General features: G+C 69.2%; 45 protein-coding genes and 11 pseudogenes (1 of these 56 running past the window's edge). 31 read left to right on the top strand and 25 right to left on the bottom strand.

The genetic code is table 11. From position 1 onward, the window contains the following. Positions 1 to 84: 84 nt before the first annotated feature. Positions 85 to 234: pseudogene (locus BLW82_RS01180) on the bottom strand (IS5/IS1182 family transposase); the annotation flags it as partial. Between the two features lie 166 nt (positions 235 to 400). Here BLW82_RS01180 and BLW82_RS01175 point away from each other — a divergent pair. Further along, complete coding sequence (locus tag BLW82_RS01175; RefSeq protein ID WP_143063626.1) at positions 401 to 1,081, top strand: sensor domain-containing protein; 681 nt, start codon at positions 401 to 403, stop codon at positions 1,079 to 1,081. Continuing rightward, positions 1,021 to 1,206: pseudogene (locus tag BLW82_RS46135) on the top strand (IS5/IS1182 family transposase); the annotation flags it as partial. The gene BLW82_RS01175 and the pseudogene BLW82_RS46135, both read left to right, overlap by 61 nt. Here BLW82_RS46135 and BLW82_RS01170 read toward each other — a convergent pair. Further along, positions 1,197 to 1,451 (bottom strand): hypothetical protein, encoded by a 255-nt coding sequence (locus BLW82_RS01170; protein WP_093497039.1) that lies wholly within the window; start codon positions 1,449 to 1,451, stop codon positions 1,197 to 1,199. The pseudogene BLW82_RS46135 and the gene BLW82_RS01170 sit on opposite strands and share 10 nt — an antisense overlap. A gap of 97 nt (positions 1,452 to 1,548) precedes the next feature. Between BLW82_RS01170 and BLW82_RS01165 the strand changes: the two genes are divergently transcribed. Beyond that, complete coding sequence (locus BLW82_RS01165) at positions 1,549 to 2,235, top strand: hypothetical protein (protein WP_093497038.1); 687 nt, start codon at positions 1,549 to 1,551, stop codon at positions 2,233 to 2,235. A gap of 71 nt (positions 2,236 to 2,306) precedes the next feature. Then, positions 2,307 to 2,558: pseudogene (locus BLW82_RS01160) on the top strand (helix-turn-helix domain-containing protein); the annotation flags it as partial. 104 nt (positions 2,559 to 2,662) lie between these two features. Here BLW82_RS01160 and BLW82_RS01155 read toward each other — a convergent pair. Both BLW82_RS01155 and BLW82_RS01150 read right to left on the bottom strand, forming a co-directional pair. After that, positions 2,663 to 2,921 (bottom strand): annotated as a pseudogene (locus BLW82_RS01155) (transposase); the annotation flags it as partial. A 35-nt stretch (positions 2,922 to 2,956) separates the two neighbouring features. After that, complete coding sequence (locus tag BLW82_RS01150; protein ID WP_093497036.1) at positions 2,957 to 3,580, bottom strand: histidine phosphatase family protein; 624 nt, start codon at positions 3,578 to 3,580, stop codon at positions 2,957 to 2,959. Positions 3,581 to 3,739: 159 nt separating this feature from the next. On the opposite strand from BLW82_RS01150, the gene BLW82_RS01145 reads away from it, so the two are divergent. From BLW82_RS01145 to BLW82_RS43795, 3 genes are all read left to right on the top strand, one after another. Next, positions 3,740 to 4,081, top strand: coding sequence for a hypothetical protein (locus BLW82_RS01145; RefSeq protein WP_093497035.1), 342 nt, complete (start codon positions 3,740 to 3,742; stop codon positions 4,079 to 4,081). A 16-nt stretch (positions 4,082 to 4,097) separates the two neighbouring features. After that, complete coding sequence (locus tag BLW82_RS01140; RefSeq protein ID WP_256215578.1) at positions 4,098 to 4,922, top strand: transposase; 825 nt, start codon at positions 4,098 to 4,100, stop codon at positions 4,920 to 4,922. A 112-nt stretch (positions 4,923 to 5,034) separates the two neighbouring features. Continuing rightward, positions 5,035 to 5,559 (top strand): hypothetical protein, encoded by a 525-nt coding sequence (locus tag BLW82_RS43795; RefSeq protein ID WP_143063620.1) that lies wholly within the window; start codon positions 5,035 to 5,037, stop codon positions 5,557 to 5,559. Here the strand turns inward: BLW82_RS43795 and BLW82_RS01130 are convergent. The 4 genes from BLW82_RS01130 to BLW82_RS01110 form a co-directional block, all read right to left on the bottom strand. Then, positions 5,556 to 6,307 (bottom strand): IS5 family transposase gene (locus BLW82_RS01130; RefSeq protein ID WP_371131269.1). Its coding sequence is split into 2 segments (ribosomal slippage): positions 5,556 to 6,019 and positions 6,019 to 6,307, totalling 753 coding nucleotides; the frame shifts between segments, so codons are not numbered across the junction. The two genes, BLW82_RS43795 and BLW82_RS01130, sit on opposite strands and share 4 nt — an antisense overlap. 110 nt (positions 6,308 to 6,417) lie before the next feature. Continuing rightward, positions 6,418 to 6,765, bottom strand: a complete 348-nt coding sequence (locus BLW82_RS01125) for a hypothetical protein (protein ID WP_093497034.1) — start codon at positions 6,763 to 6,765, stop codon at positions 6,418 to 6,420. A 356-nt stretch (positions 6,766 to 7,121) separates the two neighbouring features. Beyond that, complete coding sequence (locus tag BLW82_RS01115; RefSeq protein ID WP_093497032.1) at positions 7,122 to 7,679, bottom strand: DUF5994 family protein; 558 nt, start codon at positions 7,677 to 7,679, stop codon at positions 7,122 to 7,124. A 156-nt stretch (positions 7,680 to 7,835) separates the two neighbouring features. Then, entirely contained in the window at positions 7,836 to 8,087 is a 252-nt protein-coding gene (locus tag BLW82_RS01110; protein ID WP_093497031.1) for a hypothetical protein, read from the bottom strand. A 156-nt stretch (positions 8,088 to 8,243) separates the two neighbouring features. On the opposite strand from BLW82_RS01110, the pseudogene BLW82_RS45020 reads away from it, so the two are divergent. Beyond that, positions 8,244 to 8,737 (top strand): annotated as a pseudogene (locus BLW82_RS45020) (DUF5994 family protein). Positions 8,738 to 9,136: 399 nt separating this feature from the next. Here the strand turns inward: BLW82_RS45020 and BLW82_RS01100 are convergent. Continuing rightward, entirely contained in the window at positions 9,137 to 10,321 is a 1,185-nt protein-coding gene (locus BLW82_RS01100; RefSeq protein ID WP_093497030.1) for a N(5)-(carboxyethyl)ornithine synthase, read from the bottom strand. Between the two features lie 275 nt (positions 10,322 to 10,596). Further along, positions 10,597 to 11,190 (bottom strand): TetR family transcriptional regulator, encoded by a 594-nt coding sequence (locus BLW82_RS01095; RefSeq protein WP_093497029.1) that lies wholly within the window; start codon positions 11,188 to 11,190, stop codon positions 10,597 to 10,599. 162 nt (positions 11,191 to 11,352) lie between these two features. On the opposite strand from BLW82_RS01095, the gene BLW82_RS01090 reads away from it, so the two are divergent. The 7 genes and pseudogenes from BLW82_RS01090 (at position 11,353) to BLW82_RS01060 (ending at position 20,863) form a co-directional block, all read left to right on the top strand. Continuing rightward, complete coding sequence (locus tag BLW82_RS01090) at positions 11,353 to 12,234, top strand: SDR family oxidoreductase (protein WP_093497028.1); 882 nt, start codon at positions 11,353 to 11,355, stop codon at positions 12,232 to 12,234. Positions 12,235 to 12,477: 243 nt separating this feature from the next. Further along, positions 12,478 to 12,823, top strand: a pseudogene (locus tag BLW82_RS01085) (transposase); the annotation flags it as partial. A gap of 384 nt (positions 12,824 to 13,207) precedes the next feature. Beyond that, the gene (locus tag BLW82_RS01080) at positions 13,208 to 15,370 is read left to right on the top strand and encodes an MMPL family transporter (RefSeq protein ID WP_093497027.1); all 2,163 of its coding nucleotides are present in this window, start codon (positions 13,208 to 13,210) and stop codon (positions 15,368 to 15,370) included. A 3-nt stretch (positions 15,371 to 15,373) separates the two neighbouring features. Next, a complete protein-coding gene (locus BLW82_RS01075) occupies positions 15,374 to 16,051 on the top strand; it encodes a response regulator transcription factor (protein WP_093497026.1) in 678 nt (225 codons plus the stop codon). After that, a complete protein-coding gene (locus BLW82_RS01070) occupies positions 16,048 to 17,430 on the top strand; it encodes a sensor histidine kinase (protein ID WP_093497025.1) in 1,383 nt (460 codons plus the stop codon). The genes BLW82_RS01075 and BLW82_RS01070 overlap by 4 nt, the downstream gene beginning before the upstream one ends. Before the next feature lie 608 nt (positions 17,431 to 18,038). Continuing rightward, positions 18,039 to 18,425 carry an effector-associated constant component EACC1 gene (locus tag BLW82_RS01065; RefSeq protein ID WP_093497024.1) on the top strand — a complete coding sequence of 129 codons (387 nt, stop codon included), beginning with the start codon at positions 18,039 to 18,041 and terminating at the stop codon, positions 18,423 to 18,425. After that, positions 18,422 to 20,863 carry a caspase, EACC1-associated type gene (locus BLW82_RS01060; RefSeq protein WP_093497023.1) on the top strand — a complete coding sequence of 814 codons (2,442 nt, stop codon included), beginning with the start codon at positions 18,422 to 18,424 and terminating at the stop codon, positions 20,861 to 20,863. Before BLW82_RS01065 ends, BLW82_RS01060 begins: the two co-directional genes overlap by 4 nt. Positions 20,864 to 21,577: 714 nt before the next feature. On the opposite strand, the pseudogene BLW82_RS01050 reads toward BLW82_RS01060, so the two are convergent. From BLW82_RS01050 to BLW82_RS01035, 3 genes and pseudogenes are all read right to left on the bottom strand, one after another. Continuing rightward, a pseudogene (locus tag BLW82_RS01050) lies at positions 21,578 to 21,964 on the bottom strand (LuxR C-terminal-related transcriptional regulator); the annotation flags it as partial. A 523-nt stretch (positions 21,965 to 22,487) separates the two neighbouring features. Then, positions 22,488 to 26,105, bottom strand: coding sequence for a S8 family serine peptidase (locus BLW82_RS01040; RefSeq protein ID WP_256215576.1), 3,618 nt, complete (start codon positions 26,103 to 26,105; stop codon positions 22,488 to 22,490). 555 nt (positions 26,106 to 26,660) lie between these two features. Further along, positions 26,661 to 30,623, bottom strand: a complete 3,963-nt coding sequence (locus BLW82_RS01035) for a S8 family serine peptidase (protein ID WP_093497021.1) — start codon at positions 30,621 to 30,623, stop codon at positions 26,661 to 26,663. Positions 30,624 to 30,992: 369 nt separating this feature from the next. On the opposite strand from BLW82_RS01035, the gene BLW82_RS01030 reads away from it, so the two are divergent. Next, positions 30,993 to 32,051 (top strand): helix-turn-helix transcriptional regulator, encoded by a 1,059-nt coding sequence (locus BLW82_RS01030; protein WP_256215575.1) that lies wholly within the window; start codon positions 30,993 to 30,995, stop codon positions 32,049 to 32,051. 773 nt (positions 32,052 to 32,824) lie between these two features. Here BLW82_RS01030 and BLW82_RS01025 read toward each other — a convergent pair. Further along, positions 32,825 to 33,529 carry an SDR family NAD(P)-dependent oxidoreductase gene (locus BLW82_RS01025; protein WP_177232793.1) on the bottom strand — a complete coding sequence of 235 codons (705 nt, stop codon included), beginning with the start codon at positions 33,527 to 33,529 and terminating at the stop codon, positions 32,825 to 32,827. Positions 33,530 to 33,608: 79 nt separating this feature from the next. On the opposite strand from BLW82_RS01025, the gene BLW82_RS01020 reads away from it, so the two are divergent. Further along, the gene (locus tag BLW82_RS01020) at positions 33,609 to 33,968 is read left to right on the top strand and encodes a winged helix-turn-helix transcriptional regulator (RefSeq protein ID WP_093497018.1); all 360 of its coding nucleotides are present in this window, start codon (positions 33,609 to 33,611) and stop codon (positions 33,966 to 33,968) included. Between the two features lie 306 nt (positions 33,969 to 34,274). Here the strand turns inward: BLW82_RS01020 and BLW82_RS45010 are convergent. Beyond that, a pseudogene (locus BLW82_RS45010) lies at positions 34,275 to 34,481 on the bottom strand (IS110 family transposase); the annotation flags it as partial. Between the two features lie 93 nt (positions 34,482 to 34,574). Next, on the bottom strand, positions 34,575 to 36,146 hold the full coding sequence (gene mdlC / locus BLW82_RS01010; protein WP_177232792.1) for a benzoylformate decarboxylase: 1,572 nt from the start codon (positions 36,144 to 36,146) through the stop codon (positions 34,575 to 34,577). Positions 36,147 to 36,380: 234 nt separating this feature from the next. Here mdlC and BLW82_RS44165 point away from each other — a divergent pair, with 234 nt between their 5' ends. Then, positions 36,381 to 36,677: a hypothetical protein gene (locus BLW82_RS44165; protein ID WP_093497015.1), complete on the top strand. Its 297-nt coding sequence runs from the start codon at positions 36,381 to 36,383 to the stop codon at positions 36,675 to 36,677. A gap of 98 nt (positions 36,678 to 36,775) precedes the next feature. Here BLW82_RS44165 and BLW82_RS01000 read toward each other — a convergent pair whose 3' ends face one another. Next, positions 36,776 to 37,588, bottom strand: coding sequence for an alpha/beta hydrolase (locus tag BLW82_RS01000; protein ID WP_093507770.1), 813 nt, complete (start codon positions 37,586 to 37,588; stop codon positions 36,776 to 36,778). Positions 37,589 to 39,061: 1,473 nt separating this feature from the next. Then, on the bottom strand, positions 39,062 to 39,673 hold the full coding sequence (locus BLW82_RS00995) for a TetR/AcrR family transcriptional regulator (RefSeq protein WP_093497014.1): 612 nt from the start codon (positions 39,671 to 39,673) through the stop codon (positions 39,062 to 39,064). Between the two features lie 144 nt (positions 39,674 to 39,817). On the opposite strand from BLW82_RS00995, the gene BLW82_RS00990 reads away from it, so the two are divergent. From BLW82_RS00990 to BLW82_RS00980, 3 genes and pseudogenes are all read left to right on the top strand, one after another. Further along, positions 39,818 to 40,552, top strand: coding sequence for an SDR family NAD(P)-dependent oxidoreductase (locus BLW82_RS00990; protein WP_093497013.1), 735 nt, complete (start codon positions 39,818 to 39,820; stop codon positions 40,550 to 40,552). Between the two features lie 51 nt (positions 40,553 to 40,603). Further along, positions 40,604 to 41,227: an NADPH-dependent F420 reductase gene (locus tag BLW82_RS00985; protein ID WP_093497012.1), complete on the top strand. Its 624-nt coding sequence runs from the start codon at positions 40,604 to 40,606 to the stop codon at positions 41,225 to 41,227. Between the two features lie 298 nt (positions 41,228 to 41,525). After that, a pseudogene (locus BLW82_RS00980) lies at positions 41,526 to 41,862 on the top strand (transposase family protein); the annotation flags it as partial. A 160-nt stretch (positions 41,863 to 42,022) separates the two neighbouring features. Here the strand turns inward: BLW82_RS00980 and BLW82_RS00975 are convergent. Then, positions 42,023 to 42,664, bottom strand: a complete 642-nt coding sequence (locus tag BLW82_RS00975) for an HAD family hydrolase (RefSeq protein WP_093497011.1) — start codon at positions 42,662 to 42,664, stop codon at positions 42,023 to 42,025. Positions 42,665 to 43,098: 434 nt separating this feature from the next. Here BLW82_RS00975 and BLW82_RS46015 point away from each other — a divergent pair, with 434 nt between their 5' ends. From BLW82_RS46015 to BLW82_RS00955, 4 genes are all read left to right on the top strand, one after another. Beyond that, positions 43,099 to 43,434, top strand: a complete 336-nt coding sequence (locus BLW82_RS46015; protein ID WP_305729038.1) for a thiamine pyrophosphate-dependent enzyme — start codon at positions 43,099 to 43,101, stop codon at positions 43,432 to 43,434. 533 nt (positions 43,435 to 43,967) lie between these two features. Beyond that, positions 43,968 to 44,354 (top strand): hypothetical protein, encoded by a 387-nt coding sequence (locus tag BLW82_RS00965; RefSeq protein ID WP_093497010.1) that lies wholly within the window; start codon positions 43,968 to 43,970, stop codon positions 44,352 to 44,354. Beyond that, positions 44,351 to 45,133 carry an aldehyde dehydrogenase family protein gene (locus BLW82_RS00960; RefSeq protein ID WP_107408607.1) on the top strand — a complete coding sequence of 261 codons (783 nt, stop codon included), beginning with the start codon at positions 44,351 to 44,353 and terminating at the stop codon, positions 45,131 to 45,133. The genes BLW82_RS00965 and BLW82_RS00960 overlap by 4 nt, the downstream gene beginning before the upstream one ends. A gap of 70 nt (positions 45,134 to 45,203) precedes the next feature. Beyond that, complete coding sequence (locus BLW82_RS00955) at positions 45,204 to 45,692, top strand: lipocalin-like domain-containing protein (protein WP_093497008.1); 489 nt, start codon at positions 45,204 to 45,206, stop codon at positions 45,690 to 45,692. A 478-nt stretch (positions 45,693 to 46,170) separates the two neighbouring features. Here BLW82_RS00955 and BLW82_RS42990 read toward each other — a convergent pair. Both BLW82_RS42990 and BLW82_RS00945 read right to left on the bottom strand, forming a co-directional pair. After that, a pseudogene (locus BLW82_RS42990) lies at positions 46,171 to 46,353 on the bottom strand (MFS transporter); the annotation flags it as partial. A gap of 120 nt (positions 46,354 to 46,473) precedes the next feature. After that, positions 46,474 to 47,310: an oxidoreductase gene (locus tag BLW82_RS00945; protein WP_093497006.1), complete on the bottom strand. Its 837-nt coding sequence runs from the start codon at positions 47,308 to 47,310 to the stop codon at positions 46,474 to 46,476. 99 nt (positions 47,311 to 47,409) lie between these two features. Between BLW82_RS00945 and BLW82_RS00940 the strand changes: the two genes are divergently transcribed. After that, complete coding sequence (locus BLW82_RS00940) at positions 47,410 to 47,997, top strand: TetR/AcrR family transcriptional regulator (RefSeq protein WP_093497005.1); 588 nt, start codon at positions 47,410 to 47,412, stop codon at positions 47,995 to 47,997. A gap of 620 nt (positions 47,998 to 48,617) precedes the next feature. On the opposite strand, the pseudogene BLW82_RS00935 reads toward BLW82_RS00940, so the two are convergent. Next, positions 48,618 to 48,804: pseudogene (locus BLW82_RS00935) on the bottom strand (IS701 family transposase); the annotation flags it as partial. A 162-nt stretch (positions 48,805 to 48,966) separates the two neighbouring features. Here BLW82_RS00935 and BLW82_RS00930 point away from each other — a divergent pair. Continuing rightward, positions 48,967 to 49,371, top strand: coding sequence for a growth inhibitor PemK (locus BLW82_RS00930; protein WP_093497004.1), 405 nt, complete (start codon positions 48,967 to 48,969; stop codon positions 49,369 to 49,371). Between the two features lie 95 nt (positions 49,372 to 49,466). On the opposite strand, the gene BLW82_RS00925 is transcribed toward BLW82_RS00930, so the two are convergent. Together BLW82_RS00925 and BLW82_RS00920 are read right to left on the bottom strand one after the other, a co-directional pair. Next, complete coding sequence (locus BLW82_RS00925; RefSeq protein WP_093497003.1) at positions 49,467 to 49,826, bottom strand: hypothetical protein; 360 nt, start codon at positions 49,824 to 49,826, stop codon at positions 49,467 to 49,469. A 63-nt stretch (positions 49,827 to 49,889) separates the two neighbouring features. Beyond that, positions 49,890 to 50,408, bottom strand: a complete 519-nt coding sequence (locus tag BLW82_RS00920; protein WP_177233253.1) for a DinB family protein — start codon at positions 50,406 to 50,408, stop codon at positions 49,890 to 49,892. A 530-nt stretch (positions 50,409 to 50,938) separates the two neighbouring features. Here BLW82_RS00920 and BLW82_RS00915 point away from each other — a divergent pair. Beyond that, a complete protein-coding gene (locus tag BLW82_RS00915; protein ID WP_371131274.1) occupies positions 50,939 to 53,317 on the top strand; it encodes a SpoIIE family protein phosphatase in 2,379 nt (792 codons plus the stop codon). Between the two features lie 469 nt (positions 53,318 to 53,786). Next, a complete protein-coding gene (locus tag BLW82_RS45000) occupies positions 53,787 to 53,918 on the top strand; it encodes a hypothetical protein (protein ID WP_371131273.1) in 132 nt (43 codons plus the stop codon). A gap of 19 nt (positions 53,919 to 53,937) precedes the next feature. On the opposite strand, the gene BLW82_RS00905 is transcribed toward BLW82_RS45000, so the two are convergent. Continuing rightward, positions 53,938 to 55,986, bottom strand: a complete 2,049-nt coding sequence (locus tag BLW82_RS00905) for a SpoIIE family protein phosphatase (RefSeq protein WP_093496999.1) — start codon at positions 55,984 to 55,986, stop codon at positions 53,938 to 53,940. A 736-nt stretch (positions 55,987 to 56,722) separates the two neighbouring features. Here BLW82_RS00905 and BLW82_RS00900 point away from each other — a divergent pair. Beyond that, the gene (locus BLW82_RS00900; protein WP_093496998.1) at positions 56,723 to 57,463 is read left to right on the top strand and encodes a DUF1684 domain-containing protein; all 741 of its coding nucleotides are present in this window, start codon (positions 56,723 to 56,725) and stop codon (positions 57,461 to 57,463) included. A 49-nt stretch (positions 57,464 to 57,512) separates the two neighbouring features. After that, on the top strand, positions 57,513 to 57,671 hold the start of the coding sequence (locus tag BLW82_RS00895; RefSeq protein ID WP_093496997.1) for an ABC transporter substrate-binding protein. The gene runs 1,356 nt beyond the window's last position; the window shows 159 of its 1,515 coding nt (coding positions 1–159); its start codon is at positions 57,513 to 57,515; the stop codon falls past the right edge of the window.

Below are 57,671 nucleotides of genomic sequence, written 5' to 3'. Positions count from 1 at the left end.
GGTCGTACGGATCGGCCTCACGCGCCAGGGGCAGCGGGCAAATGAGGCCGTAGCTGTTGGTGACTTGCTGTACCAGGGTGTGACGATGACCACCTGGTGGTTGGTGGAGTACCTGTAGTTCTTGGGCTGCGCCGCCACGGAGTGGTCGCGGGTGGGCACGAGCGTGCCGTCAACGATGGGCACGGTGCCGGCCCGGAAGCGTTAGCGATGCTTGAGCGCCGGCAACGGGCCCAAGGTCCGAGGCGCTGCACAGCCGCGCTGCTATATTCCGGTGGCCAGCGGGGTGATCACAGGGGGGGCACACATGAACGCGGTCCGACGTACGGTGTGTGCCGTTGCGGTGAGCATGTCGCTGGGCGTTACGGCTGCGTGTGGGGGGTCTGGGGCGAAGGTCCACTCCGTGGCGTCGCAGGCCGCCGGACCGCCGAAGGCCAAGGCTGCGAGCCTCGACCCCAGGGCGAAGGCCGTGGTCCTGAGCGAAAAGCAGCTCCACGTGGTCGCCTTCTCCGACATAGACTTCCCGCTGCTGAAACGCGCGCCAAGATACGACCGCACAGGTGTGGCGAGCATCAGGTACAAGGCGGATGCGGGCGGCCCCGAGTGCACGACCTTCCTCAACGCCCAATTCCTGAGTGGCTCCTACTATCACGGACTGCACGAGGTCGACAGGGGATACACCCTCACCACCGCTGACCGTCCGGTCCAGTTGGAGAGCATGGTGGTCAGCTACCCCAGTGCCAGAGAAGCTGAGCGAGTCATCAACGACACCCGGACCTCAGTCACACACTGCTCCAACCTTCACTACCGGCTCAAGAACTACTCCTTCTCCTTCAAGGAGGTGGTCAGTATGCCGATCCCGCGAACAGGCGACGACTCCACAGCGTTCCAGGGGTCGTGGAGCCTGCAGGGCGGCAAGGCCGAGCCATGGGCTACGGAGCTCATCCGTGTGGGCACCGTCGTGGTGGGCGTCAACGCGATGAGTAGTCCCGACCCGTTCAGGCTGCTCCAGCAAACGGGGAAGCAGGCGGCGGCCGAGCTTCGCCACGAAGAGGTTCTCGCCGCAGACGCGAAGGGCACATGATCCGCCGGTCAGTGCCTAACCGCCTCAAGAACTTCCGAGCCATCGCCACGCGCTACGACAAGCGGGCATACGTCTTTCACGGAACGGTCACCGTCGCCGCGATCCGGCTGTGGCTTCACCCGTAGGAGGCAGCCGCGTAGCTATCGGATTCGCCTTGCCGCATGGCCGGACGGTTGGCAGATGTGTACTCGTCCGCGACGTTGAAGATACTGGCGCAGCCCGGGCATTCCGCATATCCGAAGAGGTAGGAGATTCCGTCGGCGAGCACCTCCTGCCCATCGCGAACAGCCATCTCGTACATCCACTTGCCGGTTCCGGTGAGTTCCTCGGCGGCGGCCGGGCGCAGGTCGCGACGCTCGACGTCACCCATGTCCCAGTCCCGGATCGCGGAGTACCGTCTTACGTCTCGATGAGGTTGGACTCGGCGCAGGGGTCACGCCTCAGAATGGTGCAGGTACGCTCCGTTGGTGTCGAAGAAGCAGGAGAAGAAGCTCCGCTCCGCGACCCGCGCCGCCGGCGCGGGCGTCGTCGTCGAGAAGGCGTCACGGGCGGCGGTTCCGGCCGAGACATCCCGTCGTAGCCTACACGTGGGTGCTGTAGGTCTCGGTGGGTCCGTAGGGGGCGCCATCGTTGTACCCGCGCTCTTGGAGCGATTCGGGGTAATGCGGTCCGGTGCGTGGGTACCCGCCATGTTCGCGGGGTTGGCTTTGGCGCTGGGATTTCCGCTCCTGTACACGACGTTTCGCTCGGTACGGCACGGCCCTGGTTGGCAGCTTGTGACTGCTCGGACTGTCACGGGCGACCGCACGGTCGATCTGAGCAAGCTGACGCAGATACGTCGAGTTCGTGTCCCCAGCAAGACCGGCTGGTTGGACGAGTTCTGGATCAAGGACTGCCGGGGCGTCGTCCTCCTTGTGGACAAGGAGGTACTCATGGGTCCCATGGGGCAGGCGGTGGTTCACAGTTCGGGGATCTCAGGCTCACTGGGAACCGTGAAGGTGTCCCGGCATGCGGCCGTCGGACTTGGCCTCAACGAGCCCTCGACTGCATACCGGGCAGCCCGCGCATGCGCAGATGTTCTTCTCGGGATCCTGACCCCCGGGGCAGTCGCCACTCTTGGAGTCGTGGCCAGCTGGCTCATCAGTTCGGCCTGAGACACCGCCGAGGAGAGGGGAGAGGGCGTCGATCACCCGAATGACTCTCCCGGGATTGGCCGTTGCCTCCCATGCCTCTGGGCCGAGCCGTGTGCCTTGCCCTGACCGCCGCCTCGCGCCACCGCCTGAAGAGGATGGCCTACGGCCACAAGACTGAGTACCGGGCTCGGCAGCGGGCCACAGTCGTTCTGCTCGCGGCGCACGGCCGGGGCAACGCCCGGACAGCTGCCGAGACCCGGCTGCATGCGGGCGCCGTGCGCACCTGGCGCGGTCGGTTCGCCGACGGCGGGCTGCCGGCCCCGGCCGACCGCAAACGCTCTGGGCGCCCGGACCGTTTCCCCCGTGTTCAGGTCGCCGAAGCCAAGGCACTGGCCTGCCAACTGCCGGCCGAGACCGGCCTACCGTTGTCGGGGTCGCCACGGAGGCCGTCCGCCGCTGCCCGGACGGCGCCGAGGATCTTCTTCCAAGTGCCGCCGATGGCCCACCTGATCAGCCGTTTGTGGGCGGTCTGGAACGAGCCGAACTCGTCGGGCAGATCCCGCAAGGGCGAGTTGGTGCGGTACATCCACGCGATGGCCTCGAGGATGCGGCGGTGATCGGCCCACCTTCGCCCGCGGACCGGATCGGTCGGCATCAGCGGCTCGATCCGGTCCCACCTCATCGGTGATCACCAATCGGATGGACACAACTGATCGCCTGGCGAAGCCATCCAGCAGGCACGCTAGACGTGGTCATCGGGAGAGAAGCCCGTCCAGCGCAGCTCGGGGGGCAGATGCCGCATGCTGTTCAAGACGAGGACCGAGGCCGGCCGGGCGGGCGCGTACCGGATGACCGTGAGAGCCGCGTTGCCGTGGTTGAGGCCGAGCCAGCGCCAGTACGGCGCATGCATCGCGTCCCGGACGAGCCAGGCGACCAGGAAGTTGTGGGTGACGACCAGTTCGTGCCGGTCCTTTTCACCGTTCACCGCGCCGGTGAACATCTCCAGCGCCTGCCGGGCGAGAGTTGCTCCGTGCTCTTGTTCCTCCTCAGTGGTGCCAGAGAGGAAGCGGAGGAAAGGGTCTGCGAATTCCGTCGGCAGCTCGTTTCTCAGGGGCACGTAAGGAACGTAGTCACCGGCAACTTCCGAGACACGCAGGGGAACATTTTGCAGCTGGTCGCCGATCAGACGCGCGGTCTGCTCTGCCCGGGGCAGCGGGCCATGGTGAACAGCCGTGAAAGGGATCTCCCGCAGGCGCTGACCGAGCAGCACGGCTTGCCGACGACCCTTCTCCGTCAGCCCGCTCTCCTCCGTCGCCGCCTCGCCATGCCGCACCAGATAGAGGTAACGGGCAGCCGTGTCGGTCATCACATGCTCCTCTGCACCCACTAACGATCTTGTACATCGATGGACGCAGCCTGCTTGGGCGCTGGTTCCCGCATCAAAGGGAAGCACATAAGGACTGTCCCGATAAAGGCTGGTGGGACCGCCGCGACTCGGACCTCGCGCCTGTGGCAGCCTGCTGTCATGCCAGCCGAGCTGCGAGAACATGCGGGGCGTTGCTACGCCATCCAGTTCCATTACGCCCTGCCCGATGATGCCTGGGCTGTGGAGCTGAGCGAGGCCGTGCCGGCACCAGCCGCGTGGGCTGAGAACCCCCGCGCCGAGAGGCACCTGCCTGGAGCCGCCTTCTTGGTGGCGTTTGTCCCCGACGAGGATCCGGATCTGGAACCGACCGTCCACATCCACAGCCATGATGAGCACGTCATTCCTTACGAGATCATGCGCTGGTTCATGGAGCGGGTGGCCGAGCAGGTCCAACGCTGCCGCATCGTGTTCGCGCAGGACGGGCGGGAAACAGTGGAATGATCTTGCCGTCGCTGGTGTGATCACGGCATCGGAGCCGTCCTGGATAGCCCCGTTCACCGGGCTGAGCCCGCGTGCGTTCGGGAAGCTGGTGAAGGTTCCGCGACGCGAGGGCGCCGATACGGTTCGCAGGGGTCGGCCGTGGAGCCTTCCGTTGGATGAGCGGGCACTGCTGGTGGCCGCGTACTGGCGCACGAATTTGACGATGCGCCGGCTCGCTCCGCTGTTCGGGGTCTCGAAGTCGGCGGCGGCCCGCATCATCGACCACGTCGGGCCGGTGTTCGTGCTTCAGCCCCGCAAGCGGTTCGCCAAGGGCACCGTGCTCATCGTGGACGGCACGCTGGTTCCCACCCGCGATCACTCCGTGGCGGAGCAGTCGAAGAACTACCGATACTCCACCGCCCACCAGGTCGTCATCGACGCGGACACCCGTCTCGTCGTCGTGGTCGGCCGGCCTCTGCCGGGCAACCGGCACGACTCCCGCGGCTGGAGGGAGTCCGGCGCCAAGGCCGCCGTCGGCAACACCACCGCCGACGGCGGCTACCAGGGCACCGGACTGGTCATCCCGCACCGAAGGGCGAAGGGGCAGGCCGAACTACCGGGTTGGAAGGAGGAACACAACCGGTCCCACAAGCAGGTCCGAGCACGCGTCGAGCACGTCTTTGCCCGTATGAAGACCTGGAAGATCCTCCGCGATTGCCGCCTCAAAGGCGACGGCGTTCACCACGCCATCCTCGGCATCGCCCGGATGCACAACCTCGCCCTCGCCGGATGGGCAAGCGGGCGGCACGGCGGTTCGCCATGCCCGAGGCGACGAGAAGATCGCTTACGGGACGGCCCTTAGACACCGTTTCCTTTGGCCGTAGTCACGCCAGGGTGCGGGTTCATGGTGGCAGTACGGTGGGGCCGCCCTGATCCACTATGTCTGCGAGGTTGGTCCGATCATGCACGGAGACTTGGACAGCACGTCGGCGCGGGCGCTGGCATGCTCGACTGGACTGCGGATCGGAGGGGCCCTGTACATCCTCGCTGAGCGGGCTGGACTCGCTGACCCGTACTACCTTGCCGATGCAGGTCTACGGGCCGGTCTGCGGGGCGCACCAGGTCGGACGCTCGATCAGGATGTACTGCAACATGCTCGGTCCGGCCTGGATGCTGCTCAGAGCAGCTACTCGGTGGACCGTGCCGCACCATTCACCCAGGCCGGCTTCATGCTGATGGGGCGAATCTTGCAGGCGCTTGAGCAACCTGATGAGCATTACGGTTTGCCAGAGATCCACTCCCTTGCTCGAAGCACCGCAGCCCTGTGGCCGGGTTCGATCGGCCTTGAGATTGACCCTGGCGGCAGCCTGATGTCCTACGAACGGGCCTGTCAGATCGACGCTCAGCGAGAGTTGGAGGCTGGCGGCCTTGATAGGCTTCGTCAGGTTCTGGGCGCGCAGGAGCTGGGCTATCGCCGTCTGGCCAGAGCCCTCGCCTAGGCGGCCGGCGAGCGTGCCAGCCTGCGGTGGCTGATCAAGGCAGCGGCGATGCCTACGAAGGCCAGGAAGTGCTCGGCCTTGCGCTCGTAGCGACGGTGTAGGCGGCGGCATCCGGCCAGCCAGGACACCGTGCGCTCGACCACCCAGCGGTGTCGACCGAGCCTGTGTGAGGACTCAATCCCTTTGCGGGCGATGCGGTGACGAATGCCCCGCTGTCGGAGCCATTTGCGCAGGTGGTCGTAGTCGTATCCCTTGTCGGCATGCAGTTTCGCCGGCCGTCGTCGACGTGGTCCGCGCCGGGAGCGAATCGGCGGGATGCCACACACGAGCGGCTTGAGTCCAAGGCTGTCGTGGGTGTTGGCGGCGGAGATGCCCAGCGACAGGGGCAGGCCGTTGCGGTCGGTGATCAGGTGGATTTTCGATCCGCTCTTGCCACGGTCGGTCGGATTCGGTCCAGTCAGTAGCCCCCTTTTGACGCCCTCAGGCTGACGGAGTCGATCGCGCACCGCGACCAGTCCAGGTCGCCTCGGGCACCGAGCTCGTCGAGGAGGACGCGATGCAGTCGGGCCCAGACGCGCCCCCGACTCCATTGGGCAAAGCGACGGTAGACGGTAGGCCATGCAGGGCCGAAGACCGGCGGCAGTTGCCGCCACGTACAGCCTGAATTGGCTACGAAGATGATGGCGGCCAGCGTTTCGCGGTCACCCGCCCGACGCCGTCCACCGCCCTGCGGACGCTTGATCTCCATGGGTGGCACCACTCGCCGGAACAGCACCCACAAGTCATCCGGAACCAGCCGCTCAACCAGGTCTGTCACAAATCACCCAACGACCCAGCAGCACCAAAGGAAACGGTGTCTTAGATGTGGAGCAGTCTCTGGATGATCTCCCGGTACTGCCTCATTGCGTGCCGAAGCTCTTCGGGCTGTGCGTCGGGGTTCTGGTCCTGCCAGCCGGCGCGCAGGAGACGCCGTCGTTCCGCGAGGGCGTTCACGAGTTGGGCGGTGGCCTCGTCGTAGGCGCTCTCGGCCTCTTCCAGCGCCTCGAGCGGGGTGTCCGCGAAAGTGTTGAGGGCGTGCCGGAGGCGGTGGACGATCTTGTCCTGTTCGTCCGACGGGAGCAGCGGCTCCGGGCTCGGGCTGCTGCGTCCGGCCGGGCTCGGAGTCTGGCCGGTGGACTGCCGGGCGCGTGTCTGGTCGTACATCATCGGGGGCCGTTTCCGTTCCGCCTGAAGGCGTCGTTGGTCTTCTCCACGGCCTGTTTCAGGCTTCCGGAGACGCTGTCGTTTCTGCCTCGGCGCTGCAGTCGCCTGTTGCGGGTGACCCGGCCGAGTTGCGTGATCCTGTCCTTCACCGTCTGTGTCTGGTTCCGGATGCTCCGTGCGATGGTCATGGTCGGCCCTCGCTGTTGTCCGGTGGGTGGGTTCTCGCGGGGACCGGGCGAGGAGGATGGCGGAATACTTCGCCGTGTGTTCCGGAGTCGCGTGGCCCGGCACCGTGCGTCCATTCCGCCTCCGGCGACGGTCCGTGTCAACGCGGTGGCCACGCGATCCGGGCCGCCTCGTTATTGCCGGGGCGGCGGCGCATATGACCGTGTCTCCGCCGCCAGCCGGTCGGGCCGTCCGGCGTCGGCGTCGGCGTCGGCCGATGCGGAGGGGGCGTCGACCAGTTCCGCCGTCATGAGCGCGGTCGCGGTCGACTGCGGGGCGGTGCTCGCGCTCGCGGCGGCCATCAGCCGGGCGGCCGACGAGGCACTGACCTCCGGGGGTATCACCAGGAGATCCCAGCGGCCCGACGTTCCGGACAGCAGCAGGATCTTGTGCGGGTCCAGCTCCGTGGTGAACCAACCGGCCTTGACCACGTGGCCGTTGACGAAAATCCGCTGCGGGATGATCGGCCAGTAGCGGGGGTTGACGGCGATACGGGTGATCCGCCCCCACAGCGGGTCCAGTACGTCGGCCAGCGCGGGGAGTTCGTGGCTCAGGTCACGGGAGCGTGGCCACCAGGCGCCGTCCAGCTCGACCTGTCCCGGGGCGCGGCTCACGGGTTTGAGGGCGAGGCGTGCGGTCGGGGCCCTGAAGGGTACGGCGCGCGGCGAGGGATGGTCGGTGATCGCGGACATCGTGCGAACCCGTCTCCGGGCCCCTGCGTGTGAGCAGTTGCCCGGTGCCGTTGCTCACCAGGAACGACACCGGTATCGGGGCCGGTGCGCGAAGTGCTCCCGATGGGTTCACGCTACTCTCCGAAGACGCCGAGTGGGCCGCTCCCGGAAATCCCCTCACTTCCGGCGGCCGTCCTGGCCCGAGGAACGGCTGGTATGCAGCCAGGACTGCGCCGGTTCTGCCGCGCGGGTGGTGTCCACAGTGAGCTCGAGGCGGGTCCCTCCCTCGGCATCCGCGGGGTAGCTGCGCTGTTCTGTGGTGGCGAAGCAGCGGCGGAGAACCTCCGCGACCCGCCGGGCGACCTCGGGGGAGGCGGCGACGATACGTACGTCGGCGTATCCGTCGGGGGGCGTTTCCTCGGGCTGCATGACGACCTCGTTGTTCCCGCATGGGCATGGATCCGTGGACTGGATCTTTCACCCTACTCCGGCCCGTGTGACCAGCGAGCTTTCCGAGGGTAGCGGGTCGCGGAGTACCGTGGAGACGAGTAAGTCACCTCGTATCCTCGCAGACAGGCGAGTGTCCTGTCCGACTCCGGTTCTCCGCGTGTGACCAGGCTCCTGCCGGACGCCGTCCACCAGGCGGTGCAGCCGGGGACGGCTGTCGTACGGCTACAGACCACGCATGACCGGCGGGGCGTTCTCGGCGGGGCGTGGTGGCCGTGCTCCCGTGAAATCGCGGCCGAGCTTCCCGCCCTGATCTCTGCACTGACCGAGGACCTCGGCCGCTCACGCGCGTCGGCCTGGACGCCGGAGCCTGGGACGCGCTGCAGACGCGACTGCTCGTCGACGACCGCGTCGTCCGTATCGGCTCCTTCCCGGTCGGCGACGACACCGTCCTCGTCACCAGGGGCGATCAGGACTACTCCCCCCTCCTCGTCGCCCCGCCGCACGCGCCGCACGCGCCGCCCGAGGCGGCACGCACCGCGATGGCCGGCGCCGTCCGCGCCGACAACATCACGCGAGCCGAACAGATCCTCATCGACACCGGTACCGACCGGGTAGCGCCGAGGACTTGACGCCGGTCAGCCGAGGCAGCCGTCGTACCAGTCCGGCACCGGCACCGGGATGAACGTGCTGTCGAAGGCACCGGACATGATCTGTGCCGCGAACGGGTCCGTACTGCGTCGGCCTCTCCGTCCGCGCCGTGCAGCGCGGTCCGCACCGGACCGCTCGCCGCACGCGCTTGAGAGGTACGAGCAGACGCGCGCCCCACAGTCAGCGGACCAGCCCTGCGGCGCCACAGGATGCCGCGCCCTGGATCCGGGACCGCTGTTCGCGTCGGACGAGCGGAACACGATCGCCGAGTGTCACGGAGCTCTACGGACGAGCCGGATTCGCCCTCCTCCGCGACGTGCTCGCCACGCGGCGGCTCGGGACAGCCGTCGGAGGACGGGTGAGCATCGGATGCCCCGCCGCTACGGCCGCGACGCCGCCCGGGTCTGGGTCTCCTCGTGGGCGTGCGGGTACTTTGCGGTGCGGTGCTGGAAAGCGAGCACCTTGGGGTTTTGCACGACGCCACGGCGGATCTCGATGGCGTGCCGGATCGTGTCGTCGGTGTCCCAGCCGTCGGGGCCCTGGAGCACGACCTCCAGATAGGGAAGAAGGGCCTCGCTGTTCTCCCAGGTCGCGGAGTTCCACAGGTATGAGGGGCTGTGGTCCACCGCGTAGTACCTGACGTGGTCGCCGACGGTGAACATCGGGTCGTCGAAGGTGGTGGGCCGGGCCCAGTCGAAGCCCATGCCCTCGTCGCAGGAGACGTCGATGACCAGGGTGCCCGGGGCCAGCTTGGGCAGGTCCTCGTCTATCAGGAACATCAGCGGCGCGGCGGGGTCCTGCAGCACGCAGTTGACGATGATGTTGTGTCCGGCGAGGAACTCGGCCAGCGGCAGCGGGCCGTCCTCGGTGAGGGCGATGCTGCGTCGCGGGTCGAGGGTGTCGTCGGCCTCGTCGTGGTCGAAGTGGACGATCCGCGCGGAGTGGATGGGGGAGCTGACGGCGGTGACGCCACGCGCGGTGAGCACGTCGACGTCGTGCACGCCCAGGGCGCTGAGCGCGGTCACCGCCCCGCGGGCGGTCGCGCCGAAGCCGATGACGACGGCACGCTGCCGTCGCCCGTAGTCGCCTGTCACGCCCATCAGCTGCATGGCGTGCAGGACCGAGGAGTACCCGGCCAGCTCGTTGTTCTTGTGGAAGACGTGCAAGTTGAAGGCACCGCTGCGGGTCCAGTGGTTCATCGCTTCGAAGGCGATCAAAGTCAGCCGCCGGTCGATGGCGGTCTGGGTGAGCCTCTCGTCCTGGACACAGTGCGGCCAGCCCCACAGGACCTGACCCTCGCGTAGTTCCGCCAGGTCCTCGTGGAGCGGTTTGGCCAGCAGGATGACATCGCAGTCGGCGATGAGTTCCTCGCGCGTGCGGAAGCCCGCGACGAGCGGGGCGAGTCGGCTGTCCGGGACGCCGAAATGCTCTCCGTAGTTTTCCTGGAGGTAGATGCGCTTGCGGAGACCGGCGTCGATGCGGTCGAAATGAGCGGGGTGAACGGGCAGACGATGCTCGTTTTCCTTGCGGGTCTGCGACATGATTCCGAGCGTGAGCTGCTGCAAAATTCCCCTTTGGTTACTCCCTGTCTAGCACACCGGGGCAATCCGGCAGCCGGTCGCGACGGCCGGCGCCAGGGGGCAGCCGGGTCCGGGCGGTCTGGGTGGCGCCGCGGTCCCGCGGACGGGCACGGCGCTGTAGCGCCCCGAAATGCAGCCGCCCTCGTACGGTACGACGAGCTCGCCGTCGAGCACGAGGACCTCGCTGAGCTGGTCGGCCGCGGCGGCGCTGGCGGGAAAGGCCGGCCTGAGGCCGGGACGGTGTGCGCCGGATTCTCGCGTCAGCCGGAGGGGTGGGGTTCGGCGGTGAGTTCGACGGCACGCATCTGAAGGTCGCTCAGGGCGGCTTGGGCGAGGGGCGGGAACGGTTCGTCGTCGTCCGCCTTCATCCAGCGCTCGGCGGAGACGGCGAAGGCGAGCATCGCCACTTCCGCGCTCAGCCGCGCGGTCAGCTCGTCCGTGCCGCGTTCGCGCAGGGCGGTACTGATCGACGCGGCGATCCGGGCGTGCTTGAGCAGTCCCCGCTCCTGCAGGTCGCTGTTGGCCGCGATCACCCGCCTGCGCTGGACGGCCTTGGCCCGCCGCTGCGGGGTCATGACCGGGTCGGTGGCCGCGAACGCCGCCCACAGGCACTGCGTGAGCGTCGCGTCCGCAGCGGCGGCGCGGATGCCGTCGGCGAACAGACGGGCCAGTACGTCCTCGCCGCCGAACAGGACCTCACGCTTGTCGGCGAAGTGGCGGAAGAACGTGGCGCGGTTCAAGCCGGCCCGATCCGCGATCTGCGCGACGGTCGTCTCATCGAACCCGTTCTCCACGAACAGGTCCAGCGCTGCGCTCTCCAGGCGCTCACGCGCGTCCGGTGCCCATCTGCTCACCGTCGCAGTCTATGCGAAGCGACCAAGTCGCATCATCCTGAAGAACGATGCGACTCAGTCGCATGGCTGCGGTACTGTTGATGCAACAGGGTCGCATCATTTTCCCGCGAGCGAATCTGAGCTGCACGTCCTCGGTCGCGCCGTCACCAAGGAGTCCCTCTCATGCGTATCTTCGTCACCGGCGCTTCCGGCTGGATCGGCTCGGCCGTCGTCCCCGAACTCATCAACGCCGGGCACCAGGTCCTCGGGCTGGCCCGCTCGGACGCCTCCGCGCACGTGGTCGCCGCGATGGGAGCGGAGGTGCTGCGCGGCGATCTGAACGACACCGACGTGCTGCGCGCGGGTGCCCTGGGCAGCGATGGCGTCATCCACCTGGCTTTCGTCACTCCCAGCATGAGTGAGGCCGCGACGAGGACGGACGCCAAGGCCATCGAGACGTTCGCCGGCGCCCTCGCCGACTCCGGCAGGCCCCTGGTGATCTCCGGCGCCACACTCGTGACACCTGGTCGGCCCGCGACCGAACGCGACGAACTCGTCGCGGCAGGACCCGTCGCCGCCCGCGTCGCCAACATGCGGGCAGCGCTCGCAGCAGCAGAAACGGGCGTGCGTACCTCCCTGGTCATGCTGCCCCGCTCGGTGCACGGCGAGGGGGAGCGGCACGGCTTCGTCCCCCAGCTCATCGCCTTGGCCCGGGCCAAGGGCGTCTGCGGCTACATCGGCGACGGCACCAGCCGCTGGCCCGCCGTCCACGTCAAGGACGCCGCGGCGCTCTACCGACTGGCCGTCGAGCAGGCGCCCGCCGGCTCCGTCCTCCACGCCGTCGGCGACGACGGCGTGCCGGTCCGCGAGATCGCCGAGGCCATCGGCCGACACCTTGACCTGCCCGCGCAGTCCCTGCCCGCCGAGGAGTTCAGCGGGATCCTCGTGCGCCTCCTCGGCACCGACATGCCCGCCTCCAGCACCATCACCCAGCAACTCCTGGGATGGAAGCCCACCCACCCCGGCCTCATCGAGGACATCGAACAAGGCCACTACTTCCTGTGACCACCTACGACAGCAGGCGCCAGTAGCCGTCTTCCGCAGCGATCCATTTGGGTGCCGGTTCGAGTGCGGTGGCTCGATCGCGTGATCTCCGGCTCCGACGTGCATGAAGGCACGGCCTCCCGTCCGGCTTGGGATTGTCGAAGTCCGAACAAGCCGGCCGGGAGGCCACTTTGCCGCAGTCCTGAGGTTCAGTGCTTGTGGAGTCCAACTCGGCTTCCCGGTCGTGCGATCGCATCGCTCACTGGGACGCGGGACACGCCCGGTGAGACGCTGTTCGCGGCGATCATCTACGTGCTGGTCAGCGGATGCGCCTGGCGGGCGCTGTCCCCCTGCTTCGGCATCTCGAAGTCGACCGCCCACCGGAGGTGCCTGATCTGGTCCAGAGCCGGGGTCTGGGGCCGCCCGCATGAAGCCGTCCTGCACCGGCTGGACGACGCCGGCCTCATCGACGTCACCCATGTCGTCCTCGGCACCGCCCACGCCAGGGCGAAAAGAAGGGGGTGAACCCACAGGTCCGAGCCCCGTGGACCGGCGAGTGCCGGGTTCCAAGGTGCACATCCTGTCGGACGCACCGGCCGCCCCTCTCGTCGGGGTCCTTGTGCTTGCCGGCGCATATCTCATGACGCACTGTGGCTGCTCCGCGTCGGTGCCGGCCAGGCGGCCGTCGCGCAGGCAGTGGTCGTCGGGGATGCCGTGCGCGACGGCGTCGTGCCCGGAAGCGCCGAAGGCGGCGGACACGGAGGCGCCGAAGGCTGTGCGGGCACGGACGCGCCGAAGGGTGCGGGCAGGACATGTCGGCGGGACCGTGCGGCGCGCCGTCGGGCCGGGAACCGGACGTTCCTGACGCGGCCCCCCGTAAGCACGTGCCGATCCGTGCCGGGCGCTGAAAGCGTCCGGTAAGGAAGCTCTCCCTACCTTCCGTCAGTGAGGTGAGCAGCGGCTGCCGCCGCCTGCCGGTCACTAGGAGGGAATCGTGGAGAAGCTGAGCGGATGGGTGATCCGCCATCGGCTGGTGGTGGGTCTCAGCTGGCTGGTGATCACGGTGGTGGGCCTGCTGGCGGCGCCGTCGCTCTCGGGCCGGCTGCAACCAGGCACCCATGTCACCGGCCCCGGCTACACCGCCAACGTGCAGATCGCCCGGAGCTACGGAGGCGTGACCCAGGACCCCGCTGTCGTGGTCCTGGACCTCCCGACCGGACAGACCGTCAAGTCGCCGCAGACCCAGGCGACACTGCGGGCGGTGGACAGGGGCATCGCCACGGCGGCGCCGAACCTGCGCCTGGTCTCCTACGCCTCGACCGGCAGCCGGACACTGGTCGGGAACGGTGGGAGGAGCACGATCGTCCTGGCCTATCCGCCGAAGCCCGGTGACGACATGGCCACCGATCAGGTCGACGCCCTCACCAGGGCCGTCACAGCCGCGGCGCCAGGTCTGACCGTGCACGGCACCAGTCTGCGGGCCCTGGAGGCCGGCAACACCACCGGCGGCGGCAACTCCAGCGTCACCGGTGAGCTGATCATCGGAGCGATCGGCGCACTGGTGATCCTGGCCTGGGTGTTCGGGTCGCTGCTGGCGCTGTTGCCGCTGGTCATGGCCCTGATCTCGGTGCTGACGATGCAACTGCTCGTCTACGGACTGACGTTCCTGATGCCGTCGTCCTCACCGATCCACCCGGCCGTGCAGTACATCGTGGCACTGCTGGGCCTGGGCCTGTCGATCGACTACTCGCTGCTGGTGGTCACCCGCTGGCGCGAGGAGCGCACGGCCGGCAAGAGCAACGACGAAGCGGTACGCGCGGCGGTGCGGCGGGCCGGGCACAGCGTCTGGTTCAGCGGCATGGTGGCTTCGCTCGGCCTGTTCGCGCTGACCGTCATCCCCAACTCGATGGTCCGCGGCATCGGTGTGTCGGGGCTGTTCATCCCCTCCACCGCGACCCTGGTCGCGCTGACGCTGCTCCCCGCGGCGCTGTCCAAGATCGGGCCGCGGGTGGACTGGCCGCGGCGGGCGTCGCGACGGCAGGCGGACAGCCGGTTCTGGACCGGCTGGACGAAGTTCGTGATCAAGCACCGCGTGGCCTCGGCGGTCGCGGGCCTGGGCATCCTGGCCGCGCTGACCGCCACCGCCGCGACCATCGACATCAGCACCCCGAGCAGCCACGCACTGGCCACCGCCGGCGCCTACACCGACGGCCTGCACACCCTGGAAACCGACGGATTCCCGTCCGGGACGCTGACCGCGGTGCCGGTGTACGTCCCGAACGCCGTCGGCGCGGGGAACACCGTGAACGCCCTGGACACCGTTTCCAGCCTGCGCGGCGCCGTGGCCCCGGCAGGACCGGCCTGGCGCACCGGAGGCAGCGCGATGGTCATCGCGATCCCGTACCACGAGGTCGGCAGCACCGACGGCGGCACCTCGCTGGCCGGCATCCGCCGCAGCGTCCCACCCGGTGTGCTGGCCGGTGGCGAGGGCGCACAGAAGATCGACGAGACCAGCGCCACCTACGGCTCGTTCCCGCTGCTGTTCGCCGTGGTCGCGGTGGTCACCTTCCTGCTGCTGACCCGCGGGATGCGGTCGGTCCTGCTGCCTGCCAAGGCCGTGCTGCTCAACATGCTGTCCGTGGCGGCCTCCTACGGCCTGCTGGTGATCGTCTTCCAGCACGGCATCGGCATGAAGGCGCTGTGGGGCGCGTCCACCTACGGCGCGATCGACACCCTTGCCCCGGTGCTGATCTTCGGGTTCCTGTTCGGCGTGTCCATGGACTACGAGGTGTTCATCCTGGCCAGGGTCCGCGAGGGATACGACCGCACCGGATCCACGCGGGAGGGCATCATCGAGGGCGTGTCGCGCACCGGCCGCCTGGTGACCTCCGCCGCGTTGATCCTGTTCTTCGCGCTCGCCTCGCTGGCCACGGCGAACGACGTCACCGTGCGCGAGATCGCCATGGGCCTGGCGTTCGGGGTGGTGCTGGACGCTATGGTGGTCCGGATGCTGCTGCTGCCCGCACTGGTCTCGCTGTTCGGCGACCGGAACTGGTGGCTGCCGGACCGGGCCGCACGACTGCTCCGGCTCCCGGTGACGCGGTCAGCCGACGAGGCCCGTCCGGAGCTGGTTCCGCAGCGGATCGGGGAGGCATAGGCCGTGCGGGTGCTGGTGGTCGAGGACGAGCCGGACGTCGCCGAGGCCCTGGTCTGGGGCCTGCAGGCCGAGGGATACGTCGTCGACGCGACGGACAACGGCACGGACGGACTGTGGATGGCGACGGAGAACGCCTACGACGTCATCGTGCTGGACGTCATGCTGCCCGGCCTGGACGGGTACCAGGTGGCCAAGCGCCTGCGCGAGCGCGAGCGCTGGACGCCCATCCTGATGCTCACCGCCATGGACGACGACCTGGACCACGCCGAGGGGCTCGACTCCGGTGCGGACGACTACCTCTCCAAGCCGTTCTCCTACCCGGTCCTCCTCGCACACCTGCGCTCCCTGACCCGACGCACCCTCGGTGCCAGGCCGGCGGTGCTGATCGCCGCCGGCCTGGCACTGGACCCCGCCGGACGCACCGTCACCCGCGACGGCGCGCCGCTGGAGGTGACCGGCCGGGAGGCCGCCGTGCTGGAGTACCTGTTGCGGCGCAAGGGCTCCGTCGTCTCCAAGGCCGAACTGCTGGAACACTGCTGGGACGCCCACTCCACCGGGGACCCGGCGGTCGTCGAGGTCCTCGTGCACCGGCTGCGGCGCAAGATCGAGAGGCCGAGCGGGCCGACCGTCATCGAGACCGTGCGCGGCAAGGGATACGTCATCAGGAGCGAGAAAGCGTGACCGGGCTCGCGCGCGCCTGGCGCGGTCTGGCACACCGCGCGCGCCCTCGCACCGTGCGGACCCGCGTCACGGTCATCGCCGGTCTCGCGCTCACCGTGGCCGTCATCGTGGGGCTCCTCGTGATGTACCTGCTGCAGGTCGACCAGGCCAAGCGCACCATCACCGGTCAACTGCGCACCTACGCTGTCCAGATCGAGCAGTCGGCCACCGGCGGGGTGTTCCCGCAGCCACTGCCGCCGTCGGTGCTCGACGCGCAGGCCCAGTCCCAGGTCCTCGCGCCGGACGGGACCGTCATCGCCTCGACACGCGATCTGACCGGCAGGCCGGCTGTGTTCGCGCTTGCGGCGGATGCCACGACCCCGGTTCGGCAGAAGGCCGCCGACGGCGTCCTTCCCGGCGAGCTCTCCGTCCTCGGCGAGCACACCGAGGTCGGCGGCCGACCGGTCACCGTCATCACCCTGACTGCCACCAACCAACGCGACCAGGTCGACGAGACCTTCGCCCGGCTGCTGGTCACCGGCGTGCCGGGCACGCTCCTGGTGGCGTGCGGCACCGTGTGGTGGGTGGTCGGCCGCGCGCTGCGGCCGGTGGAGCAGATCCGGCGCACCGCCACCGCCATCACCGCCGCCGAGTTGTCCCAGCGCGTCCCCGAGCCCGGCACCGACGACGAGATCGGCCACCTGGCCCGCACCATGAACGACATGCTCGCCCGGCTGGACGACTCCGCCGCACGGCAACGCCGCTTCGTCGCCGACGCCAGCCATGAACTCCGCAGTCCCCTGACGGCCATCCGTACCGGCCTCGAGGTCGGACTCGCACACCCCGACCGCGCACCCTGGCCCGACATCGCCTCACGGGCCGCCCGGCAGACCGAACGCCTCGAAGCGCTGATCTCCCAACTCCTCGCCTTGGCCAGGGCGGATGCCGGAAAGCTGGCCGGGCGCCGGCAAACCGTCGGCCTCTCCGCGTTGCTCGGCGAGATCCGGGCGACAACCACTGCGCCGCACCTGGAGATCGAGCTCGCGGTCCCGGCGCACACCACGGTGACCGGCAACCCGGAGGACCTCTCCCGGCTGTTCCGCAACCTCGTCGACAACGCCGTCCGGTACGCGCGGACGAGGGTGTGCGTCACGGCGGGGGTCGAACCGGACGGCATCCGGGTCGAGATCGGCGATGACGGACCGGGAATCCCGGTCGAGGAACGCGAGCGGGTCTTCGACCGCTTCGTCCGCCTCGACGCCGACCGGGGACACGGCAGCCGCTCCACCGGGCTCGGGCTGCCCATCGCCCGGGAGATCGCCACGGCGCACGGCGGCACGATCACGCTCACCGAGACCGACGGCGGCGGAACGCGCGCCGTGGTGGCCCTGCCTCGCTGACCCGAAGCGTGCCCTTTGAAGGCACGGGTGACCCTGTTGCCCGTGGCCGCCGATCGCGGCGATGCCTTCGTACGGGATCGCGTCGACGGCCCGGTGCCACAGTGGTGCACCGTCGGACACCCGGAAGGCACCGAGGGCGACGTTCGTGCAGCCCTCGGCCTGCACACCGTTGCTCCTTGCCGCCGCCACCGCGGCAGGGACCGCACCGGTGATCGCGCCGGTGGCCCGGGAGACCCCCCACGAAGGCGTCGCGGGCGGTGTTGCGCACGACATGGTGAGCGGTGGCGCCACAGGATCCGGACCCCTCCTGCCGGGAGCGGGACTTCGTCCACGCGCGCCACGGACCGTCGACGGCCACGGACGTCTGCGCGGTGGAGGGAGCGGGCGACTGGCCGGCCCCGGGTTCGCAGAGGCTGGCTCAGGGCTGCGCTGTCCACCGGGCGTTCGCTGAGGGCGGGAGCCGCTGTCGACCGCGCTGCGCGTGCTTCACCAGCGCGCTCGCTGCCCGGCCCCGCACAGGCTGTGGCGCCGCTTCAGGGGTCGGTAGGGTACGTGAACGACAGGGGTGCGGTCGTCGCCGCCTGCGGCACAGGGGACGGGGGAGCCGGATGGCGGGTTCGGCCGGCGTGACAGAGGTGGGGCTGACAGTTGGCGGTACCGATGCGGGGTCACACCTGCCGGCGCTGAGGGACTGGCTCGCGTCGGAGGATGAGCTGCGCGGCAACCTGCGGTGGCTGAGATCCTCGCCGGGTCCGGGCGAAATGGGCGGCGCCCTGGACGTCTTGGTCGTGGCGTTGGGCTCTGGTGGCGCCGGCGCGGTGCTGGCGCAGTCGCTGGCGACGTGGCTGACCGGCCGACGCGCTGACGTTGTCGTCACCGTCCGATTGCCGGAGGGCCAGGAGGTGACGGTCGACGTACGAAGGGCCGCCGATCCCCAAGCGGTGGTACGCGAGGTGACCAGCCTCCTTGACGCCAGTCGCGGACGCGACGCGTGAGCGACCCGTGGTTCCCCGACCGCTCCTCCGCCCGCGCGCTGCTGATCGGCACTGCGCGCTACGACAACAGTGACCTGCCCGCCATCGAGGCCGTGACGCGGAATCTGAAATCTCTCAAACAGGCGCTCACCGACCCGGATGTGGGTCTGTTGGACGACCCGGACCACTGCCGTGTCCTGCCTGATCCTGCTGACCAGGCCACTGTCGGGGCCGCCTTGGCCTGGGCGGTTCAGGAGGCGGACAGCCTGCTGTTGGTGTACTACGCCGGGCACGGCGTGCTGGACGACGACGGGCTGCTGCACCTGGCGCTGACGACGACCGATCCGGAGCACGTCGGTTTCACCGCCGTCCCGATGGAACTGGTCAAGAGGAACCTCGGCCGGGCCAGGGCGAAGGCCCGAGTCCTGTTGCTGGACTGCTGCTTTTCTGGCCGGGCCGTATCGGCGATGGCCCAACCGGAGAGCCTGGTGTCGGGCCAGCTCGACATGACCGGTACCTACACCCTCACCTCCACGACGGCTACGGCTCCCTCGCACGCGCCCATCGGTTCCACCCACACCGCGTTCACCGGAGCTCTGCTGCACGCTCTGGCCGCTCCGGTGCCGCTGACTCTGGACGGCATCCACGAACATGTCGACCGGGAGTTGGCCGGGCTCGGGCTGCCTCGCCCGCAGCGCCGTTCGGCCGGCGCGGCCAACAACCTGGCGTTGGTGCGTGGCCCGGTGCCCGACAGGGAGGACGTCACGCAGCGGCCTGCGGGCGAGGCGTCGTTCGATATGGTCCGCCCTCCACTGGCCGGGGCTGGGAACGTCGGCGCGTTCCTGTTTCTTGCTCTGCTGACTTTCGGCGTGTGCTGGCTGCTGGTCCGTGACGCCTGGGGATTCCCGACGCCCGCGGTGGCCGGGGCGGGGCTGTACATCTTGTGGCTGAGCCACGGCCGTGTGGTCATCTCCTACTGGCAGCGGATGGTGGTCGACGCCGACGGCCTGACGGTGATCGGCAAGCAGAGACGCCACCAGCGGGCCTGGAAGGACATCGCCAGCCTGACATTGGTCGAGCCGACGCGGAAACTCCCACCGTCGGCAGGCAATGCGCACCTCGTGGTCAGGCTGCGGGAAGGAGCGGAGCAGAACAACGAAGTCCACCAGCTGCCGAATCCAAAGGGCGGCCACGCTTGGTATCCCGCATACTTCCGTGCCCCCACGGACGAGTTGCTCGCAGCGCTGCGAACCTATGCGCCCGTCGACATCCGCGTGGCACGCAAGCAGGTGGCACCGCCGGCCCGCACGGACGACGGGACACCGGTGCCATCGGATCCGGACCACACCCTGAAGCGTGGGGAGGAGTACCGTGGCCCGCGCCGCCGCAGCGCTCTGGTGTTCCTGGCCCTCACCGCGGCCACCGCCGGCTCCGCGGAATACCTCGACCGCCGGAACACCCCTGTCACGCTTGAAGGTCACACCGATACGGTCGCCTGTGTCTGCTTCAACTCGGATGGCTCCCTGCTCGCCAGCGGAGGCAACGACAAAACCGTCCGGCTGTGGGACCCACACACCCACAACAACACCCGCACGCTCACCGGCCACGAGTGGGAGATCCAGTCCGTCCACTTCGCCGACGCCTACACCGTGGTCAGCAGTGACGGCAGTACCCTGCGATCCTGGGACGTGAACGGCAGCAGGTCCCCGGTCGTCATCACCACACCCTGGGGCCGACTCAACGAATTCCATATGGCAGCCGGTCCCGGTGAACCCTCGCGCGCCGATCATGAGCACGAGGTGTTCCTGTGGGACGTCAGGACCGGACAATTGCAGGGTTCGCTGTCGGGCCATTCCGCCGCGGTCAACGCCTGCGACTGGAGCGGATATGAACACCTCGTCAGCGGTAGCAGGGATGGCACCGTAAGGCTGTGGGACGTCACCTCTCGAACAAACATAGCGACGCTCAGAGGCCACTCAGGCAGTGTCGACGCCGTCTTGTTCGGACCGAACGGCGACACCGTGATCAGCGTCGGCGACGACGGGACTGTGCGCGTGTGGGACATCAACACACGCGGCGTCCTTGCCATCTACCGGACAGGCACGATCACGTCTCTGGGTTACGGCAATTCCGGCAAGACCCTCTACAGTGCTGATTCTTCCGGTAGGTTGCGCTTTTGGGATCTGACCACCCGAAAGCCGACTTTCACCGCCCGAACGGACCCGCTGTCTTCTGACTCGTTGTCCAGCCGCGGCGGGACCCTTGTATTGGGTCAGGAGGGAAACGTGCGGCTGATTGACATGAGCACAGGCCGCAGCCGCACTCTCCCCGTGCCCTTCATGCCGTGGGCACCGTCAGCGTATTTCAACGTCAATGCGACAGCCATTACCTCCGACAGTGCCACCATCGCCGGCGGTTGCGACGACAACCGAATCCGCCTGTGGAAGAAGGACGGCTGAGCCCCGGGGGAGCCACGTGTTCGTCGGGCCCCGACGAACCACGGGGCCGACGGAGTGCGGTTATGGCTGTCCCCCCGCCGGTTCCGCCCCGAGCCCGATGCGGAAACCTCGAATCCACGGCCCTTTGCTGGGAACGGGTAGAACGGGTTCTGCTGAACGACGGGCGGGTTCGCGAGTACCAGCTGCCGCCGGCTGAAGCGACGAGGGACGCTCCACGCTGGCCCGGGTTGGCCCGACGCCACGGCTTCGACCTCCGCCGTCCCGTGCAAGGGGAGGTCGAGCCAGATCTGGTCGGCCGCCCGCTCGGCGGTGAGATGTGCCTGGCGGGCGGTGTCGAGGTTGAGCTGCTCGGCGACCTGGTCGCCGTCGGCCCGCGCGAAGGTCAGGAGGCGGGCCGGTGGGTGGCGGCCGTGCCGACGCGCCGGGCCCGAACTTGCCGCCGACCCGGTCCACAGCCGCACGGCCCGCCCTGCCGAGCTGACGCTGCACGGTCACAGCCGGCAGCGTGGCGGGCAGGCCGACGCGGTCCACGCCGTAGCGCTTCAGGGCGGCGGCCTGACGAGGTTCTCTGAACTGCCGATCCCGCAGATTCGACAGTGGCCGTCGGCTGCTACCGGACTCAATAAGGGCGGTCTCGCAGAACTCTCACAACTGACCGTTCACGAGAGTTCGCGGCTTCGGCCGGCGAGCTTCGGCGACTGAGGCGCTTGGTCTTCAGCGAGGTGGCGCTACCAAACCGATCTCGTAGGCAGTGATGACAAGTTGGACTCGGTCGCGGGCCTCGAGTTTGGTGAGTAGCCGCGCTACGTGTGCCTTTGCGGTGGCCACGCTGATGTAGAGGTGGGCGGCGATCTCGCTGTTGGACATGCCGCGTCCGACGAGGGTCAGTACCTCGCGTTCCCGCTCGGTGATGTTCCCGACCGGTCGTGGACGCGGGGCTGGTTCGGGGCGGGCGGCGAACTCTGCGATCAGGCGGCGCGTGACGCTCGGGGCGATCAGGGCGTCTCCGGCGGCGACCACGCGGATCGCCCCGAGGATGTCGTCCAGTGCCATGTCCTTGACGAGGAATCCGCTCGCACCCGCTCGGAGCGCGCCGTAGATGGAAGAGCTGGTGGCCCGCTACCGGATCCGATGCCGACCGTGCCGGGGTTGGGGCGGGGCGCGGTGCTCTCCATGATCTGGCCGTCCGCGGCCCGGCGGCGGACGGTCTTGGTGCGGCCCAGTACGGCGTGCGGCAGGTCGCGCCGCGGATGGATCAGCGTGGCCAGCAGTCGGTCGACGAACACCAACGGGTGACGGGCACCGCCTCCCGCGGCCCGCTTCCCGGCCCTGCCTCCGAAGGAGGGCGACGACCCTCGACCGCGGCCGGCCATGGCGCCGGCAACTCCGCGAGCAGGTGTGCGAGATGACGCCGAGGGATCGCCGTGAACAGCCGATGCGCCGGCGCTGCCCGATTGACCGTGATCGCGACAGCCGGATCAGGCCATCGGTCAGGCACGACGCCTCACCCGCCGTCACGCACCAACTCGTCGCATGGTGCGCGCTGCCGCGGGCGTGTGTGGACCTCTGGAGCGGCCGGAGCCCGGGTGCCGTCGTAGGCGTGGGCTCCGGCCGCTCGCGAAGGTCACCTGAGGCCGAAGGCCCGGTTGATGGTCTGCCGGACACCGCCGCCGTTTCGCTGCTCGGCCGTGACGCGGATGGACACGTAGGTCGCCCGGGCCGGGGCGTGGAGCCGGGTCCGCCATGAGCCCTGGTCGTCCTTCAGGACTTGCCGGTGCCAGGAGGCGCCGTCGTCATAGGACACCTCCAGTCCGACCGCTGTGACGGCGTCCTTCGCCGCGTCGCTGCCGACCACGACGGGGTCGACCGAGAAGTCCGAGGTGCGTGCCGCACGCCCCCTGTCGTCCAGGTCCGTTCCGTAGTCGAGTTGGGCCAGAGGGATGGCCTGATTGTCGGCGCTGCCGGAGACGAACGTCCACTCCGTGTGCGTGGTCGAGGAGTAGGGGGTCAGGTCGGGGTTTCCCTGCGTGTCGGCGACGAGCCGGTACGGCAGCTTTTGGGGTGCGAGGTCGCCGACCCCGAAGTCGGGCCGCGGGCCGTTCTGCATCAGGAGCTTGTCGCCCTGGTAGAGCGCGAAGCTCCGGGACATCAGACCCGTGTCACCGCTGTGGGCGGACCCCCCGTCGCCGAATCCCGCGAGTGTGCCGCCCATGGCGTCTCCGACACGGTGCGGGACCTCGAAGCTGAGCATCCGCGGCCGGGTGATGGGGCCGAACCAGTGCTCGCCCTGGACGCTGCGCGGTCGGTAGCTCGTGATGTCGGTGAAGGTCGACCATCCGTCGATGGACGCGTACTGCTGCCATTTGACGCCGTTTCCGGCGGAGACCCAGTCGGTGCGGTGCCGGGCGGTCACCGGTTCCCGCGGGAAGGGAGGAACGCGCGTTCCCCCGTACACGGAGTAGGGGTAGGCGGCAGGCCAGTACTCGTACGACGGGCTGTCTTCCCGACTCTCGAGGATCTGCTTGCCGGCGGGCGCGGAGAAGGTGTTGTCGATGCGGGCGAGGCTGCCGGGGTCCGTGTCCGGCGAGGGGTCCTGCGGCACTCCTCCCCGATGATAGTCGGCCAGGTCGTACAGGTACGCCGGTGCGGGGTGGGCTTCGACTGTCAGGCCGGCCCTCCGCTTTCCGGCGGCCGTGAGGGTGCGGATCAAGCGTTCTCCGTCGTCCTGGGCGACCGAGGCGACCGGGAGGGGGCCGGTTGTCGTCTGGTCCCGATCGCCGTACCAGTCGTACCCACGGCCGTCGCCGTCGTTGACGACGAGGAGCATGGCCGCCGACGCCGCATGCGCCGCGGCCGCCTGGTCCGCCGGCGTCACCTCGTCACTGCGGCGCACGACGACGGCTTTGCCGCGGGCGTGCAGGCCGGTGTAGTCGGCGGGCGCGCCGTTGCCGGCGAAGACCGCGTCCACGTGTGCGGAGCCGTCGTGGAACGACGCGGATCCCGGTTGGACCAGCAATGCCTCATCCAGACGGTGCCCGTCGTAGGTGATGGTCAGCGGCGTCTGCTTGGCACGGATCCGGGTGGTGAAGACGAAGCAGCCCTGGGTCACCTTGCCCTTGCTGGGAAGTGCCCAGAGGCTGTCGTACGCGGGTGAGGGCATGAGGATCTCGTGCAGCGCCCGGTCGTCGGTGGGCGTCGGCTGGCTGGAGGTGAAGGAACGGTAGAGGTCGATCCTGGCGGTGGTGACCGAAGTCGGCTTGGGCGTGGCCACCTTGATCCGGCGGAGGTGTGACGCGTCCAGGTCGACGTTCATGTCGGACGTCAGCTTCAGCTCGGGAGCGGCGAGTACGGCGTATCCCAGGGAGTGCGGTCCGTTGCGGCCCGGCACGTCCAAGGTGGAGACGACGGTGTAGGAGCCGGGGGCCCAGCGGCTGGTGAGAGTGCCGTTCGGGACCCACATGATCGTGGTCTTCCCGTCGGCTCCCGTGATCTCGACCTCGCCGCTGACGGGCTTGCCCGCCCGGTCCTTGAGGTGAACCGTCAGACCGTACTTCTCGGACTCGACGGAAAGACCCGCGGCGGTGTGCACGGCGCCGGTCGCGAAGCCGGCGGTGACCTGGGCGGCGTACTGTCCCGGCCGCAGCCCCCGGGGATCTGCCACGAGGGTCACCGTCGAGGTTCCGCGCGCCGGCACGGTGACCCGGTCGGCCGCGAGGGTGAACACCCCTGCGGGTGCGTCTCCGCGGTCCACCTGGAGGCGCAGGGTGATCGGGTGCCCGGTCGTGTTGGTGTAGGTGATCTGCCGCTTCACCGGCTTCGGCTTGCGGTCCTTCGACCAGGGGACGAGCCCCGCGTCGACAGACCCGCTCGCGACGACCTGGTCCTGAAGGTACGCGGTGCCCACGTCGAGTCGGCCGGTGCCGGCCTGGTAGGGGCTGTAGCCGGGGGTGCGGGCGCTGGTGCTCATCAGAGCGTCCTTGATCTGCCGGCCGGTCCAGGTCGGATGCTTCTGGGCCAGCAGCACCGCTGCCCCGGCGACATGCGGCGCGGCCATCGAAGTGCCGCTGTCCGTCCGGTAGTAGCCCTCGCCCGAGCTCATCAGCTGCGAGCGGGCGGCCAGTACGTCCACCCCCGGAGCGGTGAGGTCGGGCTTGAGAGCGTCGTCGTTCATCCGCGGTCCCGCGCTGGAGAAGTCCGCGAGGTGGTCGGTGGCGTCCACCGCGCCGACGGTGAGAGCGGCGTCCGCCGTTCCCGGTGCGCTGACGCTGTACGGGTTGTTCCCGGAGTTGCCCGCGGCGATGACGAAGAGGGCACCGGTCTCCGCACTGAGCTGGTTGACCGCTTGACTCAGCGGGTCGTCCTGGGTGTGCCACGCCGGCGTGCCCAGGCTCATGTTGATGACCTTGGCGTGCTCGGTCCGTGCCGCCCACTCCATGCCGGCGATGATGCCGGATATGGGGCCCGATCCGCTGTCGTCCAGGACCTTGCCGACTATCAGGTCTGCGCCGGGGGCGACTCCGCGCTCCTTTCCGCCGGAGGCGGCTCCCGTTCCGGCCACCGTGGACGCGGTGTGCGTCCCATGTCCGTTGCGGTCGGCGACGTCCTCTCCCTCGACGAAACTACGAGTCCCCACAATGCGGTCGGCCAGATCCGGATGTGTGGCGTCCACACCCGAGTCGAGCACCGCCACCCGGACGCCCGCGCCGGTCGCCCCCGCTTTCCACGCCGCGGGGGCGCCGATCTGCGCCGTGGTGTCCGCGAGGTCCGCCTGCGCCCTGCCGTCGAGCCACACCTTGTCGACACCCGCCGCGAAGGAGGGTCCCGTCGTTCCGCCGGAAGCCGCGTCGATCCTCCCCGCCGTCCGCAGGGCGGCCCGTCCGCCGTCGCCGGTCAGGGCGTCCCAGAAGACGGGTGTCGTCGACCGCCGAGCCTCGACGGCCTCTCCGTGGACGGACGGGAGAGCCAGGGTCGTTCTCGCTCCCGGCAGCGGACCGTCGGACCGCAGCCGCCCGCCGGGGGCACCGCTCCCGGCCGGAGTGTGCGTGACGATCAACGGGAGGGCGCTCATGTGGGCGTCGTCGTAACCCTGGGCCGTCAACTGGGTGAGGTCGAAGAGCTGCTTGTCGAGCCGTCCCGCCGCGATGTAGGGCATGGCGCTGTCGGGATACACGAAGGTGTCCCGGCCCTCGACCACGACGCGTGCCGAGGCCTCCGCTCCGGTCACACCTTTGATGTCGTCCACCGACACCGATCCGTCAGGCTCCTGAATCGCCGTCACCCTGTCGCCGGTGATCAGCGTCACCGTGACCGGCAGGCCGCGCGCTCCGGGGGACCCGTCGCCGGCGGCTTGCGGGGCCGGACGAGGCGTCGCGCCGTGGGCGGTCCCGGGGGCGGTCAGCGCGGCGGCGAGGACCGCCGCTGCCCAAGCACCCGATCTTCGCGCGAACAGATAATGCACAGTCACTCCTGGATCACTGGTGGACCGAATCTGATCATCGGCACACGGAAAAGTAAGTAATTGAAATCTGGACCACCTGCCTGCCGTGTGTGCGGACACTCGCAGGGCCGAGGCTCCTACGGCGGCTGGACCAGAAGGAGTCGGGGACGGTGCGGCAGCCGTCGGATCGGGCATCGTCACGGACGCGCCCGAGAGACCGGTCCCCGTCCAGGAACGGACGGGGAGTCGGGACCTGCCTGCGTCCGGCGGCTGCCGCCGTGCCCGCGATGACGTCGGACACATGGCCGTGGGTACGGCGCGGGCCCGATGTGCGGATCGGGCCCGGCCGTGGCCCGGACGTCAGTAGGAGAACCGCTCCAGTCCCGTGCCCCAACCGTTCACGACCCAGCCCGTGCGGGTGTGCGGATCGAGGAAGAGTCCCTGACGGCCGGTGAAGTCGAAGTTGGAACCGGCGATGGTGGAGGCCACGAGGTTGGCCACCGCGTGGCGTGCCAGCACCTCGCCGGTCGCCGGGTTCAGCACGGTGATCTCGCTCATGGCGTTGTTGTCGGTCTCGACTCCGCTCTCGTAGAGGCTCGCCTCCACGGCGACCTGGTGGGTGCTGTCCAGGGCCGGCCAGACCGGGCCGCGGGTGCCGGTGTCGACGGTGGTGGACGGGGTCAGCGTCTTCTGGTCGGCGGTCAGCCAGGTGCTGGTGGGGAACTCGCCGCCCTCGGGGTTGGGCTGGGCGGCACCGACGGCGGCGTAGACCTTGTCGCCCTTGCCGTCGGGCAGCAGTGCCGACACGCACAGCGGCAGCGAGGTCACGGGTGTGACGGTGCCGGTGCCGAAGTCCGCGCCCACCGCGCCGTAGGGGACGCGGCCGCCCAGGCACGGGCCCATCGTTCCGCCGGTGGCGACGAAGACCTCGCCCGTGGAGGCGTCCACCGAGACGCTGTTGTAGGAGCGGTACAGGTTGTTCGGGTTCAGGGCCAGCGACTTGCCGACCAGTCCGGTCTTCATGTCCACCGGCCAGACACGGCTGAGGCCGCTGTCGGGCTCGTACGTGGTGACCAGGCCGCGGTGGCGGACCGGGTCCACGGTGCCGCCCTCGAGATAGGCGCTGCCGCTGAGCAGATCGGAGAGCGCGGTGACCTTCACCGGCGCACCGGTAGCGGGGTTCTCCACGTCGATGGAGGCCTCCGAGCCGGCGAACGGGGTGTGGATGATCAGAGCGTGGCCGCTGGCCGGGTCGGTGCCGAGCACCTCCTGCATCGTCCGCCCGTCGGTGGACTCGGCGAAGGAGGCGCCGACGGTGCCGGTGGTGAGGTCGTACCCGGTGGTGGCGGAACGGTCCAGGTGGTACACCTCGTCGCCACCCGTCAGGGTGAAGGAGTCGGTGGAGACCAGCGCCTTGCCGCCGGAGACGGTGAAGCTCTCCACCGTGCCGGCGACCGGATCTCCGTCGCGGTACTGGAGGAAGGACGTCGGGGACGCCTGGCCGATCGGTGAGCCGTGCCGGGTCGCGAGTACCCGCACTGGGTACTGCAGTCCGGTCGGCAGTCCGAGCGCCGACAGGTCCAGCACGGTGTGGCCCTTCACCGAGGGCAGCTTGACGGTGAGCGTGGAGGCATGGTTGAAGCCGTCGTCGTCGTGGCGGCTTCCGTTCTGGTTGGTGGCGGTGTTCAGCGAGCCGTAGAGCGTGGGCCCGGGCGACATCACCTCGAACTCGGCGCCGTCCGCGCCGGACACACCGGTCGCGTCCCAGTTCACGGTCGCCTTCGGCGCGCTACGGGCGGTGTCGGCGGCGTGCGCGCGGGTGTAGCCGTCCGTGGACAGCAGCGGGGCGTCGGGCCGTTCGTCGGCGCCTGGGCCGATGCGCAGGGCGCGGAAGTCGCCGTAGACGGGGAGCACTCCGTAGAGGTCGGCTTGCCGGATGCCGACGCCGTAGAGTCCGGCGCCGCCTGCCGTGAAGGCGGATGCGGGGATCGTCACGGTGCCCTTGGTCCGGGTGAGCGGAGTGGACCACTGGACGTTGAAGTCGTCGACTGCCGCGCTGGGTGTGTAGTGGCCCACGGAGGACAGCACCAGCCGCGGGTCGTCCAGGCCGCGTACGCCGGTCAGGTCGTAGGAGACGGTGACCGGTCGGCCGAGCGGCGTGGCGCCGGGGACGGCGGGGGCGAGCGCCTGGGCGTAGGTGGCGTCGTCGGGGAGGAAGGTCAGCTTCTGCGAGAGCTGCCCGATCACCTTGCCGCCGCGCAGGGCCTGGAAGGTGACGGGCACGCTTCGGGCGGTGTCGGAGGCGAGCGGGAGGTGGGCCGCGTCGAGGATCTGGGCGGGTGTCAGGCGCAGGCTCGGCTGCCCAGTGGTGAAGGAGGCGCTGCCGACCTGGACCCGGTAGGTCAGGCCACTGCGGTCTCCGGCCATGTCCAGGCCGAGCGTGATCGGCGAGACGGCGTTCTGGCCGGAGGGTGTGCCGTTGCCGTCGAGGGGACCCGACAGGTCGATCGCCGTGGGGTCGGTGGACTCGGTGAACGCGGTCCCGTACTGCGTGGGCAGCAGCTGCCGCTGGGCCACCGACAGACGCACGGGCCTGGGCGCGATGCGGTAGCGCTTGGCGAGGACCTTCTCCACGGCGCGGGTCACATCGAGCTGGGTGCCCATGGTGAGCGGCCGGTCGGCCTGCGGGGGCTGGGCGATGGAGTTGCCCGTGGAGACGAGCAGGTCCCGGACCTGACGCGGCGTCAGGGTCTGGTGGGTGGCCTTGGCGGACTGGAGCACGTCGGCCACGGCGGCGGCTATCTCCGGTGCGGAGGCGGAGGTGCCGCCGTTCAGCACGACCTCGACGTCCTGCGCCGCACAGGGGCTGGAGGTGCACACGTGGATCAAGGACGGCAGGTTGTCGCCGGGGGCGGCGAGGTCGACGCGGGTGCCGAAGCCAGAGGAGTAGCCGGCGGAGCCGTTGTAGCGGGTCGTCGGGTAGACGCCCTGCCGGGTGTCGGCGGAACTCAGCGTGTCGTCGGTGGTGGTGGCGCCGGCCGCGATGACGCCGCTGTCGACCACCTTCGAGGGCGTGGAGGTGGGCTCCACGTCGTCGATGTCGGTCTGGGCGCTCGCCTTGGCGGTGGTGTCGGTCGGGGTGCTGCCGCCGTCGGGGCCGACGGAGACGGGCAGGGCGAGCCGGGTGCCGTCGTTCGAGGAGACGACCACGGCGATGCCGGACTTCACGATGGAGGTCAAGGTGGCCCGGATCGTCGGGTCGTCCTCCAGGTAGCGGCCCGGGAAGCCGATCGACTCGTCGGTGCCGAAGCCGAGACTGGCGGTGATGACACTCGGCCGGGGCTTCTGGTTCGCGGCGGCCTTCAGCGCGGCGGCGATGCCCTCGTAGCTGGCCTCCTGCGGCACGACGAGTCGGTACTGGGCGCCGGGTGCTATGCCGAGCAGGTCGGTGGCGCCGCTCCCGGTGGCGCCGGGGCGCTGCTGGTCGTGGGGGAGCGGGGCCATCATCGAGAAGTCGAGGAGCACCTCGCCGAGGTTCGGGTCCTGGCCCTCGGTCGAGCCGAGAGGGTTCAGCTTGGCATCGTTGTCGGCCGTGTAGGTCGGGATGAGGGGCATCGACGGCTCGTCGAGGTAGCGCCGGCCGTTCTTGACGACGGTGGTGGGACCGTACGCGCGCACGTAGTCGTCACCGTTGTCGGCCATCGACTGGTCGGTGAGGTCGCCGACGGAGACGTTGGTGATGATCTGGCCGGCGCCGGGCAGGGCATGCAGGTAGGTGTCCGCGTCCGCGAAGGCGCCTGCGGCATCCACGCCCTGGGCGTTGAGGTAGGACTGGAAGGACGTGCCGAGGCCGTCGTTGGCGGGCAGGCCGGTGGTCGCGCCGGGCTGCGGCGCCTTGCGGGCGTCCTGTCGCAGTACGGCTTTCGTGGCCGCGGTCAGCTTCACGGGGCCGGTGTTCATCGGCTGCACGGGTGCCTGCTGGGCGGAAGTGCCCTGCTTGGTGCCGAGGGTGTACGGGGCACCACCGGTGGCCTGGGCGCGTGCGGTGATCGCGGTGGTGGAGGGGCTGATCGTGGCCCCGAGCCCGGTGCGTCCTGCCGAGCGCGGCACGGGGAAGGCGCGGGTACGGCCTCGCGGGTCGGTGAGAGTGCCGGTGCCGTCGTCCGCCCAGGCCACCTTCGAGCCGTCGGGGAGGGTCAGGCTGTGGCGTGCGGGCGCGGTCGGTTCGGGGCCGTCGGCGGGTGCGGCGACGGCTGGGCCGGCCGTCACCAGGGGGACCAGCAGGGCCAGGGCGGCCACTGCCTGTCTTGCTTGTCGGTGCATCAAAGTGCTCCTTGCGCGCGAGGAGTTCGGGGGCGGCGCGGGTGCGGGTCTGCCGACGCTGGCAGCTTCTGTCGGTCCGGCCGCCGCGTGACGCCCGGGTGATCGGGGGTTGATGCGGCGGTGTACCGGCGTGCACGGCAGAAGGTGCTGATCACCTTGTGACGGCTGTGCCGACGGGAACAAGGAATTCGAGGTGCGGCTGAGCGCAGTTGCGCTTTGGCGCGAAGCGGGAGTGCTGAACCGGAGGGTATTTGGCCCTTGAATGCAGTGGTTGGTGCCGCTTTGCGGACCCGGTCGGGGCGGCGTGGGAACGCTCCCGCACTGGACCGGAGGGCGCGGCACGGGGTTAAGATCGCTGCACTCCCACCGGTGAACGACAGCAGGGGCCGCCCGATGGCCGCGGAGCCGCAGGTGCCGCAGATCCCGCAGGTGCCCTGGAGCGGCCTGGGGCTGCCGCCGTTGGCGGGGCGGATCCTGGAGTACCTGGTAGGACACCCGGAGACGGCTCCCGCCGAGGCGGCGGCGGCCCTGGGCGCGTCCACATCGGCTACCGCCCGGGCCCTTCGCCTGCTGGAGTCCGAACTGCTTGCCGTCCGGGTCAGCGGTCACGCGGGCCGCTGGAGTGCCAGCCCGCCGCGCCCGGCGCTCGGCAGCCTCCTGGCCCGGCGCCGCGAGGAGCTGGCGAGTCTGGAGACCCACGCCGAGCTGCTGCACGAGATGCACATCTCGGCCACCAACCACCGTTTCGCTTCCGACCAGTTCGAGATCCTCGACACCGAGGACCGGGTCACCGCGCGCTACGCCCATCAGCTGCGAGCGGCCCGGCACGAGGTGCTGCACCTGGTGATGCCGCCGTACGTGGCGGCGGTCGACGGGGTGCCGGACAGGCTGACCGTACAGGCGACGGCGATCCGCGCGGGCGTCCGCTTCCGGTCGGTGTACGACAGTGACACCCTCACCGACGAGATATCGCTGGAGACCGCGCGGCGCGGCCTCGAGATCGGGGGCGAGGTGCGGCTGTCCAGCAACCTGCCGATGAAGCTGGTGATTTTCGACGGCACCACCGCGATCATGCCGCTGCGGCGGGACGACGCGGCCGCCGGCTCACTGCTGGTCCACTCCCCGACGCTGCTGCACGTGCTGGCAGCGCTGTTCGAGAGCCTATGGGCACACGGGGTGCCCTGGGGACAGGAGGAACGCCCGGTGCCCCCGGCCCCCGCCTCCGACACGCCGAACCCGCGGGCGCGCGAGGTCCTGCGGCTGCTCTCGCTCGGCATGAAGCAGGATGCGATCGCCCGCACGCTGGGGGTGAGCCGGCGCACCGTGCAGAAGGACATCAGCGACATCGGCACGGCGTTGGGCGCGCGCAACCACTTCCAGATCGCGCTGCTCGCCCAGGAGCGCGGCTGGCTGACTCCGCGCCGGTGACCGGAGACCTGGGTGGCGCCGCCCGTCCGGGCACAGTCGGGGAGGCGGACGTCTCCGCGTACGTCCCGCCGGTTCCGTGCTCAGCGATCCGGTCCGACCATCGGGAACGAAGCGGCCAGATCGCTCGCCGAGATGGCGCGGCTTGTACGACCGTGGGGTCGTCCCGCAGGCCGGAGCGGCGCACTCGGCCTGCCCGAGCCGCACCACTTCGCACGCTGGGGCCGGGTGCCCCACGCGACGCCACGTCGACGCGGAGCCGTCCGAACAGGCCGTTGGTACCGAAGGCGACCAACCGCTCGCACCAATCCGGTCCAGGAGCGCCGCCCCGCTCAGCGGTTGGTACTCATAACGGATCAGCCCTGCCGGGATGCCCTTCTGCCGTGGATCGCCGGCGACGTCGTCCGGCACTTCTGCTGAGCAGCCGATGCGCGCGACGGCGTTCTGGGGCAACGGCGATGGCGGCAGATCCCGAATCACGCGAACATCCCCCTCACGCTCCGGCCGCCCGGGAAGCCGTGAGCTGGGTCTGTCGCCGTCAACGCAAGCCCCGACAGCACGCATTCAAGTTCAGTACTCACACCGTCGAGGGGGCCACGCCATGCACAGCGACGGCTCGGCGCACTGATACGGCGGTGGGGCCACCACGCAGGACTGGGGTGGCCCCGCCGTGCGGATGCAGGGCGTACCAGGGTCGCCGGGCATCCGCGAAAAGGGGCGCCGGCTCTGTTCACGTGTCGTGACAGTGAACGTTGACAGCACTCGGGAGCTTGGCGTCAGGCGGTTTTGTGACGGGCGCCGCCCTCGATGTGGATCGTCTCACCGGAGACGAAACCCGCGCGGAGGAGCCACATGACGGTGTCGACGACGTCGTCGGTCTCGCCGTGGCGTCCTACGAAGGTCCCGGCCGCGCTCTTGCCCAGCAGGCCGGCCTTTTTGTCACCAAGTCGATCCCATGTGCCCGAGTCCACGACACCGGGCGAGACGGCGTTGACTCGTACCGGCGCCAGATCCGCCGCGAGGTGGCGCGCTGCGTACTCGACCGCACCGTTGGTGACCCCCTTGACGAGTGATCCCGGCCCGGGGCGCCAGCCGACAACACCGGAGAACAGCACCATCGACCCGGTGGGCCGCAGTACCGGTGCGAAGTGTTTGGCGACCAGCATCGGTCCGACCACCTTCGCTGTGAACGCAGCAAGCAGCTTGTCGCGATCCAGCTCGGTCGCGCGAACATCGTGCGGGGCCGAACCGGTCGTCACGATGTGGTCAATTCCATCCTTCAGCAGCTCCGCCGCGGCTGCGACCGTTGACTCGTCCTGCAGATCGACCCGCACCGCGGTAGCGCCGATCTCGCGCGCCAGCACGTCGGCCGCAGCCAGATCGCGGGCACCGACAACGACACCGTAGCCGTCCTTCGCCGCACGCTTCGCGACGGCCGCGCCGAGCGCCCGTGCACCGCCGATGACCAGGATCCGCTCCATGCGTCTCACTCCCTCTCGTAGGATCGGGTGCAACGGTATGGATTTGATACCGGTATCTTCAACGGAACTGGGAGCAGCCATGGGCAAGGCGTACGACGTGATGGCAGCGACCTGCCCGAGCCGCACGGTGCTGCACCGTATCGGCGCCCGCTGGACCGTGTTCGTCGTCAACGCCCTCGACGACGGACCTCGCCGCTTCACCGAGCTGAAGGGGCACATCCAGGGGATCACCCCGAAGGTCCTGACCGAAACTCTGCGCTCGCTGGAAGCCGACGGTCTGATCAGCCGCCACACGTACGAGGAGAACCCGCCCCGTGTCGAGTACGCCCTGACACCGCTGGGCCGCTCTCTGCTCATTCCACTCCGCGCCGTACGGCTCTGGGCCGAAGAGCATGTCCCGGACATCGAGGCGGCCCGAGCCCGCCAGCCGGTTGTCTGACCCGAGAGCCGACTGCCGGCACGAACCGGAGGGCAGGACGGGGTGCAGTAGGCAGGCGTACGTGTTGACGCCGGTGACTTCTCCGACGAGGTCGCAGAAACCGCTCAGAAGTCGTAATCGTGCAGATCCGGAACCTGGGCGTGGTGCTTGAGTGGTGTGCGCACGGGGGACCAGCGCTGCTTGCCGAGCTTGCGACGGGCCGACCTGGCCCCGTCGCCGAGGCGTCGTGGGAGGCCCTCATCTCGATCAGCGAGGCCTGGCGAGAGGACCGTGACCTGCCGGAAGGCATGAGGGAGCTGATGCCGGTCATGCCGCGCTGACGTCGGGCACGGGCGCTGCGGGAAACGTGGTGTTCTCGTCGAACAGCTCGCGGTGCTGGGGGCGTTGGCAAAGCCGGCCGATCATGCGGTTGACGAGGTTGCGCCGGGCGGCCGCGTGCCAGTTCCCGACCTCTCGGCGTCGCCGGTAATGGGCGCCAGCTCCGGGCGAGTGCCGAAGGGCTGAGAACGCCCATGGGTGTCGCGCGTGATTGAAGTCGCGGGTTTGGTGGCTACGCTGACTCCGATGTGAGGTTGGCCGCGTGCGAAGGGGCGAGGCTCTTGGCTGTCAGCGCTGGAGGATCTCCACCAGACGGGGGCCGACGGCCAGCGATCCCTTGCCGATGTACTCGGTGAGGTCGTCCAGGGACTCGGCCCGGTGTGTCTCCACGCCGTAACCGCGGGCGATGTCCAGCACGTTGAGGCCGGCGATGTCGAGGTAGTCGCCCTCGGGGACGTGCAGGATCTGTGAGAATTCCTGCAGGGCCCGGTACTTGGTGTTGGTGCAGACCACGAAGGTCACGGCTACCTGGTGGCGTGCCGCCGTCCACAGGGCGGCTGGGGTGTACTGCATTGCGCCGTCGCCGATCAGTGCCACCACGGGACGGTCGGGGTTGCCGAGGCGTAGCCCGATGGCGGCCGGCAGGCCCCAGCCGAGGCCGCCGGCGGCACAGTAGAACAGCGACTTTGCGCGGGTGATGGTCAGTCGGTCGCGCACCAGGTCCGCCGAGGTCCACTCCAGGGCGATGACGGTGTCGTCGCTTTTGCCGGCCTCGACCGCGTCCAGGATGGCCTCGGTGGTGAAGTGCGGTCCGCTGGTGTCCGCCGCCGGGATCGTGCGCTCTGCGGGCCAGGGGCGCACGCTCGGCGCGACCGTCGCGGCGATCCGGACCAGGGCGTCGGAGGGGTCGCCGACCGAGATGCGCCCGAAGGGCGCGCGTGCCGCCTCGTCCGGGTCGTCGGTCACCGCGTAGACGCTGACGCCCGGACGCAGGAAATCGTCCGTGCTGGGTGCGTGGTATCGGAACACGGGTGCCCCGATGCAGACCACCACGTCGTACGGTGCCAGCGCGTCCGCGATCGCGCCTGCGGCGGACGGCAGTTGGCCCTGGTAGCAGCGGTGCCGCGTCGGGAACGGCGAACGCGGCGGGCTGGGCGCGATCCAGACGGGCACGCGGGCGCGCTCGGCCAGCGCGACCGCGGCTTCGAATCCCTCCTCGGTGTCCGTGCCCGGTCCCAGCACCAGGGCGGGCGCCGACGCTTCGTCGAGGGCCCGGACCAGGGTGTCGAGCGCCGTCTGCGGGACCACAGGGGCGCCGTCCACGCCACGGTCGAGCAGCAGCTTCAGCGCGCTCTCCTCGGCAGGCTCCGTCCAGTCGTCCAGGGGGACGGACAGGTAGACGGCTCCGCGGGGCGCGGAGCCGGCGAGCAGTAGGGCCTTGGACACCAAGGCCGGTCCGTCCTGCGGGCGCAGCGGTTCTCCCGACCACTTCACCAGCGGGTCGGCGAGCTTGACCGGGTCGACGTTGGTGAGCATCGCGCGGACCGGTACGTAACGCCGCGCCTGCTGGCCCGCCATGATGACCATGGGTGTGTGACAGTCCGCCGTGTTGGTCAGACAGCCCATGGCGTTGCCCGTGCCGGAGGCGGCGTGGAGGTTCAGGAATCCGATACTGTCCGACGCCTGGGCGAAACCGTCCGCGACGGCGATCGCCGCGCCTTCCTGTAGCACCAGGTAGTAAGGGAGGTCGTCTGGAAGTCCGGTGAGGAAGGAAAGCTCGTTCGACCCAGGATTTCCGAACACCGCCTTCACCCCGTGGTGGCGGAGAATCTCATAGAAGGCGTCACTGACGGTAGCCAAGGCAAGCCCCTCAGGTATGTGAAACGACGCGGTTCTCCGACACTAGGACCGGCATCAAAGACCGGCAAATCGTGCGTTCTGGTGGCTGCTTGCCACTGCCACTGCCACTCCGTGACGCCCTGCAGACGCACTGCCACGGCTGTGGTTCCGCCTGCGTCAGGAATTCCCGACCCCTGGCGGTCATGGCCGACAGAGGGTCATTCGACTGAATCCGCAACGGCGTGGAGACCGACCGTGTTCACACTCGTCGTGCACAGAGACGACGACCAGATCGTCCCCAAGGTCGCGGCAGGAGATAACTCCTCCAAACCCCTCAAGGACTGCATGTACAAGGTCTATCCGGGCGGACCGCGCGGGCTGGCGATGGTCCCAAGTTCGCCGAGATCTTCGACAAGAAAGACGACACAGGCGTTCCCCGACAACACCGGGACGGAAGCCGAGGGCGGATGCCTGGTCCTGCGCGGGCGTGCGCTCGACCCGAGTCAGGGCGGGAGCAGCTGGCAGCGCTGGCCGGAGCGCCTCAAGGCCTGAGCCCGTTCCTGGACGATGACGCACGCCAAATGCGTCAGCGACTCACGGGTGCTGGGCTGCACCCAGCACCCGTGACTGACTCGGTCGCACCCGCGCGCTCAGCGGACGGACGAGGCGGCTGACTGGATCACCTTGGTCACTGCCGCAGGGTCCGAGACGAGCGTCAGGTGGGAACCGCCCTTGTACAGCGTCACCTTGGATCCGGCCCGGTGCGCCATCTTCTGCTCCGAGGCAGGGGTGATGATCTGGTCACCGCTGCTGATGAAGTACCAGGAGGGAATCGTCTTCCACGCCGCGTACTTGGAAGGAGTGTTGAAAGCCACGGTTGTGGCGGCACGCTGCGTGGCCCACAGATTGACCGCCTGGCCATGGGGCACGCTGCTTGCGAACTTGCTGACGAACACGTTCTCCTTGAGATATAGAGCGGACGCGTTGGACGGGGCGTTCGGGTACGGCACGGCATCGTACAGATCAGCCGGCGACCCCTTTGTCAAGACCGACGTCGGGCCGCTGAGCTGTGCCGTGGTCTCGCCGACAGCCGGCGCGGCGGCGTCGACATAGACGAGCGCCTTGACGTTGCTGACCCCCTGGGCGGCGTTGGTGATGACCGACCCTCCGTAGGAGTGCCCCGCCAGGACGATCGGGCCCTTGATGGTTTTCAGAAAGTCGTGAACCGTCTGCGCGTCAGTCGTCAGGTCCTGTAGAGGGTTCCCGATGGCACGGACCGTGTAGCCGGCGCGGCGCAGCAAACTGATCTCGCCATTCCAGCTCGACGCGTCCGCCCAAGCTCCGTGCACCAGGACAACGGTAGGTTTCGTCTGCCGGGCAGCCTGGTGCACGGCGTCCGTGGCACCGCCTGGCACGGCCGCGGCAGTAGTGGTGGCGGCGATTGCTGCCACCACCAGAGTCATCGCGATATCGCGGCGCGGAGAGCAAGCCATCTGGGGCCTCCCTGTCCAGAATCGTCGCAAGGACGCGTCGGAGGGTAAAAGAAGGCCACATGCAACGGCGTTGAAGCCCGCCGAGGCCATGAACAGCGTCCCTGCCTCACCATATGACGGTAACGCCGCCCGGCCACCTCAGCATCTGGCAGGGAAAACGAGCGGACGCCGAAGCCGGCGGTGATCTGTTCCAGTGTGACGCCCTGCTGGTGATTGCGCTCGACCCACACGGCATCCGCGCGGAACCCCTTCGGCCCTTCTTTACCGATCACATGTACCTGGTCACCGTAGTCCGCCGGCGTCCACGCCATATCCAGTACCGGCCACCATCATCACCTGCTGACTCGTTGGCACCGCCCCCGCTATGTGCCCAGGCGACATCACGCATCAAATCCTCAGAGCAGAAGGCAACCTGGATGCATATCGGGCCGGTTCACAGAGGCGAGAAGCGCCTCGCGTGCACGGGGCGGGGCCGAGTGGTGTTCCTGATGGGACAAGCGAGACTTGATCCGTCGAAGCGTGCCGCGTGGTGAATACATTACGCAACGAGGTGAGCACTGTGGGATTCCCCGCGGCCGTCAAACGGTGCGGCACACGCCCTCCAGCCACATCCGGCAGCAGAACACGGTGCGAAAGCGTACGCGACGCACTGGTTGCCTGCGGGCGGTTCATGGTCAAAGCCGTCATCGACTAAAGAAGAGCTCCCAATCACGACCGTCATCCAGCATGTCCTGAACCGCGTTCGGGACGTCCGCGTGCAGCACTTTTTTTGGCGTTCCCGGCGACCTCGCCTTCCCTGTCGACGACGCCATTGCCGAGCACCGAGACATCGAGTGGGTCGGTAGCAACGAAATCAACACGGCGTACAGCGCCGACGGATACGCCCATGGTCGCGGCGTGGGCGCCCTGACCACCACCTTGCGGCGGAGAGTGAGCAGCTTATCGCCGCGGCGCTCTATCACCGCCGGCCGGTGCAGATTGGCAACATGCTCGGGGACGCGAGAAGCGCCTGCGTCCTGCCCGGTATCTTTGTCTCTCGCGCCGGCCTAATAAATCAGAAACTGCAGCACCTGCGGGACAACGCAGGACTGCCCTTCGCCACAATGAGCATGTTCAGCGTGGCCACTGATCGGGTGACGGTGGCAGAGTGAGGGCGACGTCCGCAACAGCCAGGGCTCCCGTGCCGTTGAGCTGTCCGGCAGAGCGCTGAGGCTGTTCAGCACCACAGCAGCGTGCGGGGCCAGCAGCTGCCAGGCCGACCACGGCGGCGGGTCCTCGGGGGTCGCCGGTCTCCGCGGCGGCTTCTGCTGCGGCTTTCAGCGGGCGAGCGGTCGGTTCCGTAAAACCCAGCAGGTCCGGGCCAGGTAGGGCGGCTGGTGTCGCGTACCAGCGGGTGCAGCCGCGCGGCCGGCAGCGCGTCCAGCCCGGCCGCGGAGTGCCAGGTCAACCTGACACTTCCTCCCGTCGCCGGTCATCGCCGGCCGTGGCAGGGAGGGCGTTGTCGATGAGGACAACGGCGATGGCGGCGGCGGTGGGGAAGGCGTCGGCGTCGAGGACCCGGGTGCGGGCCGCGGCACCGTCGATGAGCAGCGCGAGCTGCTCGCCGAGCTGTTCAGGGTCGGCAGCGCCGGCTTCGCGGGCGGTGTCGGCGAGCCGCGCGGCGACAGCCTTCTTGTAGTCGCGTGCGCACTGGGACGCGGGGTGCTGGGGGTCGTGGAGTTCGACGGCCGCCGCGATGTACGGGCACAGGGGGGTGGTGGGGGGGACGTCGAACGCGGCGAGGAGCCGTTCGCGGGGCGTGAGATCGGTGCGGTCGAACACGCCGGACAGAACGGAGGGGTCGAATCGGCGCAGGTACTCCGCGACGAGTTCGTCCTTGCCGGCGAAGTGCTGGTAGGCCGTGCGCTTGGACACCTCGGCCGCCGCGCAGAGCTGGTCCATGCCGGTGCGGTTGATGCCCTGCTCGCGGAACAGCTGCTGGGACGCGCTGAGGATGCGCTCGCGGGCGCCCCGGCCGCGGCGGCGGCCCGTGGGGCCCTTCTCCAACTCCGTCATAGCTCCAGCGTACCGCAGTCGGGTAACGACCGGTGTACATAGTTTGCGTCCCGGACGTCCGCCCCCTACGGTAAGCACACAGGGCGGTGTACATAAAGCCGCCGTCCCAGGCACGCACGGAACCATCGACCCAAGGGAACGACTATGGGAAAGCTCGACGGCAAGGTCGCGGTCATCACCGGCGCCACCAGCGGCATGGCGCTGGCAGGCGCCAAGCTGTTCGTCGACGAGGGAGCGCACGTCTTCATCACCGGCCGCCGCCAGGACGCCCTGGACGAGGCCGTGAAGCAGATCGGCCGCAACGTCACCGGCGTCCAGGGCGACGCCGCCGACCTGGACGACCTGGACCGCCTGTACGACACCGTCAAGCGGGAGAAGGGCAGCCTCGACGTGCTGTGGGCCAGTGCAGGCGGGGGCGAGCCCGCCCCGCTCGGCGAAATCACCGAGGCCCAGTTCGACACCTGGTTCGGGCTCAACGCCCGCGGCACCTTGTTCACCGTCCAGAAGGCCCTCCCGCTCTTCAACGACGGCGGCTCCATCCTCATGACCGGCTCCAACGCCTCCCTCGGAGCCTTCCCCGGCTGGAGCGTCTACGCCGGCAGCAAGGCCGTCCAGCAGGCCTGGGCTCGCATCTGGCTCAACGAGCTCAAGGACCGCCGTATCCGCGTCAACGTCCTGACCCCCGGCCAGGTCGCCACCGCCAAGCAGGAAGAGCTCTTCGACGAGGCCACCAAGCGCCAGTTCGAGTCCCTCATTCCCCGCGGCCAGATGGGCCGCCCCGACGAAATCGCCACCGCCGCCCTCTTCCTCGCCTCCGACGACTCCAGCTACGTCAACGGCATGGAACTCGTCGCCGACGGCGGCACCACCGCCCTCTGAACCGGACCACCACAATTGAACTGGACCACCACAATCAGGTCAGGACATCTCATGAGCAGCATCAGCATCATCGGGACCGGGAACATGGCCCGCACCATCGGCGCGCGGGCGATAACGGGCGGCAACACCGTCGAGGTCATGGGCCGCGATCAGTCCAAGGCCGCTGACCTGGCCAAGACTCTCGGCGGCGGCGCCACGACGGGAGAATGGGGCACCGCCCCGGCCGGGGACATCGTCATCGTGGCCCTGTTGCACGACGGTGTCGTGCCGGTCGTCGCCCAGTACGGAGACGCTCTCGCGGGCAAGGTCATCGTCGACATCAGCAACCCCTTCAATTCCACGTTCGACGGGCTGGCCCACCGCGAGGAGACCTCGATCGCGCAGGAAGTCGCCAAGGCGGCACCGGCCAGCGCCAGCGTGGTGAAGGCGTTCAACACCGTCTTCCGTCATGTCCTGGAGAAGGGTCGGCCCGACGTCTTCATCGCCGGCGACAGTGCGCAGGCCAAGACAAGTGTGGAGGCGTTCATCGGGAGCCTCGGGATGCGACCGCTGGACGTCGGCAGCCTGAAAATGGCGCACTGGCTGGAGGGAGCGGGCGTGGTCACGGTGGGCCTCGCCAACCACGGGGTGGGGAACTTGGACTTCGCCCTCAGCATCACCGAACTTCCCGTCTGAGCAAACGATTGACGGAGCCTTTTCGGAGCGGCTGCTGATCGGGGGGACGGAACTGGCGTGAGGGCGGGGTGCGCAACGGACAGGGCTCCTGTGCCGTTGAGGGAGGCGTTCGACGTCTCAACTCAGCAGCACAGGAGCCCTGTTGGTTCCCTACCCTGCCGCACTCGACCTCCCGCACACCCTGGTCGAGTGAGTCTCATTGATGGTGTCAAGCCGATTGGGGAGCCGGTGGGGCTGAGGCGTAGGGCCTCTTGTCACGAAGCATGGCTCATAAGACGTCGACTCGGTGGCGTGCGAGCTGTGGATCTCGCCCGCTCTGCCAGGCCGGACCCACGACCTGACCGCCGCCCGCACCCGCAGGATCATCCGGATCTGCGAACGCCAGGAAGTCCCGCGCCTCGTCGACCGCGCCTACACCGGCGCCGGCCCCTGGGTTGCCACCGGTCTCAAACGGCCACCCGGCGGCGAGCTCACCCCCACCCAGCGCACCGTCAACCGTGCACTCGCCGAGGCCAGGCACCCGTTGAACGCGCTATGGCAGGCTCAAGTCCTGGCAGATCTTCCGCAGATCCCGCATCAGCCCCAACCGTATGACCGTCATCTCCAAAGCCGTCCTCACCCTGGAGCGGCAACGCTGCACATGTTCAATGAGCGTCTTTAGCGTTCCCCCCAGGGTGATGACGGGGGCGCCCTGGCGTTCGCAGGTTCGGATGTCTTGTGGGTGCGGGCGATGGGTAGGTCATGCGTGCGGCCCGCACCCCTCGCACCGGGGGGCGGGCTCCGCGCCAAGGTGCGTCAGCCTGCCCTGAGGAGAACGTCCTTCAGTTCGCGCAGGCTGCCGATCCGGTAGCTTGCCCGAGAAAAGTCGTTCGCCTTCGTGAACTCGTTGTGGACAACGACGCAGTCGATACCAGCCGCCACAGCCGAGGCCAGCCCTCTGGCCGAATCCTCCACGACCAGGGCCTCTTCCCTGGTGGCGCCGAAGCGTTCCAGTCCGGCCAGGTACGGTTCCGGGTGCGGCTTGGCGAGTTCGTAGTCCTCGCGAACAATGACGAAATCCATGAACTGCCTGATCTGGCGCTTTTCATGGATGATGTCGAAGTCGGCCCGTTTCGCAGTCGTCACGATGGCCATGCGGACGTACGCCGACAGCTCGGTGAGAGCGTCGACGACGCCGTCGATCTCGATGGCCTCGGTCCGCAGGTACTCCTGGTAGTAGCCGTTACGGGCCGCGCGAACTCGGCTGAGGGTCCGCTCGTCCAGGCCAGCTGCCTTGGCTTGGGCCCAAGAACCCGATCCGCGGGTCATGTCGCGGAGGTACTGGTCCTTGTCCAGCGTGAAACCGGCCTCCGCCAGAGCGCGTTCCGCGGACTTGAAATACCAGAACTCTGTGTCGACCAGGACGCCGTCGTGATCGAAGAGTACGTACTCCTTCACGGCCTCATTCCTTTCCGGTGGCCGCAGCGACCAAGCGTGCCGCCGCGGATCGTGCCGTCGGCACCCATAGATGAGAGATCTCAGTGTGGCTACCGGTCGGGTGACGACGGGCAGGCGGGGACTGCCGCAACCAGTAGGGCTCCCGTGCTGTTGACGGAGGTGGTTGACGCTTGTACTCGTCGGCGCAATGACGTGCCAGAGCGAGGAGATGAACGATCTCCTGCGTGCCCTCGCGGAGCAGCTCCCGCGGAATCAGTGGCGTCGCCCGGCGGAGGCAGCGATCCGTATGTCCGCGCCGGACGCAGGTAGCGACGCTCCGATCACTGCCGCGAATCTCTACCCCGCCGGGAACACTTCCTGAAGCCGGACGACGTCCTCGTCGCCGAGACGGGGACGGTCTCATGGGCACGGCCTTCACACGACGCTCCCAAGGCGTGACCTTCCAGAACCAGACCCTGTGGGACTCGATCGGCTGGGTCACTCCCGCGGCAGTGGGCGCCGCCCTCGCTGCGAAGGACGACCGACGGGTGGTTCTGGTCACCGGAAAAGGCTCGCACCAGGCCACGGTCCAGGAAATCTGCCAGTTCGGTCGACTCGGACTGTGCCTGCTGTGCGCGCACCCGGACATCCTCTGCAACGGCGTCCCGCTCCGGCGCTTCACCGATCTGCCGGAGGCCCGCGACCTGCGCCGGATCGGGCTGCCATATCGAGGTTGTGACCGGCACGTACGAGGCGCCGCCCATGGCCGAACAGTTGCATGCCGACATTGAGACGCTGTACTCCACGTGACGTGCTCTGGGGCGTGGCAGCAGCCCCAGTGGGCCTGGCCGACGATGTCACGACCCGGCTGTCGCCAGTGCATGCGGGTACACGTGTGGTCTCATCCGCCTTGCGGGAACCGCGAGAGGCCCGTGCGGCCGTTCTTCGGGTCGCCAGCTCCATTCGGCCCGCCGGGGCGCGGTCAGCTGCGTTTGCCGGAGCCGGCTCATTGGTACGGCTCCGCCACGTCGGCCATCTGCTCACCGGACGGCCGCTTCCTACAGGCTGGACCGCCGCAGAGGCTCTGGCGCAGACGAACTGGCGCTTGGTCAACCAGACTGGATGCGCTCTGCGGCCGAGGCCGAGAGACCGGCGCACATCCGTACACCAAGCCGCCTCGTGAGCGCGCGGAAGAAGGTGCCCTGTCTGGGCTAACCCTGATGGTGTACGCCGATCGGACCAGCCACGATTACGGAGGGGGACGACTCTTTCACTGAGGGAATCCGCAGACATGAGAGCACCAGACGCGCGAGTAATACGCGCCGTGCCCGGGACCCGCCGCCTGCGTCACCTCGCCGTGGCAGCGTTCCTGACCGCGACGGCGACCACGATGAGTGCCTGTGGCACCGTCCATGACGGCGTCACGCCGGGTACCGCCCAGGGCAGGGCGGCAGTGGCCTCGGCCGCCGCATACGTGCCGTGCGGCAACCCACCGCAGAAACTGGAGACGATCGACCAGGACTTCCTGGACCAACTCGCGGCCGCAGGCGGCAAGCCCCTGTACGACCTGTCGTACCCGGCCGCCCGTGACGTGCTGAACAAGCTCCAGGCGGGCCCCGTCCCGATGTTGCCCGCAGAGGTCACCGAGCGCACTGTGCCAGGTGGCCCGACGGGGCCGGTCAACGTGCACATCGTGTGTTCACCGAGATGACCAGCGTCAATCCGACGTTCGTCCTGCCCGCGGCCCTGGCGGCCCGCGGCGCGGAGATCGGCGGCGGCCTGGTGCAGCGCGCGATGTACAACGTCGGGCAGGCCTGCCTGAAGCCCGCCGTCCTCCTCGCCGTCGACGGGCCCGGCTTCCGGGAACTGCGGGACGCCGCGACCGCCGAGGTGCGCAAGGCGGCCGCCCGGACCATGCTCACGCCCGGCATCCACGACTCCTACACCCGCAACGCGCGGCGCATGGAGGACGGCGGCGCCGCCCTGATCGGCACGGGCACGGACCCGGCCCGCGCCGGGGACGGCCAGGCCCTGCTGTACGAGGTCACCGGTGAGCGGCTGCTGGCCGAACCCGCCCTGCGCGAGGAGGTCTTCGGCCCGGCGGTCCTACTGGTGAGGCTGACCGACGCCGACCAGTTGTTCGAGGTGGCCCGTGCCTTCCGTGGACAGCTCTCGGCGACCCTGCACGCCGACGGCGACGACCGCGGCGCGGCCGAACGGCTCCTGCCGATCCTGGAACGGCGCACCGGACGCATCGTGTTCAACGCCTTCTCGATCCCGCAGGAGGTCTCCCACGCCACCACCCACGGCGGCCCGTTCCCGGCGACCTCCGACAGCCGGTTCACCTCCGTGGGCATGGGCGCGATCGAGCGGTTCGTCCGCCCGGTCACCTACCAGAACTTCCCGGACGACCTCCTGCCCGAGCCGCTGCGCCAGGCCAACCCGCTGCGTGTCTGGCGGCTCGTCGACGGCGAACCCGGTCGGCACTGACCACCCCCTACGGGCTCCGCCCACTCCGGCGGAGCCCGTCCGCTCTCCCGATACGAAAGGCGGCCCTGCCATGTCCCTCACCGACCGAACGGAGACGGAGAACTCGCCGCGCACGGCGCGTGACCGGGTCCGGGAAAGGCTGCTCGGCGCCTGGCAGCTCGTGTCGTACACCGCCACGAGCACCGACGGCGAGGTCATCAGTCCGCTGGGCCCCACGCCGTACGGCCTGATCGTCTACACCCCCCAGGGATACATGTCCGCCCAACTTGGCCGAGCCGACCGCTCACCCCTGCGGTCGGCGCGCCTGGAGGACGCGGCGGACGACGAGCTCGCCCGGGCCGCGGCCGGTTATGTCGCGTACGGCGGCCCGTTCGAGGTCGTCGGGCCGACCACCGTCGAGCACCACGTCACCACCAGCCTCTTCCCGAACTGGACCGGACGGTCCCAGGTCCGGCAGGTGAGCTTCGACGGCCCCCTGCTCGTGCTCCGCGTCGCCACGCCCACCCGCCTGTGGGGCGCGGACCGCACGGCTGAACTCACCTGGAGCAGACTGCCCTGAACCGGGTGGGCGGCCACTGCCGGTCCGGTCCGGGCCGGTCGGGCGTGCTTGCACCGCGGCTCTTCGGGTGCGGCGTGTGGATAGGTGGTACCTGCAATGGCAGTCGGATTCGGATGCGGGAAGCGAAGCCGCCGCGCTGGTCCCGGCCGGGGCGCACCATCTCTTGCGGCTACTCCTGCGTCATCAGCGGGGCCGCCCAGCAGGCTCTCGTCCATCGGCGTGACGCTCCAGATGCCGCGCGGCCGCCGGAAAGGCGGCGTTGCGCTGAAGGGGTGCGCATCAGGTTGCGGCGGCAGCGCGTCGAGGAACCTGCGGGGAGGGTGCTCGATTTGACGGCGGCCTTGCAGGAGATCGTGGACAAGGCGAAGGACTCGCGCGGCGAGGACACGGACACCGAGGCGCAGGTCCACGAGAGACCCGCGAAGAAGAAGGCCACGGCCAAGACCTCGGCGAAGAAGACGGCCGCGAAGAAGAGCACGGCGGCGAAGAAGCCGTGGACGACGGCGACGAGGCCAAGGGCGGACAGGAGTACGCCGGGGATGTCGAGGGGGGAGTGGTTGCGGCCGCCTTCGGGCCCGCGGATGACGAGCCAGGTGCCAGCTGCGGCGACGAGGACGAACGGGATGTGCACGAAGAACGTCCAGCGCCAGTCAAGGTATTCGAGCCGGCTCGGCGACCCCGCCGTCCGGACTGCACGCGCACAAACGCCGGGCTACCGTCGTCACGCATGGGCGGCCTGCCCTCGCCCGCCGCTGTGGCCGTGGGAGCCGGGCAACCCGGATCAGGCCGACCGTGGGAGTCCCGTGGCGCGGGAGATGAAGGTGTCGAAGCCGCGGTCGGAGAGGAGGCTGCGGAGGGTGATCATGGGGCGGGCGGCGAAGCCGGTGGCGTAGCGGGTCTTGGGCTTGCGGGCGGTGACGGCCTTGCCGATGGCGTCGGCGATGACCTGCGGGGAGGACATGCGCTTGGCGTTGGCCTCGGAGGTCATTGAGGTGGCGACCGCGTCGGCCTGGCGGGCGTAGGCACCATCGCTTGAGGCTTTCCGCAGACCGTCGGCGGCGATGGAGCCCCATTCGGTGGCGATGCCGCCGGGTTCGATGATGACGACGTCGATGCCGAAGGGCTTGGTCTCCAGGCGGAGGCAGTCGCTGAGGGCTTCGAGGGCGAACTTGGTGCCGTGGTACCAGCCACCGAGGGGGGTGTGAATCTTTCCGCCCATCGAGGTGACGTTGACGACGGAGCCGGAGCGCTGGGCGCGCATATGGGGCAGGGCGAGCTGGGCCAGGCGCATGGCGCCGAAGACGTTGACGTCGAACTGGTAGCGGGCCTCGGACATGGGGACGTCCTCGATGGCGCCGTAGGAGCCGTAGCCGGCGTTGTTGACCAGCACGTCGATGCGGCCGGTCTCGGCGACGATGCGGTCGATGCCGGCGCGCATGGAGTCGTCGTCGGTGACGTCCATGGCCAGGGGCCGGATGCCGGCTTCGGCCAGCTTCTGGAGGCGGTCGGTGCGGCGGGCGGCGCCGTAGACGATGTAGCCCAGGGACTGGAGCTTGAGGGCGGTGGCCTCACCGATGCCGGAGGAGGCGCCGGTGACGAGAGCGGTCTTGGCGGTCATGGGGACTTCCTGTCCGAGTAAGATGAACTCCGGTTCACTATTTATCATGAACCATGGTTCACGTTAATGCAAGCCGAGACGCCCACCGCAGGAGAGCCCATGGTCCAGAGCCGAGCACCGCGCGCCGACGCGGTCCGCAACCGCAAGAAGATCCTCGACGCCGCACGCGAGCAGATCACCCTGCACGGCCCCGACACGGGCATGGACGAGATCGCCGCCGCGGCGGGTGTGGCCGTGGGCACCCTGTACCGGCACTTCCCGACCAAGACCGACCTGGTCGCCGCCGTCATCGCCGAACACACCACGCACCTCGCCGAGACCGCCGAGGCCGCCCATGAACGCCTCGCGACCGGTGCCCGCGCCGTGGACGAGATCACCGACTTCCTCGCCCGCGTCACGGAGGCGACGGCCACCAACCACGCCGTCAAGGCCGCCGCCCGCGCCCTCGGCGCCGACCCCGTCGACCGGGACGCCGAAGCCCGCGCAGGCGCCGCGCTGGCCGCGCTGATCCAGGCAGGGCAGGCCAACGGGGACATCCACCAAGACGTCACCGTCGACGACATCTACCTGCTCTTCAGCACCGCCCCCACCAGCCAGCCACCCGCCGCCCGCGCCCGCTGGCTCACCCTGGTCCTCACCGGCCTGACTACCCACACACGAACCGGAGACACCAGGACTCGCTCGTAACCGACTGCCTTCCAGTAGGGGCGGCTGGGCAACCATGTTGTACGGCTGTACGGACAGCCCGGCGGGGCCATCAGGCCCGACAGGTCTACGTCGGCCCAGGTGCGTCAGCCCCGGCGGTTCAGGACGCGGGTGAGGTCGCGGTTCGTGGCGCGGGCGGCATCGAGTTCTGCCTGCCGATCCTCCAGAGCCTGAGCCAGTTCGATGTTGCGCTGTTCCAGCTGGATGATTGTCTGCCGGAGTTCCTCGGTGCCGGCCGGGCTCCCCGGACCGGGCTCGCGCCACGCCTGTTTCCGAGGTGCCGTGAAGGTGGCTCTCCAGTTGCCGGACCCGTGCGAACTGACAGGCGGCGCGGGCATTGGCGTTGGCCAGGTCCGCTTCCACCGAAGTCCTGGTGACCGTCCCTGGCTCTGGCCTCTCACCGGCGGACCGAATGCCGGCCGCGTGGAGGAGCTCCAAGAGATTGCGGTGGCGATGGAGGAAGGTGCGGTCGACACCGGCGGCGTCTCATCAGGCATGTCGTGCGTACCGCCGCCCTGCGACCACACCTTCGACGGAGGGATCAGCGGCTTCGCGGTCTCCCGCAGCCCGTCCGGAACAATGCAACTCCACGTACCCGCTCCGACCTGGTCGGCGTCCCGCTTGGCCCGTCCGAGCAGGTGCTGCATGCCGTCCCGGGTGTTCTTTCCGGTCCACTCTGCGATGGTCCAGCAGTTTTTGCGCGGCAGGTCCGACAGCAGGCCCCAGCACCAACCGGCCGACCCGACGTAGGGGTTCGACCCATGCGAATCGGCCCGGGGTCCGGGCCATCCGGCCCTCGAACGCCTCATGGCAGCGGGCAGGGTCTACGCTCGTGCGGCGACCGCCTGATCGTCAGGCTTCACACACCGATGATCAACGGTGGCCGCACCCGTCTGCACAACGCGTCAGGGTCGCGTGCCGTCTGTCTGCCGTCATGTGTCTGGAGGACTTGTGCAACGTGGCGAAGTCTGGTGGGTCCAGTTCGACGAGCGGAGGTTGGTCGTACTGCTGTCGGGAGACGACACGTCCGGGATCCGAGTGATGCAGGTCGTCGCTCCGGCGGGCGTCGACATCAGCGGTCTAGGCATCGAAGTGACGGTCGGCGTCGGTGAAGGACTACCGTTCGAAGGCGTGCTGCGGCTCGCGTTCCCGCGTCCAGGCTTCACCCCGTGCACGTGGCTGACCACTGTGTCCCGGGACGACCTGATAGAGCGGGCGGCCGTCCTGTCCTCCGTGAAGCTCAGCGAGATTGACGACGCCCTCCGGCTCGCTGAACACGCGCAGGAGCGGACTCCGGCCACGACCGCGAAGCTCAGCGAGATAAGGGATGCCCTCCGTCTCGGTGAACTCGGGTAGACGGAGAAGGGGCCGACGCCCGGACGGCGTGGGCGATCTCGGACGAGCTGATCGACACTGGCGACCTGCTGCCCCGGCGCCCCTCACCACCGAGTTCACGATCTACGGTTGGAGTACTGGGAGGACTCCGTCAGATCTGCGTGTTGCGACGCTTCGGTGCCGCAACAGGGAACCGTCACCATGAGCGTGGTAAAGCCTTCGTCGTAGCGCTGCGAGACGGCCTCTCCCCACCACCCAGGCGCACACTCCGCACCGCAATGTGGGCAGGAGATCTTCTCCAGGTTCGCACCGCAGAAGACCACCTCGACACTGTCGTGCCACTGGGCCTCCAGGCCGCGGCGAGCCCCGTCGTCAGGAAGCATCGTGGACAGCACAGCAGCAGCCCGATCCGCTACATCCTGAGTGGGCTGCCAGTACGGATCAGCCGGAATCACAGTCAGGTAGTTGTCACTCATCGCCCGCCTCCCGGTACCCGCCAGGGTCCGCCTCTTGCTCACCGACACGGCGAACCTGTCTGGTCACAGCACTAGCCACCGGCGGCCGTCGATCAACTCTCGGGCAGCGTCGAGGTGGCCGGCATGGCACGCGGTCTCGGTGATGACATGCAGCAGAACGTCGCGCAGGGTGTGCAGGTGCGGTTCGCCGAACAGGTCGTGGGGCCACCAGGCCAATGCGGCGCCGGCAGGAGTGGCGGTGATGACGGCATCGGCGCGTTCTGCTTCCCGCCGATATCGGTCGAGCACGTCGACGACCGGCACTTCCGGAGCAACCTTCCACGCTTCGTCGCCGCTCGTCAGACCGTGGATGACCTCCTCGTCCCCGGCGACGACCGCGCGGAACCAGAACCGCTCCACATCGAGCGCCAGGTGCTGGACCAGCCCCAGACAGTGCCAGCCGGAAGGCAGCACAGGTCGTCGAAGATCCTTTGCGTCGAGCCCGTCAAGGATGCCGAGAACGTGGCGTCGTTGTCCGTCCAGGACCCGAAGAAGCGCCCTTGCCTCACCGTCCGGAGCGACATCGTTCAAATTTTCGGTCATGGTCACCCAGAATCCCCGAATCTCGGCGGCCGCGCAGGGAGTTATCCAAGGATCCGGGACGCGCACCCGACCGAAGGCCGGCGGAACCGTGAGGCTGGCAGCCCGCAAGGGGCCGCCAGCGCTGCTCCGGCTCCAGAATCATCGGCGCGATCACGGCCAGCAGCAGCGTCAGTACTGGCCACCGGGGCTGTGCCCAGCGCGACAACCTGGGATTTGCCTAGCGGAAGGGATCGCGGAACAGCCAGGCAGGAGCACCCGCAGGTGCAGATCCGGGCGGCACGGGAACGGGCAGGTCGCTCGGCCGCAAACTGCCGTGCGTCCTGCCACGGCCGCCATAACACGCAGGCCATGGGACCCATCCGGCCGGCTGTCCGGCAGCGCCGTCCCACGCGAGCGATCGCTTGACGGGAACCAGCTCCAGGACCGAGAGATCCTGGAATCAGCAGGGGACTCGAAAGGGGAGACGATCGACCATGGACCCACCGGAGCGCTGCCCTGGTGACGTGTTTCCCGCCGCTGGGGCTCTGGCAGTGGCGGCTCCGGACGGTGTGCTGACCTGTTGGAGCACCGGTGCGGAGCAGTTGCTCGGGTTCTCCGCTGCCCAGGCCGTCGGCCTGCCTGCGGCACAGCTCCTCGTATCGGCCCTCCCCGCGGCCGCTCGTGAGCGATTCGCCCGGCAGGAGGGCTGGACCGGGCCGGTGGCACTCCACCACCAGGACGGCAGCGCGGTGGAGTGCCGGTTGCGCGTGTGCCCGCTGCCCCTGGGTGACGGTCGGGCCGGTTGGCTGCTGGTGGCGGTCCGGGTGCGGGAGGAGACGGAGCGCGACACGGACCCACTGATCCGCTGGTCGTTCGACCAGTCCCCGTTCTCCCTGGCGATCTACGACTCCGAGGGCCGATTCCTGCGCGTCAACGAGCCCATGGCCAAGCAGCTGGCCGCCTCCGAGCGGGAGCTTCGAGGGCTTCGGATCACTGAGCACATGCCGGATCAGGGCTTCCAGGCTCCAGAGCGGTCTCTCGATCGCGTGCTGCAAACCGGTGAGCCCGAGCACATCGAGAACTACGTCAGAGTCCCGGGAGAGCCTCACGCGCACGCCTGGATCGTCCACTTCACCCCGCTCAAGGACTCCCTCGGACTGGTGCACGGCGCGCAGCTGGCCGCCTTGGACTTCTCCGAGCAGTACGCGGCCCGCGAGCGCTTGGCGCTGCTCAACGAGGCCAGCAGGAGTATCGGCAGCAGCCTGGACGTGCCCCGGACCGCCCAGGAGCTGGCCGACGTAGCCGTGCCTGCCCTGGCGGACTTCGTCTCCGTCGATCTCCTGGACGCCGTGCTGCGCGGCGACGAGCCCCCGCTGATCCCCGTCGACGGCCCCCTGCTGCTGCGGCGGACAGCCATCCGCTCCGGTGTGAAGCCCGCAGTCACAGTCGGCGAGCTGGCCCGCTACCCGGAGTTCTCACCGCCGGTCCGGTGCCTGGCCACCGGCCACGGCAGCGTGCACCAGATCGGGGAGCCCGAGATCACCCGCTGGCTGGCCCACGACCCCGACCGGGCTGCCTGGGTGGCTCGGTATCGCGCGCAGTCACTGATCGCGGTGCCGCTCCGCGCTCGCGGTACCAACCTCGGCGTCGCCCTCTTCACCCGACTGGCGCCCTCGGCCGCGCCGTACGGACCCGACGACCTGCAGATCGCCGAGGAGCTGGCGGCGCGCGCCGCGGTGTGCATCGACAACGCCCGCCGTTACACCCGCGAGCGCAGGACGGCGCTGGCTCTCCAGCACGGCCTTATGCCACAGGGGACTGTCGCCCAGGCAGCCGTGGAGGTCGCCGGCCGCTACCTCTCCGCAGACTCGCCCATCAGCGTCGGCGGTGACTGGTTCGACGTCATCCCGCTTTCCGGCGCCCGCGTCGCCCTCGTGGTCGGCGACGTGGTCGGCCACGGCATCTCCGCCTCGGCCGCCATGGGGCGCCTTCGCATGGCCGTGCGTACTCTCGCCGACGTCGATCTGACCGCGGACGAGCTCCTCACCCACCTTGACGACCTTGTGGTCCGGCTGAGCTCCGGGACCGACTCCGGTGCGGAGGCGTCGTCGGGAGAATTCGGAGCCACTTGCCTGTACGCGGTCTACGACCCCATTTCCCGCACGTGCTCGCTCGCCAGTGCGGGTCACCTCTGGCCCGCACTGGTGTGCCCTGACGGCAGAGTGGATTTCCTCGAAGTGCCCACCGGCCCGCCACTTGGTGTGGGTGGGATGGCGTTCGAGTGCGTCCAGCACGAAGTTCCCGCGGGCAGTCTCCTTGCGCTGTACACCGACGGCCTGATCGAGTCACGCCATCGCGATGCCGATGCCGGTCTGCATGCCCTGCGCGGCGTCCTCGCCGCCGCCGCGGCTTCGTCGCTGGAGACCACCTGCGACAAGGTGCTCAAGGCTCTGCTCGACGAGCGGTCCACCGACGACGCCGCCCTGCTCATCGCCCGTACGCGTGCTCTGGACTGCGGGCACATCGCCGTCTGGAACCTTCCCAACGATCCGGAGGCCGTCGCAGGCGCTCGCTCTCAGGCGGCCGCCCAACTCCACGCCTGGGACCTGGACGAGCTGACCTACGTCACGGAACTCGTGGTCAGCGAGCTGGTGACCAACGCCATCCGTTACGGCGGCGCGCCCATTCAGCTGCGGCTGATCAAGGGAAAGACGCTGATCTGCGAGGTCTCCGACGCCAGCAGCACCTCACCCCATCTGCGCCGTGCCCGCATCTTCGACGAGGGCGGACGCGGCCTCATGCTGGTTGCCCAGCTCACCGAACGCTGGGGGACGCGATATACCGGCACCGGCAAGACCATTTGGACAGAGCAGCCCCTTCCCACGTGGTTACCGAGGACCGGTGGGCGGCGGGCCGACGGGCCGGCGTGACAGCGCGTGCCGGCGCGCTCAGTGGGCCACAGAATCCGGGCGGGTCCCGCGGCGAGGCGGTTCTCCGTTCGGACAGGCGGGTGCTCGCAGCGCACCAGGTGCCGGCGAGGGTCGGCCGGACCGGCGGCTTTCTGATGACCAAGACCATGATTCAAGGCCGATGTACTCGTTGTCCGAAGGACGAATAGCGGACCAGGTCGATGCAGCGCAGGTTCTCTCGCACGGCGTGGGCGACCTAGCGGGTGAAGTTCCCAGCGACACGGAGCAGCCTGGGTACGCTCCACAGGACCCTGGGCCGCGGCTGGTGCCCCGAGCCGGCCACGGACCCCCGTCCGTCATGCCCGACCGGTTCCACGAGGGGTCTGGCCGAAGCGGTGGTGCGCGCCTGACGGTCATGCCGATGGCCGGTCCGCGCCGACGCGTCAGGCATGACGCTGACCGCTACGAGGAGAGGAACACCGTCGAGCGCGTGATCAACAAGCTCAGGTCCTGGCGAGGCATCGCCACCCAGTACCCCAAAACCTCCGACCGCCACCTCGCCGGCCTCCACCTGCGCGCCTCGATGATCGGGGTCAGAGATCTCACCCGGACCGCCCACTGATCACGACTCGATACGCGGCCTAGTGTCGGGCTCGGGCGATCAGTACGGCGACGTCGTCGTGGTCGTCCGGATCGCGCAGTGTGTCCAGGAGCCGGTCGCAGGTCTCTTCCGAGGATCGGTCGGGGCTGTGCAGCAGTTGGAGGAGGAGGTCCAGGCGCTCGTCGATGGCGTGGTGGCGGGTCTCGACCAAGCCGTCGGTGTAGAGGACCAATTGGTCGCCGGGGGCCAGGCCGACGGTGGTGACTTCGAAGGCGACACCGCCGACCCCGAGGGGCGCGCCGGTAGGCAGATCGAGCAGTTCGGGGGCCTCGCCCGGGCGCATCAGCACGGGCGGCAGGTGTCCGGCGACGGCGATGTGGCACAGGGCGCGGTGCGGGTCGTAGATGGCGTAGGCGCAGGTGGCGTACTGCTCCAGGTCAGCGGTGATCTTGTCGAGGTGGTGCAGCACTTCGGTGGGTGGGAGGCCGAGGTCGGCCAGGGTGGAGGTGGCGGTGCGCAGGCGCCCCATGGTGGTGGCAGCGCTGATGCCGCTGCCCATCACATCGCCCACGACCAGCGCTGTCTTGTCGTCCACGAGGGGGATGACATCGAACCAGTCGCCACCGACTTCGGTGGTCGTTCCGGCGGGCCGATATCGGGAGGCGATCTCCAGGCCCGCTTGCTGCGATGGGAGGTCCGGCAGCAGGCTGCGCTGGAGGGTGACCGCGGTGTTGCGTGCGTCTTGGTACAGACGGGCATTGTCGATACAGACCGCGGCTCGGTCGGCCAGTTCACCGGCCAGGAGGAGGTCGTCGTTGTCGAAGGGCAGCGGGTTGCGGGCGCGAGTGAGGCCCAGGGTGCCGAGCACTTCGCCACGGGCGATCAGGGGCGTTATGAGATGGCTGTGGACGCCGGCGCGGGCCAGGATGGCGGCGGCGGCGGCGTCACGGGCGATACGGGCCAGGTCCCGCTCGCCGACGTGGGGTATCAGAATCGGGCGGCCGGTCCGCACGCACTGAGTGGCCAGGCGCTCCGCGCCGTAGCTGGCGAGGTGGCCGGGAGGGTCGGCGGCGCGGACGGCCTCGGTGGGGTACGCGGCTTTCACGGCGAGGGCGCGGAAGAGTGCCCGGCCGGCGCCGGGTGCCGTCGGGTGGCGGTCGTTCAGGATGGAATCCAGGATGTCCACCGCTGCCACGTCGGCGAGCTCAGGGACGGCGACATCGGCCAGCTCGCGGGCGGTCTGTTCCACGTCCAAGGAGGTGCCGATACGGGCGGAGCCGTCGGCGATCAGGGCCAAGCGCTGCCGGGCGCGGTGCCGATCGGTGACATCCACCAACACGATGGCCACCCCCAGTACCCGCCCGCCGGGACCATCGAGCCGGTAATAGGAGGCTGACCAGGCGTGATCGTTGTCGGGGTCGGCGGGAGTGCGCCCCACGCTGTGCTGGTCGATCAGGGGCTCTCCGGACGTGAGGACATGCCGTAGCGCGGCCTCGATCGTATCGACCTCCAGGAAGGGCAGGGCCTCGCGGACCGGCCGCCCGATGTGGTCTTCGGCAGGCACACCGTTGATCTGCGCCAACGCCGGATTGACGGCCACGTACCGCAGGTCGGTGTCCAACACGGCCAGCCCGATCGGGGACTGCGAGACCAGCCGCGTGGACAGAGCCACGTCCCGTTCCACCTGGCGCAGGGCCGCCTCGTCGGTGGCGATGCCCAGGGCGTAGAAGTCACCCCGGTCGCCCAGCAGCCGCATGTTGCGGAACTCCACCAGCCGGGTACTGCCGTCCTTGTGCCGGACAGGGAAGGCGCCGGACCATCCCTGTCCCGTCCTCATGACCTCGCTGAACAGCCTGATCATCAGCTCCACGTGCTGCTCATCGACCAGCAGTCGCGCCGCGTACTGGCCCAGCGCCTCCGGCGAGGTGTAGCCGAAGAGCTCCTCGGCCTGCGGGCTCCACAGCACGATCCGCCCCTCGGCATCCAGCAGCACTGCCGCAACACTGAGCAGATCCAGCAACTCACGTGGCTGTCTCGGTCCGGAACCCGGCTGGTCACCCTCGGCGCCGAAGGGATCGGCTGTCCTCATCCAAGCACTCCCTCCGCCTGCCGGCGCGACACGCCGCCCTACGCCGGCTTCAGGCTGTGGCCTGTGCCCCTGCACCTCGCAGTGCTTCCATGGTCCCCCGGATCTGGGCGGCCGCACGGTCGCGCGAGACAGCTCGCCGCGGCCCAGGCCCTGGCGGAGGGGCACCGACGAATGGCTCCGGCCTCCCGGGTCCAGGAGTGGGCGGCGCCGGGGATGGCGAACAGGCCGCCCCGGATCCGGGTCTGGTACTCGGCGGTCGGGTACACCCAGGCCACGCGGCACGAAACGATCCGGCGGGGCGGAGGCCGCAGCAGATTTCGCTGCACCGTCTCGGCAATCCAACACGGCAGGACGGGCGCCTGCACGGCAGGACGGGCGCCTGGCGAATCGGCTGTTTCCGGGCTGTGACGTCCGCTTCATGCGCGCCGGCTGTTCTACGGCGGACGGTGGACGGTGGACGGTGGACGGCGGACGGCGGACGGCGGACGGGGGCGTGGGGCCGGGACCCTCGAAACCGGGTGATCGCCAAGAGTGGCGATGTCTCGCCGAGTGCGAGCACGTAACTCAATCTGCGTCCACCCGGACCGCCGTGGCCGTGGCGCGAACGGCTGTGACCTCGTCCATCAGCTGTCTCAATGGCCGAGATGGGTTTTGACATTAGGCGATCTTATGGCGGATAAAGTACTTGCTTTGGCCACGTTGTGACTTTCCGTGGCGGTCCAGCCCTGCTAGCCGAATGAGTACCGACGTGTCCCACTCCTCCGCCTCTCCGGCCCCCGTCGACCCGCGACAGGAGTGGGACGCCTGGTGTGCCGGGCGCCGTCGTGCGCTCACCTCGCCGACCGGCAACCTCGCCCTCGTCGAGACCCGCTGGCTCCCGGCGGGGGAGCAGGTCGACGCAGACGCCGCCCGCGCCGGGCAGCCCGACACCGTGACGGTCACCACGCTGAGCCGCACCGACCTCGTCACCGGCGAGCCCGAGCACGGCCTGCGCTTCTGGGACGCCGAGGCGCCCGCCATCCGCCACTTCGAGGGCGTCGACACCTTCCCGTACGACCCCGCCTGGGTCCTGGAAGCCGCCTACACCCCGGTCCCGGGCGCTCGGCGGATCGCCTTCGAACACATCCGGGACAACGGCGGCAGCCGCGACCTCGTCGTCCCCGGCGACATCACGCTCACCGTCGACGGCCGCGAGTACACCCTCAGCGCCTTCGACGACGACGGCACCCTGCTGCTCGTCTTCGGCGACCCGACCAACGGCGACACCACCTACGGTGCCGGCCGCTTCCTGTTCGTCGAGCGCACCGCCGACGAGAGCCGGGTGGTCCTCGACTTCAACCGGGCCTTCGTGCCGCCCTGCGGCTTCTCCGATCAGTACAACTGTCCGATGCCGCCGCGGCAGAACCGCTTCCACCTGCCCGTCGAGGCCGGCGAGAAGCGCCCCGTCTTCCGCGACGGCTTCGCCGCACAGCACTGATCGCCCGACGCTCCCTTCCCGTACCGCAGCACGAAAGCGCACGCACGCCATGAGACTGAACAAGCCCGCCCTGTACGCCGCCGCGACCACCGCCACCCTCGCGCTCGTCCTCACCGCCTGCGGCGGCTCGGCGACCAGCGCCTCCGGCGGCACCTGGGACAAGAACGCCACCGTCAACATCGGCTCCCTGTACGAGCCGCAGAACCTC

Source organism: Streptomyces sp. Ag109_O5-10 (genome assembly GCF_900105755.1).
GTDB lineage: Bacteria > Actinomycetota > Actinomycetes > Streptomycetales > Streptomycetaceae > Streptomyces.
Note: the sequence above shows the minus strand (reverse complement) of the source record. Positions and strands in the feature narration are given on the sequence as shown.

Coding starts and splice junctions, on each gene's coding strand:
- BLW82_RS01125 (WP_093497034.1), bottom strand. CDS start 6,765: ATGATGTACGACCAGACACGCGCCCGGCAGTCCACCGGCCAGACTCCG.
- BLW82_RS00995 (WP_093497014.1), bottom strand. CDS start 39,673: ATGACGGAGTTGGAGAAGGGCCCCACGGGCCGCCGCCGCGGCCGGGGC.
- BLW82_RS01000 (WP_093507770.1), bottom strand. CDS start 37,588: ATGACTCTGGTGGTGGCAGCAATCGCCGCCACCACTACTGCCGCGGCC.
- BLW82_RS00960 (WP_107408607.1), top strand. CDS start 44,351: ATGACCAGCGTCAATCCGACGTTCGTCCTGCCCGCGGCCCTGGCGGCC.
- BLW82_RS01170 (WP_093497039.1), bottom strand. CDS start 1,451: ATGGGTGACGTCGAGCGTCGCGACCTGCGCCCGGCCGCCGCCGAGGAA.
- BLW82_RS01110 (WP_093497031.1), bottom strand. CDS start 8,087: ATGCAGCCCGAGGAAACGCCCCCCGACGGATACGCCGACGTACGTATC.
- BLW82_RS01115 (WP_093497032.1), bottom strand. CDS start 7,679: ATGTCCGCGATCACCGACCATCCCTCGCCGCGCGCCGTACCCTTCAGG.
- BLW82_RS00920 (WP_177233253.1), bottom strand. CDS start 50,408: ATGACCGAAAATTTGAACGATGTCGCTCCGGACGGTGAGGCAAGGGCG.
- BLW82_RS00955 (WP_093497008.1), top strand. CDS start 45,204: ATGTCCCTCACCGACCGAACGGAGACGGAGAACTCGCCGCGCACGGCG.
- BLW82_RS00940 (WP_093497005.1), top strand. CDS start 47,410: ATGGTCCAGAGCCGAGCACCGCGCGCCGACGCGGTCCGCAACCGCAAG.
- BLW82_RS00900 (WP_093496998.1), top strand. CDS start 56,723: ATGAGTACCGACGTGTCCCACTCCTCCGCCTCTCCGGCCCCCGTCGAC.
- BLW82_RS01065 (WP_093497024.1), top strand. CDS start 18,039: ATGGCGGGTTCGGCCGGCGTGACAGAGGTGGGGCTGACAGTTGGCGGT.
- BLW82_RS00945 (WP_093497006.1), bottom strand. CDS start 47,310: ATGACCGCCAAGACCGCTCTCGTCACCGGCGCCTCCTCCGGCATCGGT.
- BLW82_RS01145 (WP_093497035.1), top strand. CDS start 3,740: ATGCCAGCCGAGCTGCGAGAACATGCGGGGCGTTGCTACGCCATCCAG.
- BLW82_RS00990 (WP_093497013.1), top strand. CDS start 39,818: ATGGGAAAGCTCGACGGCAAGGTCGCGGTCATCACCGGCGCCACCAGC.
- BLW82_RS01090 (WP_093497028.1), top strand. CDS start 11,353: ATGCGTATCTTCGTCACCGGCGCTTCCGGCTGGATCGGCTCGGCCGTC.
- BLW82_RS00985 (WP_093497012.1), top strand. CDS start 40,604: ATGAGCAGCATCAGCATCATCGGGACCGGGAACATGGCCCGCACCATC.
- BLW82_RS01025 (WP_177232793.1), bottom strand. CDS start 33,529: ATGGAGCGGATCCTGGTCATCGGCGGTGCACGGGCGCTCGGCGCGGCC.
- BLW82_RS01035 (WP_093497021.1), bottom strand. CDS start 30,623: ATGCACCGACAAGCAAGACAGGCAGTGGCCGCCCTGGCCCTGCTGGTC.
- BLW82_RS00905 (WP_093496999.1), bottom strand. CDS start 55,986: ATGAGGACAGCCGATCCCTTCGGCGCCGAGGGTGACCAGCCGGGTTCC.
- BLW82_RS00925 (WP_093497003.1), bottom strand. CDS start 49,826: ATGAGTGACAACTACCTGACTGTGATTCCGGCTGATCCGTACTGGCAG.
- BLW82_RS01020 (WP_093497018.1), top strand. CDS start 33,609: ATGGGCAAGGCGTACGACGTGATGGCAGCGACCTGCCCGAGCCGCACG.
- BLW82_RS01150 (WP_093497036.1), bottom strand. CDS start 3,580: ATGACCGACACGGCTGCCCGTTACCTCTATCTGGTGCGGCATGGCGAG.